Consider the following 54,754-nt stretch of genomic DNA (forward strand, 5'->3'; position numbering starts at 1 on the left):
CATTGGTTTCGATGAGAACCTCGCCTTTGAGAGTCGAACGCCCTGCTCTTCCCGCGACCTGGGTCAAAAGGGAAAAAACCCTTTCGTTGGCTCGAAAGTCAGGAAGACCGAGTCCGATTCCGGCGTTTAAAACGCCGACTAACGTTACCCGGGATGCGTCAAGGCCTTTTGCGATCATCTGAGTTCCGGTGAGGATGTCGATCTTCCCTCCGAGAAGGCGGGAGATGACTTCGTTTAACAAACTTCGATCCTGGATCGAATCCTGGTCGAGCCGCTCCACCCGGGTCTGCGGAAATGCTTCGAGAAGATTTTCTTCCAACTTTTGGGTTCCCGTTCCCTTAAGCGTCAGGGTTTCGCCCATTCGTTTTTCAAGAGAATCTAACGTTTCCGTATGACCGCAGAGATGGCAGATCGCAGTTCCCTTTTTGTGATAACAAAGATTGGTCGTACAATTCGGACAAGGCACGTAGGACGAAGTCGCCGGAGAATAGATCAGAGGACTGTAACCTCTTCGATTCAAAAGAAGAATCACCTGTTCTTTTTTATCCAAACGTTGTTTGATCGCAAAGGAAAGTTCGGAACTTAGGACGTTGGATTCTTTTTGATTTTCCAAGATACGAACCGTCGGAGGCATCACACCTTCGGGCCGTTTGGTGAGCGTGTGAAGATGAATCTTTCCTTCCTTTGCTAAATGATAGATCTCCAAGGAAGGAGTTGCGGTTCCCATAACGAGTAGCGCGTTATTTGTCTTGCATCTCTGCATCGCGACTTGTCTTGCGTGATATCTCGGGCTCGAATGTTCCTTAAAGGAAGAATCGTGATCCTCGTCTATAATGATGAGTCCCACGTTGGAAACCGGAGCAAAGACCGCGCTTCTTGTTCCAACCGCGATTCTTTTTTTGCCCGTGAGGAGTTCGTTGTAGGCCTTGAATTTTTCGGAAACCTTGAGGGCCGAATGAAGAACGGCGAGTTGTCCTGGAAAAATGAGTTCTAATTTTCGTATGATATGAAAGGTCAAACTGATTTCGGGAACAAGAAGAATGACGGATCGATCCGAACTTTCCAAAATTTTTTGGATGAGATGGATATAAACTTCCGTTTTTCCCGAACCGGTGATTCCGAACAAAAGATGAACCGCGGTTTGACCGAAAGTCGAAACTATATTTTGATAAGCGACTTCCTGTTCTTGGTTGAGTTTAACGGGTTTACCTTCCGCGTCCGAGGGAAAGGCTTCGAGTTTGACCTGTCTTCTTCCGGCTGGAATCATCTTGTAGATACATTCTCCCAAGGAAGCGATGTATTGATCCTTCATCCAATAAGCCAAGTCGATCTGTTCTTGAAGGAGAATCGGAGTTTTATCGATGATTTTTTCTATCCGCAACACCTTGTAGTTCGGTTCGTTTTGGTGAACGGAAACGATGATCCCTTCTTCTTCCCGATTGCGAAGTTTTGCGTGTACGCGGATTCCGACTTTTGTTCCTGGCGGAACCTCGTATGTAAACGTATCTTCCTCGATCGGAAGATCGAACGCAATCTCCGCGTAATAGATCAAAGCACGTCCTTGAGTTTGGTTTGAAAGAGAGCGAGTTGGGAAAGAATACTTTCTTTGATCGAAATCTCTTCTTTTTTGATCGTCTCAAATTCGAAGGATTCTTTTGAACCGGAAAAATTTTTGCGTTTGGTTTCGATTGCGGAGATCGCTTCCGGAGAACGTAATACTACCATCGGGATTCCGGGAAGGAAGTCTAACGTTCTTCCCATCATCTCTAGAGCCTTTTCCTTTCCATATACGGCGATTGCGCTCGTTCCCAAAAGAATGATTCCTTTGATTTTTTCGGATTCGATCGTTTCTTTTACTTGGGTCTCGCACTTTTCGGTTCTGAGTTTCCAATCTTCCGCGTTCGATTTGGAATGAGCAAAAATACAAGCGGGATATTCTTGATAGTAGAATTCCTGATGACTAAAACCGAATTGTTTTAGGATCATTCTTCCAAACAGTTCTTCCGCTTCCTTGGTTCTAAAAACCTGATCGGGGGAAGTTTTAGAAAAAGAAGGTCTTCCCGGAGCGATCTCCCCCGTATAATGAAGTACTAATACCGGTTTTCTTCCCTTTACGAGAAAATTACGAACCGCACTGATCCGATCCGTACAAAGCTTGCACGTGAAATTTCTTTCCGCAGCCCGAGCCGGTCGTCGTACTTGGATTCCTTCCGCCTCGAGTTGAAGATCCTTTTGTTCTTCCCCAGGATTCCAATCCTCTTTCCAGACGAGTTCGGTTGTTTCCGGAGGTTTTTCACCCGCAAATTGAAGAATCGGAACCTGTTTTTTTTGGATCAAAAAACGAAGATCCCCTAAAATTCTTCCCAAACTTGTGAGAATCTGTTTATCCATCGGTGTATTGATCCGAAGAAATGTTAAGCGACTTCATCTTTCTGTATAAATGGGACCGTTCGATTCCGAGAACTCTGGAGGTTCTTGTCACGTTGCCTTCGTTGGTCTGTAATGTTTTTATAATATACTGTCTTTCGAATTCTTCTTTTGCCTTTCTAAAATCACCGAGTTCCACCATTTCATTGGCCGTTTTGAAACCTTTGAGTGCGTCTCTTGCGTCGTTTGCGGTGATCGTGGATCCGACCGTCATGATACAAAGACGTTCCATGATGTTTTTGAGTTCTCTTATGTTTCCGGGCCAAAAATGGTTTTGAAGAATGGAGACCGCTTCCGATTCGATTTTTTTCGGAGGAAGGTTGTTTTCTTCCAAGGTTTTTGCTATATAATAATCCACGAGCAAGGGGATATCCGAAGTTCTTTCTCTCAGAGGAGGAATCGTGATTGGAATTACGTTCAGACGATAGTAAAGGTCTTCCCTAAACTTTCCGTCTCGAATCGCCTCTTCCACCGGGATGTTTGTCGCGGCGATGATTCGAACGTCGACCGTGATCGTTTCGGTGCTTCCCAATTTTTCAAAACGTTGTTCTTGAAGAATTCTCAATACTTTGGCCTGTGTGGAAAGAGACATGTCGCAGATTTCATCTAAGAATAAAGTTCCACCGTTAGCCGCCTCGAATTTCCCGATCCTGGAATCGGTAGCTCCCGTAAAAGCGCCCTTCGTAAAACCGAAAAGTTCCGATTCGATCAATTCTTCCGGAATGGCGGCGCAGTTCATCTCCACAAACGGAAGATCTTTTCGTTTAGAATTTTTGAATATAGTTTTGGCGACGAGTTCTTTACCGGTTCCATTCTCCCCATAAATAAACACCCTTGCGTTGGTAGAGGCGGCTTGCGCGATCGCGAACTTTACCTTTTGGATCGCGGGAGAGTTTCCCAGAATTTCATCATATTCTAATTTAATTCCGGCGTTTTGATTTTTTTCATCCGGCTGGATTACGTTTTCGATCGCTTGGAGAACCTTTTCGATGGAAAGAGGTTTTTCCAAAAAATCGACCGCCCCTTTTTTTGTGGCAGCGACCGCGATCTCGATGGTTCCGTGTCCGGAAATCATCAAGATGGGAAGCGTTGGATAGAGTTTTTTACATTCGTCCAAAACGACGATTCCGTCTTCTTTGCCGAGCCAGACGTCGAGAAGAATGAGAGAAGGTCTGTCGACTTTGAGTTGTTTGAGAAGCGTCTTTCCGGTCGAAAAGGTTTCGACTTCAAAACCCTCGTCTTCCAAAATTTCCTTAAGGGATTTTCTGATTTCGGGTTCGTCGTCGGCGATAAATATTTTCATTGTGTTTTTAGGAAACCGGAAGTTCGATCTGGAAACGACAACCGCCCATACTGGAAGAATCTATCGAGATATGCCCGTTGTGGTCAATCACACTTTTCTGAACGATCGCAAGACCGATCCCCGAAGTGTTGTTGTTTTTTGTGGAATAATAAGGTTCGAAAACTTTTTGTTTCAGCTCGGGGGAGATTCCGATTCCATTGTCTTCGATCGCGATGATCGCCACTCTTCGCATAATCTTTCTGCTTATCGAAACTGAAATCAGAATGGAACCCCTATACTCAGGAAGTTTTTCTTTTTCCCTTTTTCTTTCGATCGCTTCTATGGAATTTTTAATCAGGTTTGTCAAAACCCGAAGGATGATTTTTTGGTCCAAAAAAAGTTGAGGGAATGATTTTGCGATTCTTGTTTCGATTTTGATCATCGGCGTATGTTCGAAAAGTTTGACTGCTTCCAAGATGATCGGTTCCAAATTTTGGTTGATGAGTTTGGGAGCGGGCATACGCGCGAAGTCGGAGAACTCGTTTACAAGATGTTCTAAAACTCGAACTTGTTTGATGATCGTTTTTGTTCCGTTTTCCACAACTTCGTGGAACTCTTCCCAGTTTTCGGATTTCATCTTTCTTCGAATTCTTTCCGCGGAAAGTTGAATCGGTGTAAGAGGGTTTTTGATTTCGTGGGCCATTCTCTGCGCGACCTCTTTCCAAGCCGCGATTCTTTGACTTTGCATGAGTTCGGCGTTTTTGGATTTTAGGTCCTGAACCATCTGATTAAAAGAATCGATCAAGGCTCCGATTTCTCCGGTCTCGCGGATTTCCAGACTGATGTCGGTGTCCCCCATCGAAATCTTTTGCGTGGCGTTTGCGAGCTCGATGATGGGTCTTGAAATTCTTCTCGCGAAAAGAAGGGAAAAGTAAATCGCGAGTAAAAAAATCGAAACCGTGATGATGCTAAACGTTAAACGAATTCGATACGGAAGTTTTTCCTTCGCCAAATCCGCTCGGTCGTAATTTCTACGCGTTGAAATGAGAGAATAGACGATCTTTTCCTCCCCTTTGTGAATTCGAATCCCGGTCTGAAGAATTCGTTTTCCGATCGGAAAGGGTACTCGCAGGAAATACATGGAATAGTCCGGACGATAACTCGTAAATTCAGTCCAAAGAGAATTTTTGGAAAAAGATCTAAAGTCGTTTTGCAAAGGTTTATATTTTAAACCGCGATTTTCCAATATAGCCTTTTCGTTCTCATAGATTCCTACATAAAACTCGTCGCTCTGGATCAGATTGAGTTTTGAAGCTCCCGCGACCAGACTTTCCAAATTGAGAGGATAAATTCTTAAAAAACTTTCAAGTAACCTAGTTTTTTCTATGAGAACTTTTTTTTTCGGTTCTTCTTCGTTTCGAATCAGAGATTCCCCCGAAGAAAGAGCTTCTTCGATATCGATTCCATAGAATCTTTCGTAAATTTTTCCGGTAATATTCGAGGAAAGAAAAAGAATCGGCACCGACGGAAGTAAAGCGACAAAGATAAAAGAAAGTGTCAGTCGATAACGGATCGAACTTTTGAGTCTTCCCGTTTCTATATTTCTTTTGTTTCTATAAAAATAAGAGATAAGAAGGGAAAGAGAAAAGAGAGGGATGAAAAAGAAGATATAAACCACGAGTCGATCTAAGAATCCGATATCGTCGCTCTGGATATTTCTTCCGGAAAACTGAATCGCTTCCGCGAGAGTGACGGAAAGAAGAATGATCAGACCTAAGATGAGTAGATCTCTTAGATAATATCTGGTTTCGTCGTTCATTGCGAAAAAGTGAATGTATTAGACAAAATCGTTCTTTACGATATTGGTCAAAGCCTCCAAGGCTTCGTCTTCTTTATCGCCTCGAACCTGGATTCTAAATTCGTTTCCGGGAGCGAGCGCGAGCATCATTAGACCCATGATACTCTTTCCGTTTACTTCCACATCGTCTTTGACGACGGTGATTTCACAGGGAAATTTGGACGCACAGTTTACGAATACGGAGGCCGGTCTGGCGTGCATCCCGGTCCCGTTCTCATTGATTTTGAGGAGGATTTCTTTCAATTTTACCCTGCTGTAAATATTGACCTAATTTTTGATTGAATTCTTGCGCGGCGTTTTTGCCCAATTTACGCAAACGTTGATTCATCGCGGCGGTCTCGACGATGATAGGAATGTTTCTTCCCGGTCTTACCGGAACTCGAATCAGAGGAATCTGCACTCCGAGTAATTCTTCGGTAGGATTTTCAAGACCCGTTCTGTCGAAGTCTTTGTCTTCAGCCCATTCTTCCAGATGGATGATGAGTTCAATCAACTTATGATCTCGAACGGAACCGATCCCGAAGATATCTTTAATATTCAAAATTCCTAATCCACGAATTTCCATGTGGTGGCGCAATAGATCCGAGCACGTTCCGATCAGATAACTTTCGGAAAGTCTTCTGATTTCGACCATATCGTCCGCGACGAGACGGTGCCCCCTTTCGATGAGTTCGAGCGCAGTTTCGCTTTTTCCTACTCCGCTCTTTCCAGAAAGAAGGATTCCGATCCCGAATACTTCGATCAAAACCCCGTGTCTCATCGTTCTCGGCGCAAGACTTCGATCCAGGATCCCGGAGATCAGAGTGATGAACTTATGAGTCGATACGTCCGAAATCATAAGCGGGATTCCCAGTCTTTCGCAGTTTTCCTGAAAGATAGGAGGCGGAGGATTTCCGTGTGTAAAGATGATACAGTTGAGATGAAAGCTGAAAAAATCCGCCGCGATTTGTTTTAAGTCTTCCGGGGATCGGGAAGTGATATAGGCCCATTCCCCTTTGCCGAAAATTTGAATCCGATCGTGAGCGAAACTTTCATAAAAGCCGGTGAGGGATAGACCGGGACGATTGATCTCGGACATGTTGATCCGATTGGTAAGTCCCTTTTCGCCCGCCAAAAGACGAAGCCCCAATTCTTCGTGTTCGTTGAGAATGTTGGAAACGTTGATTCCCGGCATGGACATACAATTATCTGGACTCCAAGGACTTTACTTTTTTTCTCTGACTCGAAGGAAGAATTTTGAGAATTTTTCTGTATTTTGCGACGGTTCGTCTTGCGATTTCGATTCCCTGTTTCTGAATCGCTTCCACAATTTCCTGATCGGATAAAGGATTTTCAGGTTGTTCTTCTTTTATCAAATTTCGGATCAGATCGTGGATCTTTTTGGAGGATTCGATTCCACCTTCCGAAGAACGAACTCCTGAGGAAAAAAACCATTTTAATTCTAAAATTCCGCGGGAGGTTTGTACATATTTATTAGAAGTGATTCTTGATACGGTGGATTCGTGCATGTCCAGTCTTTCGGCGATGTCCTTCAGAGTTAAGGGTTTGATGAATTGAATTCCCTTACGAAAAAATTCGGTCTGCATTTCTATGATGGCGGAAGTGACTTTGAATAGGGTTTGTCTTCTTTGATTCACCGATCGGATCAGCCATTCTGCGGAGCCTAACTTTGCGGTGATGTATTCTTTATCCGAATCTTTTGCGTTTTTTAGAATATTCTTATATTCTTTATTGATCTTGAGCCGGGGAATCCACTCGTCGTTGATGTAGATATCGAATTCTCCGTCGACTTCGCGAACGACAACATCCGGAATTACGTAATCCGGTTTGTTCGCGGTGTAGAGAGTCGCCGGATACGGTTCTAATTTTTTGATTTCGAAGGCGAGACTTTCCACCGCTTCGAGTGAAAGTTCCATTTTTTTGGAGATCGTTTTGTAATCGAGTTTTTCCAGATCTTTGATATGCTCGGCGATTAGAATATGCAGTTTCGTATCATCCGGTTTTAAAATCTTAGCTTGGATCAGAAGTGTTTCTTGAACATCCTTGGCTCCGATTCCGATCGGATCGAGTCTGTGAATCTGTCCTAAAATTTTACGAACTTTTTTTTCGTTCAGTTTCATTTCCGCACAAAGGTCTTTGATGGGAACTGAGATAAATCCGTGATCGTCGAGCATCGAAATGAGAATTTCACCGATGGCGATTTCGTCCGGTTTTAAGTTGGAAAGTCGAAGTTGCCAGAGAAGGTGTTCGGAAAGGGAACTTTTTTCGGGCGAAGATTCTATGTATTTCTGATTTCGATCGCTCGCATCGGTTCCACCGGAACCGGCGCGGTCGATGGAAAAGTTATCCTGCCAGGTGATGTCCGAATTCTTTAAGAAATCATTTTTTTCCTTTCGTTTGAGATCGTCTCTGCTGTAGAGATCGGGAGTCCGATTTCTTTCGGAAGCATATTCTTCTTCGAGCATCGGATTTTCCACAAGTTCGGAGCTGATTCGATCCGAAAGTTCGAGTGTGGATAAGGGTAGAAGTTCGATGGACTGTCTTAAGTCCTGGGTCATCACCAGTTTCTGAGTCTGTTTTTGAACTAGTGAATGACTGAGGTTCACAGCGTAAAATCCTCGCCCAAGTAGATTCTTCTGGTTTCAGGGTCGTTGACGAGATCGTGAGTCGAACCGGAGATCAAAATTCTTCCGCTGTACATGATATAGGCGCGATCGGTGATTTTCAACGTTTCTCTTACGTTGTGGTCCGTGATAAGAATTCCGAGTCCTCTGTCTTTTAAGGATTGAATCACCGTTTGAATGTCCTTTACCGCGATCGGATCCACGCCGGCAAAGGGTTCGTCCAAAAGAATAAAGTCCGGATTGGTGACAAGGGCCCTTGCGATTTCACAACGTCTTCGTTCCCCGCCGGAAAGAGTATAACCCTTTTGATTGGCGACTCGCATGATCTGCAATTCGATGAGAAGTTCGTCCCTTCTTCGAATGACTTCGGCTCTCGGAAGATTCATCGTTTCGAGAATGGCTTCCAAGTTTTCGGCTACGGTTAGTTTGCGAAAGATAGAAGCTTCTTGCGCGAGATAACCCACTCCGGATCTCGCGCGGATATGCATCGGAGATTCGGTTACGTCTTGTCCATCTATGTAAACTTTGCCGGAGTCGGGTCTTACAAATCCTACTGACATATAAAAAGAAGTGGTCTTACCGGCGCCGTTAGGGCCTAACAAGCCGACCACTTCCCCTTTTTTGATATCAAAGCTGGCTCCATCCACAACCTTTCTTTTGTTGTAGACCTTGACCAGGTTTTCCATTCGGAAGGTTTTACTCATAATCGTAATTTACTTTCCGGGAATGATTCCATCGGTCAAAAGGGCTCTACCTTCCCTCGGAAAGAATATGATTCTTCCTGCATGAATGTCTCGGCCGTTTTTTTTCAACGTTGGATTTCCCTCAAGATACACTTTTTCCTCTTTTTCAAAATATGTGGCGTATTCTCCCGTTGCGGAAGAATCTTTACCTTCTATCAGAACGTTTCCACGAATTACGGTTTCATTCTTATCCATAAATCGTTCAAACTCGATTGCGGTCATCGTGCTCGTGATCGCGTCCGTTTTTTTATCAAGAAAATCGATTTTTCCCGAATCGGTCAAATGAATGTACTGTTCGTTTTTGAAGTAGTCAAGGACATTCCCGGAGAGGATCAATCGGTTTTCACGATCAAACATCGTGATCTGATTTCTGGCTTCCACTTTCGTGGAATTTTTTCCATAGCTGATCAGTTTTTCCGCGTTCATTTTCATGGTATGACGATAGATGGTCGCGTTTCCATAGAGACCGACTCTGGTTTCTCCAGTCTCATCCTTATCACTGATTAAACGATCTCCTTTGAGGATCGCGATTCTTCTTACTTCTTTTTTTGTTTTTTCTTCCGTCGGTTGTTGTTTTTCTTTTGAATCCTTAGTTTCCACCTTTTCGGTATCCATATAATTCTGAAAAAGAATACTCTCTCCTGTGAGTTCGACTCTGTTTTCGTTTGTATAAAATGTGAGTTGATTTCCGGTGAGATAACGATCCCTTGCGATAAGAATCGGATTCGGATCCGTTGTGATCTTGTCTTCGTCCTCTTCAAAAACCGCTTCCTTACAAAGGATCGTGATTTGTGGATGAGCTATGATTACGTTTTCTTTCAAAAGAGTTGTCTTCTTCGCAAGGTTTCTTTCGATAAAGGTCGCGGAGATTACGGTTTTGGTTCCGCTTTTATCGGTGTGAAAGAGTCTGGGACGATCCTTGATATAAATTTTTTCTTCGATCTTATCGTATTCACCCGTGCCTGCACGTAACGTGACTCCGTTGTCTCCGTCTTGGATAAACACTCCGCCTTTTAGAAATCCTTTGAATGCGTCTTTGCCGTAGACTTCGATTTGATTGGCGGAGAGTTTGACCTTTTTGTGTTGGATCCAAGCGCCCCCTTCCAAGATGAATGCGGTGATCTTGAGTCCGGAGATTACCTTGTCTTCTTGTGTAAGAGCGGAACCTCCCCACAAAGTGGGGAAACTCGGAGCCGTGTTTTTCTTTTCCACGTTTTCTGGAATGCTTACGAATTTTCTGTCTGCGGTTTCGCTTCCGATAAGAAGAGGTGGTTTTACGTTTCCATGATTTTGCGAAAGTGCAAAACAAAATAGAATCAAAAGTAAAACCTTTCGAATCATTTGGAACCGGCCGCTTTGAGCGGATTGGTTCCGCCTTGTGTGATCGCTGAAGGTTTTAGAATCGTAAATTTATTTAGGTCCTTGTCGGCGCGTAATCCGACACCGTGAATCGTAGTCCCATCTGAGCTCACCGTCACTTCGGAATTGGATTCCAACTTCTTCGTGTCCATATTGTATTCGATCTGTTTTGCGGTGAGAATCTTGTTGTCGTCGGTTCTAAGAAAGATCTTTCCTTCCAATTTCATCAATCGGGTCTTATGATTGATTTCGCCTTTTTCGCCGAGGAGTTTGGATTTGAATTTTCCGTTTTCGAACTGATCAAAATCGATATTGTAAAAGATAGTTTTGTTTTCATTTACATAGACGTAGGATTCTTGGGCTTTCAGTTCCCATTGAAGTTTTCCGTCCTGATCGTAGGCTTCTCTTTTGAAGTTTCGAATGGAAATGGAAGCCCCGCTTTCTCTTTCCTTTTCCACTCTTTCGTAATTCTTTTTTTTACAATTTTGGAAGAAAGGCGCAAAGAACCCGAGCAGAATCAGAAAGAAAAAAAACCGATTCCGACTTTCCACCTTGTGTTTCATGAGAGGTCCGATTACGAATGATTTGCGGAAGATAGAATCTCTTTTTTTACGTAACGATCCAAAGCTATCATTTCCTTGAGAAGACTTTTGATCTGAGAAAGAGGATATTGAGTCGTCGCGTCGGAAAGAGCCTTGTCCGGATCGGGATGCACTTCCATAAAGATCCCTTCGATTCCCAAGGAAACCGCAGAACGGAGGATGCTCGGGATGAATTCCCTCTGACCACCGGTGCTGTTTCCAGCGGCTCCGGGAAGTTGAGCGGAATGAGTCGCGTCGAAGATAACGGGAATGTCGAAGCCGTGGATGATCGGAACCGCTCTTCCGTCAAAGACCAGATTTCCATAACCGAAACTCGTTCCTCTTTCCGTTACGAGAACTTTGTCGTTTCCGGATTCTTTCATCTTCACCGCGATATGACGCGTGTCGGCGGGAGCTAAGAATTGTCCTTTTTTGACGTTTACCCATTTGCCGGTTTTCGCCGATTCCGCTATGAGATCGGTTTGTCTGCATAAAAATGCGGGAATCTGATAGATATCCAAGACGTCCTTGAGAGGTCCGATTTGGTGTGTTTCGTGAATGTCCGTGAGCACCGGGACGTTGTATTTGTTTTTGATATATTCTAAATTCTTAATACCTTCCGCGAGTCCAGGACCTCTATAAGAATTTACGGAGGAACGGTTTGCTTTATCAAAACTACTTTTGAAAATATAAGGAATTTTTAATTCTCCACAGATTTCAATCATCTCCGCGCAGACCCGATCCAAGAGGTCTCGGTTTTCCATCACACAAGGGCCCGAGATCAGAAAGAATGGTTGGTCTCCTCCGATTTTGGCTCCCTTTAGGAATTCTCTTTGGGTGCAGGTATTGTCTTTCATGATTATCCTTTCTTTGAGTATTTCACGGCGGCGCCGATAAATCCAGCGAATAAAGGATGAGGCGCCGTCGGTTTGGATTGAAATTCGGGATGGAACTGAACCCCGATAAACCATTTGTGTTTTGGAATTTCCACGATCTCTACGAGATTTTCATCCGGAGAGGAACCGGAAAGAACCATTCCGTTTTCTTCATATTGTTGTTTGTAGCGGTTCGTAAATTCAAAACGATGTCTGTGACGTTCGTGTATGAGTTCCGACTTGTATTCCGCGAAGGCGAGAGTTCCTTTTTTAATTTTGCAAGGATAGGAACCGAGTCTCATCGTTCCGCCCATTTGTTCTATATCGTTTTGTTCCTCTAAAAGCGAGATCACGGGGTTTTCCGTGTCGGGTCTGATTTCGGTGGAATTTGCATCCTTCAAACCGAGGACGTTTCTTCCAAACTCTACGACAGCGCACTGCATCCCGAGACAAATTCCGAAAAAAGGAATTCCTTGGGTTCTTGCGTATTGGATCGCGAGAATTTTTCCTTCGATTCCACGATCCCCAAAACCTCCCGGAACCAGAATTCCGTGAACGTTTTTGAGGGTATTGATTACGTTTTCCTTATCCAGGTTTTCGGGATCAATTTTTACGAATTCTACTTTAGCTTCGTGAGCGATTCCGCCGTGAGAAAGACTTTCGTAGATCGAACGATAGGCGTCTTGTAAGGATATGTATTTTCCCACAACCGCAACTTGAACGGTATGTTTCGTGGTGAGAAGTCCTTTCACCATCGAATCCCAATCTTCAAACTTAGAAGTTCCAAGTTCCAGACCCATCGTTTTCAAAACGACTTCGTCCAATTTTTCTTCCTTATACATTTTAGGAATTTCGTATATAGAAGTGGAGATGTCGCTCGCGGAAATTACGTTCTCTTCCTTGACGTTGCAAAAAAGGGAAAGTTTGTTTTTCATTTCCTTGGTCATCGGCTGTGAAACTCTGCAAACCAGAATATCGGGTTGAATACCTAGACCTAGTAATTCTTTTACGGAATGTTGGGTCGGCTTTGTTTTCGCTTCTCCGGCGGCGGTGATCGTAGGAACTAACGTGAGATGGACGAAAAGAACGTTGGAGCTTCCGTGTTCGTAACGCATCTGACGGATCGCTTCTAAGAATGGAATGGACTCGATGTCGCCTACGGTTCCTCCGATTTCCACGATGATAAAATCCGGATTCTCCTCTCGGGCGACGATATACATTCGGTTTCGGATTTCGTTCGTGATATGAGGAACAACCTGGACGGTTCGACCGAGGTAGTCTCCTTTTCTTTCTCTTTGGATTACGGTATTATAAATTTGTCCGGTCGAAACCGAATTCTTCCTGGTGAGTTTGGAATGAGTAAAACGTTCATAGTAACCAAGGTCCAAATCGGTCTCGGCTCCATCGGCGGTGACGTAAACTTCTCCGTGCTGATACGGACTCATGGTTCCCGGATCGATGTTGATGTATGGATCCATCTTTTGGAGGGAAACAGTATATCCTCTACTTTCCAAAAGACATCCCAGAGCCGCTACTGTGACTCCTTTTCCAAGTGAGGAACTCACCCCTCCGGTTACAAAGATAAACTTAGTTCTCGACAACTTCCATTCCCGCCTTTCAGAACAGAGTTTTGGGAGTTTCCAGAAATTCAAACAGGAATTTCTCTGAATTCTGTCTCTAAAAAAATGGAAAGGGGAAGTTTTAGAGTTTCAGGATTTTCTCTATCAAAAGCGAGGTGGATTTTCCGGGTACAAAGGGCAAGATCTTGACTTCTCCTCCGAATTCCCGAACCAAGGGTGTTTCCGGTAGATCTTCCACTTTATAATCTCCTCCCTTGACGTGAATCGCCGGTCGAACCAAACGTAGGAGCTCCAGCGGAGTATCTTGGGTAAAGATCGTAACTGCGTCTACAAATCGAAGATTTCCCAGGAGAATCGCTCGATCCTCTTCGGAAACAACGGGTCGGTGCTCTCCTTTGAGCCTTTTTACGGAAGAATCCCCGTTGAGGCCGATCCAGAGAAAATCTCCGAGTTCCTTTGCTTGAGAAAGATAAGTGAGATGTCCGCGATGAACGAGGTCAAAACATCCATTTGTAAAAACGATTCTTTTAGAATTTCGAATTTGATTGGAAAAGGACGCTGCTTCTTCCCACGGGATAATATGGTTTTTCAAATCCATATCCTAACCTGAAAAGGTTCCCATAGATTGGAGAGAAGAATTGAGTTCTTCAGGAGTTACGGTTTCGGCTCCGAGTTTTCCGACGACAACTCCCGCGGCGGCGTTGGAGACAACACTTGCGTCCAACTGATTGAGTCCCGCCGCGTGATAAGCGGTATAAGCGCTGATGACAGTGTCCCCTGCTCCGGTTACGTCAAAAACTTCCCTGGCGACCGTTGGGATATGAAAGATTTCTTTTTGAGAAGTCAGATATAAACTCATTCCCTTTTCCCCTCTCGTAATCATAAGAGAAGGAGAAGAAAGTTTTTCGGTGATTTCTTTCGCGGCTTGCAGAATTTCTAAATCGGTTTCGAGTTTTTTTCCGATCGCCTTTCCCGCCTCGTGATGATTAGGAGTGAGGATACTCACTCCTTTGTAGAGAAAAAAATGACTCACCTGAGGATCGACTGTTACGATCTTTTTTTTGTCCACGCAGATCTTTGAAATTTCTTGAATGAGTCTCGGAGTCAGAGTCCCTTTATCGTAATCCGAAAGAATGACCGCGTCGGAAGAATCGATTCTATCTAAGAATGCTTGGATAAGAAGATGCTCTTCCTGTTTTGTGATGGGCTTTAATTCTTCTTTGTCGATTCTGCAGACTTGTTGGTGTCCGGCAATGACACGTGTCTTGAGAATTGTCGGAACCTCTTCGGATTGAAGAAGAAAGTTTTTTTCTTTGTCTGTGTTTTCATTGGAAAGAAGTTCCAGAAGGTTTTTCGCTTTTTCGTCTTTTCCTGCTCTTCCAAGTACGACGGATTTTACACCCAAGCTCGATAAATTTTTGACTACGTTTCCTGCTCCCCCTAAAGTAATCTTTTCCTTTCTTACCCAGACGACGGGAACGGGAGCTTCCGGAGAAATTCGGCTTACTTCACCGATAAGGTATTCATCCAAAATAAAATCACCGATTACGATAATTCTTAAGTCTTTTAGTTTTTCTGTGGAAGTTTGAAAACGATTTCGGTCCAGATAATACAAATTCTACCAAGCCTTTGGATTTTGATTTACGGTTTCTCTCTAAGCCGCTATAGTATCCTTCCCGTGTCAACAACTACTGTCCCTATCTTTCCTTTGCCGGAAATCATTCTATTCCCGGGGACTTACTTACCTCTGCATATCTTCGAACCCCGATACAGGCTGATGTTAGATTATTGTATGGAATCCGGAGAAGAATTGGCCGTAGCTCCCATTCTTCCCGCAAAATCAAGGGCGCCGTCAAAACATCCGGAAATAGAAACCGTTTTTGGATGGGGAAAGATCATTCGAAGAGATCCTCTTCCCGACGGAAGATCCAATATTCTTTTAGAAGGCAAAGGAATCGCAAAACTCATAGACTATGAAACCGTAGAACCTTTTCGGGTGGCAAGAATCGAAAAAATAGAACCCGATTTTGAATATCTAAAAGATAAAGATTTTAAGAAAACTTTTGAAAGACTTCTTTTTATGACCAAAAGGATTCTGCTTTCCGAGGGCGCGGGAGAGGATCTTATTTTGAGAATGAACGAGCTCATGACTCATCCTTTTCCCATCGATTTTATCGCTTCCATTCTCAACTTTGAATTCTCCAAAAAACAAGAAATTCTGGTCGACCCAAACCCGATGGAAAAAACAAAAATTCTTTTGGAAATCGTCGAAGAACTCAATTTGAAAGAATAATTTCCTTTTTCTTAAAACCCTTTCGGATTCTCCCGATACTTTATTTTCTTTGAATCTATTTTTTTGCTTATTGGCTCGTGATTCCTATATTTCCAATTTCCGATGTTTTCGGAACCTTTCTGCTCGGAGGAGAATTTCTGAACCTGTTTGGAACTTGGAAAGGTGGGGATGAAACTGTTTTCGGTACTCGGGAAGATTTTTTTTTAAGAATTTTTTCTTTTTTTCGGAGGAATCAATCTGTGGAAGACTCTTTTGAGAACCGTTCTATGTATGGCCACCTTACTTTTGAATTCCGAACAAGAGATTCGTTCCATTCTCCAGGAACACAGAACGGAAGTAGCGACATTGCTCATTCCGAAATCCACGTTGTCACGTTATGAAGAAAGGGAGAGAAGAATGCTCTCAAGGAAAATTCCAATGCTTTTGATAAGATACGGAAAATACCTGACTTCCATAAAACGTTTGGGGAATAAGGCCGGAAAGACCTTATATCAACCCAGTTTTGGGGGCGAAGAGATGAAAAGAATGAATGTTCGAGTCGGCACGGCGACCTGGTCCTTACTCGGAGTTCTATCGCAGACACATGGCGTGTCTCGTTGTTATCTTTTTAATTATCTCCTTTGGTTGGATGACATTGGAGTTGGAAGTTCTATCGTACGAACTATGAATGAGGGAGCTCCCACATTTCACAGAAACTACAGATATATCCTCCACCTCGATTTCTACGAAAATCGAATCAGTCGACGATTAGAATGCGATCCGTCCCATCTTTTCTCTGTTTTAGATTACCGAGACTGGTTTGATTCTTAAAAAAAGACAAGAGCTCTCTCGCAATCTTTGGAATATTTCAATTTCCGGAACTGAGCGATTCTCCTTTATAAAGAGGGAATGCTCTCCGTAAAAAAACATTTGACTTATGGTTCAAGAGAAAATGGTCGAGACGAGTTTACTTCTCCTCTCAACCACGACCTTCTAATATGACGAACATTTTTATATTCACTTTCGGATAAAAATCCTATCAAGACTTTTTAAGGATTTACCTTCTTAAAAACCCTTCTTGAAGTCACATAACGATCGACCCACCATTTCATAGAAATCTTATCGATAACTACACCTCTTGTCGAAGACGCATGAGAAAATTCTTTATCCGAAATAACGAGTCCTACGTGTGTGATTTTGCTCTGGTTGGGTGAAGCCGAAAAGAAAATGAGATCCCCGGCACGAAGGTCTTTGTGTGCAATATGACTTCCGGACTTTGCCTGATCTCTTCCTAAACGTGGAACGATTTTTGCGGGAACCCCGACCCTAGAGTCGGTAAGCGAGCTAAACGTAAAGCCAGAACAATCGACCCCTTTTTTAGAAGTCCCACCCCAATAATAAGGTGTTCCCTGCCATTCTTTAGTGACGGAAAGTAAATTCGAAGAACGTAATACTTCCCAGTCGGTTTTTCCAGGAGCAACCGGAGCATCAGGTTCTACTTCTGGGACCAAAGGTGGCTCCGGAATATTCTCTTCAAAACCAAATTTTGGTCTATCTCCGATTACAATTTGACCGGCAGAATCCAGCCCGCTGTCCAAGGTGCGCGCGGTAGCGATTGATGCCGTCCAAGAATCCAAGGATTTACTCTTTGTTCCGGAGTGAATCTTCTTTAATTGAGCAAGCAGATCGGATGCAAGCGTATAACGGTCGTTTGTTGGATTTAAAAAGATAGCTTGGCGAAATGCGGAATCCGTTTTTTCAAAAGGAGAAGAGCCGCCTTTTGCGGGGAACATACTTAAGATTCGAGAAGCCAATCTGTTTTCAGGAATTCCCACATTCTTTCCTGCGATCAACGCCCTTCCGCCGGACAATACCGAAAAGCCGTCCCAGCGGGATTTGAGCGCCGTCGATAAAAACACATTTCTGATTTCTTCTCGAATTCCCGCTTGATCGGTTTCTTTTACAAATAAGGAGACAAGTACGAAATCTTTTTCAGAGAGTTTTTGTTTTGCAAGTGCAGGAATCGCGTCTTCTGATTCCGTAAAACGCATTCCGGAAAGAGAAACGTAGTATTGATTTACGATCAATTGGGCGACTGCCTCCGGAGCCAAACCTTCCATGATTGCCCATGGAATCGTATTTTTCGTAATTTCGATAACTTTTGGATCCTTGGATTTTCCGCCCAATTTCTGAAAGACAGAATTCTTAATCAGGAGCGTCTGTCCGGTTTCAAAATCTTCCTTCAAAAGTTCGGAAAACGGATCCGCATAAATTCCGGTTTGTGATAAAAAAAGAATCCAAATTGTAAACAGAATTCTAAACATAAGAATCTCCTAATATATTAAAAACGTTAAGAAAGAATCCGGACTTACAAATCTCCGCCATGCATCCACGTTTGAAACTTCTTTCTTGCCAAGTATAGAATCAAACTTCCTATAAATGCCAATCCGGCAAACATTCCAAAAAAAGCCGGAAAACTCTCGGTGCTCATGAGTCCCCCTAACTTTCCAGTTAGAATTCCTCCAAAAAAACTGGAGATAAACCAAACCCCCATTAAGAAACCGCCGAGATGATTTGGAGCTAACTTGGTTACGAGAGACAAACCAACTGGAGAAGTAAACAATTCTCCGATCGTGATCAAGGCTACCATAAGAAGAAGCCAAAGTGGTGAAATTTTGCTTCCGAGTCTGAAATCGTAGGTGGCTCCGATCAAAGTAAGATATCCGAAACTTAAAATCAGAAAACCGTAGGCAAATCGCGTGGAAGTATCCGGTTTTAGATTTCTTTTTGAAAGAGCGGTCCAAAACGAAGCGACTAAAGGAGCAAACAATAAAATCAACAGAGGATTTAAGGATTGAAACAAAGGGGTTGGGATCTCATATCCGAATAAATTTCGATCCACGTGCCGGTCGATAAAAAGATTCATCGAAGAGCCGATTTGTTCAAAAACTCCCCAGAAGATGATCATAAAAGTTGCAAAGATAAAAATGACAGCCACCCGTTCTCTTTCTTCGTTGGTCAGTGGAACCGGTGTAGTCGATTGATTTAGCTGATTTTTTTTTCCCGGTTCAAATACGCTTTTAGGAATAATTCTCTGTCCAAAAAGAAAAATGAGGATCCCAAAAAGAACTCCGAAGGCCGCGACCCCAAATCCGTAACCCCAGCCAAAAGCGGCGCTGAAATAACCGCAGAAGATCGGACCCAAAAAACCGCCGAGGTTGATTCCCATATAGAAGATCGTAAAACCGGAGTCTTTTAGATGATTTTTGTTTTCTTCTTCGTAAATTCTTCCCATTACAGTCGAGATGTTCGGTTTAAAAAACCCGACTCCGATGATCAGCAAGGCTAATCCTAAAAAGAAAAACGGCTTTGTTTCAAAGGCCAGACTCAGATGCCCGAACATCATAAGCGTCGTTCCAAGAAAGATGGAAACTTTAAAACCGAGATAACGATCCGCGAGATAACCGCCGATCAAAGGTGTGAGATAAACAAGTCCGATATAATAACCGTAAATATCTTGTGCTACAGGATCGGAATAGTGAAAGACCTTCGTCAAAAATAACACAAGCAAAGCCCGCATTCCGTAAAAACTAAAACGTTCCCAAGTTTCCGTTAGAAAAAGAATCGAAAGAGATTTTGGATGGGAATTTACGCTTTTGCTCTGGAAGTCCATGTCGGTTCCTGGATATTTTCCTCTAAGTTCGCATAACGTGCGGCGACAAAAAAGTAATCGGAAAGACGATTCATAAAAATCATCGGAGAAGAAAGAATTTCGAGTCCTTCCTCCTTATAACGAACCATTTCTCTTTCCATTCTTCTGGAAACCGTTCTTGAAATGTGTAAAAAAGAAGAAGCCTTTGTTCCGCCTGGAAGAATGAATTTTTTCAGAGGAGTTAATTTTTCCTGCATCTGATCGATCTGATTCTCCAAAAAAGAAATATCCTCTTCTAAAATACAGGATTCTTCTTTGGGACGAAAACCCGCTAGTTCGGATCCGAGTTCGAAAAGTAAATTCTGGATCGTTTCTAAGGGAGAATGAAGAACGCTTCCCGTCGGTAAAAAAGCCTTCACAACTCCAATTGTGGAATTGAGCTCATCCGCAGTTCCATACAACTCCACTCGACGATCGGATTTCGGGACCTTGGCTCCGGTTGCCAATGACGTTTGTCCAAAGTCCCCTTTTTTAGTATAAATTTTCATAATTCCTAAACTTGCCCTGAACTTCTCAACCGAGGATGAGACAAAATACGATCAAAACATTCAGAAAACGCGATGGAAAGGAAAGGATTTTTTTAGACTAAAAAGGAAAAGAGTTGCTTTTACGGAAGAATGTAATTAATATTTTGACAAAACTTCCCTAAACTTAAGTTCGGCTCCCTCCGGACAAAACTTTAGGAAAAAAATATAAAAACTTTCACCTCCGTTCCAAACAGAGTGGAAGTTCGCAGTGGATAAACAAAGGCAGTTTTCTGCCCCAAAACTTCGGCCCGGACGGATCCGGGCAACACGATACAGGGAGGTTGTGACAATGATCATCAATCACAACATAAGTGCGCTCCGTACAAATAATGTACTGAAGAGTGTGAATAAAGAATTGGATAAGACCATGGAGAAACTCTCCACCGGGCAGCGGATCAATCGCGCCGGAGACGATGCTCTTGGTTTTGCGATGTCCGAAAAAATGCGTACTCAGATCCGCGGTCTTGCACAAGCGGAACGAAACGTAATGGACGGGGTTTCCTTTATTCAGGTAACGGAAGGAACTCTGGAACAAGTGAATAACATTCTGCAAAGGCTTCGGGAACTTTCCATCCAGACTTCGAACGGAATCTATTCGAATGAGGATCGAAAGTTGGTTCAACTGGAAGTCGATCAATTGATCGAGGAAGTGGATCGAATCGGAAAATCCGCCGAGTTTAACCGAATCAAGCCGCTTTCCGGAGACCATTCCAAACAATCGAATAAACCGATTCAACTTCAGGTTGGTCCAAACCAAAATGAAAAACTGGATATCTTTATCGATTCGATGAACGCCACCGGTTTGCAGCTGATGACAAATGGAAAGAAACAAGCCCTTTCCTCTCCGTCCAGCGCCAACGCGATGATCGGAATTTTAGATACCGCCATCTCCAAAGTCAATCAACAAAGAGCCGATCTTGGCGCCTACTACAATCGTTTGGAAATTACTTCTCAAGGATTGCAGTCCAGTTATGTGAATATGGTCGCCGCTGAAAGCCGTGTGAGGGACGCGGATATGGCCGAGCAAATCGTGGATTACACAAGAAACCAGATTCTTACCAAAAGCGGTTCCGCAATGCTTGCACAGGCAAACATGAGACCGGATCAGGTAGTGAAATTGTTAAGCGACCGATTTGGTTGATCGATTTTTCTTGAGACGTTGTTTTAAAGCCGCCCTTCGGGCGGCTTTTTTGTTTATTCTCCATAAGTAACCATTCTGCTCTCGCGGCTCGTTACTTACTTCTTCCCTTTTGATTCTTTTATCTTAGAATGGTCGTGTTCCTTTCCGGAATTTTTCTCTTTTTCTTTTCCGGATTTTTTGTGTTTGGAATGATCGGAATCTTTTCCATGTTCCCGGTGTTGATTCGTTGAATCTTTACGGTCCTTGTGATCGCCCTCATGCGCGGTGATCTCGGCCCCGGATAAGAATCCTTGTTTTCGCTGCGTCGGATTTTTAAATTTAAAGAGCGAGGAAAGCTCTCCTTGTTTCCAGAGTAAATAGATCGGAGGATAGACTAACAATTCTAAGATAAAACTCGTTACAAGACCTCCAACCATCGGAGCCGCGATTCGTTTCATCACATCCGAACCCGTACTCTGCGACCAAAGGATCGGCATCAGTCCCATCATTGCCGCGAGTACGGTCATAATTTTCGGTCGAACCCTGTGAACGGCGCCGTGCAAAACGGCGTCGATCCATTCTTCCGGATCGCGTAGCCTCCCCTTTTTTCGGGCGTCTTCAAAAGAAAGATCCAGATAGAGAAGCATAAAAACTCCCGTTTCTGCATCCAACCCCATGAGCGCGATCATTCCTACCCAAACCGCAACCGAAATGTGATAGTCTAGGACATACAACAATCCGATCGCTCCAATCAAGGAAAACGGAACCGCGAGGAGGATAATCAATGTTTTTGCATACGATTTAGTATTCGCATACAAAAGTAAGAATATAATAAAAATCGTAAGTGGAAGGACGTATTTCATTCTTTCCCGAACTCGAATCATGTTTTCGTACTGGCCGCTCCATTCTATGGAATAACCGCTCGGAAGCTGAACTTTCTCCGAAACGATCTTTTTGGCGCGATCCACGTATCCTCCGATATCCGTTGTGGACGGATCTACGTAAACGTAACCAGCAAGAAATCCGTTTTCATCCCGGATCATGGACGGACCGGTTTTGACCTTAATGTCCGCGATTTCATTTAGCGGGATATGACCAAAGGTCGAAGTTGGGACGAGTATGGATTTCATCTTTTCAACAGAATCTCTTAACTCTCTCGGATAACGAAGATTTACCGAAAATCTTTCCCTTCCTTCTATGGTTTGAGTGATCGATTCTCCTCCGATGGCGGATACTACGATCTGTTGAGCGGCGTCTACGGATATATTATATCTTGCTAAACTTAATCGTTTTAATTCAACATCGAGATAATAACCTCCCGCGGTTCTTTCCGCAAATACACTTCGTGTTTCCGGAACCGTTCTGAGAATCGATTCGACGTTAACTCCGATCTTTTCGATTTCCTCCAAAGAGGCTCCTAAAACTTTGATTCCAATCGGGGTACGCATTCCGGTGCTGAGCATGTCGATCCTCGCTTTGATCGGCATCGTCCACGCGTTAGTCGCTCCGGGAAATTGCATCTGCTCGTTGAGAATTTTTACCAATTCTTCCTTTGTGACCCTTTCCGATGTAAATAGAAGAAAGGGCCATTGTAGAATTCGAGGCCAAGAGGAATAAAATCGATCCGCTTTTCTCCATTCTTCTTTTGGATGTAGAAGGATTACGGTTTCCATCATGGAGAACGGAGCCGAATCGGTCGCGGTCTCCGATCGCCCCGATTTTCCAAAAACCCTTTTGACTTCGGGAACGGATTTGAGTTTTTGATCCATCGCGGTCATTAATTTTTCAGCTTCCGCAACGCCGATTCCGGGTAATGTGGTCGGCATATACAAAAGGGATTCTTCATCCAGAGGAGGCATAAACTCCGACCCTAAACTCAGATACACAGGAATCGTAAGAATCACCAAAACAAATCCGGTGGAGATGGTTTTTTTCGGATTGTGTAAAACCCAACGGCAAGCCGGTCCATAAAAGCGAAAGAGAATTTTACTGACCGGATGTTTTTCCTCGGGATAATATTTACCTACCAAAAGGCCTGTTGCGAGTTTGGATAGGAGTGAGTTTTTGAAGACAAAAGGATCCATTCTTGTAAAAAGCATTCGAAAGGCCGGATCCAGAGTGATCGCGAGCAACGCCGCAACCGCCATTGCAATGTTTTTTGAATATGCCAAAGGTTTAAACAACCTTCCTTCCTGATCCACAAGTGCGAATACCGGAAAAAACGCTACTGCGATGACGAGTAAGGAAAAGAAAACGGAAGGTCCGACTTCCAAAAGCGCTTCCAAACGGACTTGGTGATAATCGCCGATTCTTCCGGAAGTTTCCCATTCTTCCAATTTCTTATATGCGTTTTCGACTTCTACGATGGCCCCGTCCACGAGAACTCCGATGGAGATCGCCATTCCGGAAAGGGACATGAGATTGGCGTTGATATCCAATAGATACATCGGAATAAAAGTGATCAAAACGCTGATCGGAATCGTAAGAATCGGAATGATCGCCGATGGAAAATGCCAGAGAAACAAAAGAATTACGGCGGATACTATCAACATCTCTTCGATCAGTTTCCACCGAAGCGTCGAGATCGCATTTTGAATCAACTCCGATCGATCGTAGGTGGTTATCAATTCGGTTCCGCTCGGCAAATTTTTTCGAATCGATTCTATTTTTGTTTTGAGACGTTCGATGACGTTTAACGCGTTTTCGCCGTGTCGCATTACGATCGTTCCGGCCACGACATCCCCTTCCCCGTTCAGATCCGCGATTCCTCTTCTGATATCAGGGCCCAAGGAAACTGTAGCCACGTTTTTTACAAGAATCGGGGTTCCGTTGAGATCGGTTCCTAAAGATATATTTTCGATGTCTTCCAGGGAAGAAAGATAACCCCTTCCCCGAACCATAAATTCCGCACCGGAAAGTTCGACCAGCCTTCCGCCGGTTTCTTGGTTGCTTTCCCGGATTTTTCGAACCAAGGTTTCGAAATCTATATTATAGGAACGTAAAGCATTTGGCTGGAGAGTGATTTGATACTGTTTTTTAAAACCTCCGATCGAAGCTACTTCGGAAACTCCCGGAACCGCGTTGAGTAAATATCTAAGTTTAAAGTCCTGAAAAGTTCTTAGATCGGAAAGAGAAGAGTTTCCGGTAGTATCCGAAAGAGCATACTGATAGACCCAACCGACCGAACTCGCGTCCGGACCCAATTCCACCTTCACTCCCGCGGGAAGATTGGATTGAATTCTCGTTAGATACTCGAGAACTCTGGATCTTGCCCAGTAGATATCGGTTCCATCCTGGAAGATCACGTAGACGTAGGAATAACCGAAATCGGAAAAGCCGCGAACCGCTTTGATTTTAGGAGCTCCCAAAAGAGAAGTGATGATCGGATACGTTACTTGGTCTTCTAAGATATCCGGGCTTCGATCCCAACGGGAATAGACGATCACCTGCGTATCGGAAAGATCCGGAATCGCATCCAGGGGAATGTTCTTTAAGGAAACAAAGGATCCCAGAAGTAATCCGATCGTAACCAAAAGAATTAGAAATTTATGATTTACTGAAAAACGAATGATATTCTGAATCATGACTACCTCAGTGAGTATGTAGGGCGGAACCGAAACGGATCCTTGCTTCGGAGTCGATCAGGAAAGTGGACTCGGAGACGACTCTTTCCCCTTCCTTCAGCCCTTCCTTGATTTCAGTCCAATCTCCGGTGTTTAAACCGGTTTTCACGGAAGTCGCCAAAAAACGATCCGGTCCGGTTTGTACGTAAACGATTTTATAGGCGCCGGTATCCAGAATCGAGGAAGTCGGCACGCTCAGAGTTTGTTTTAGTGGAATTTCAATTTCCAAATTCCCGAACATCTGAGGTTTGAGTTTTTGTTGTTTATCCTCGATCTCGCTTCGCAGACGAAGGGTTCGGGTGTTTTTATCCAGGATCGTATCGATACTTCGAATCGTTCCGTGAAAAGTTGTATCCGGATAGACGTTGGTTTTGAATGAAATTTTTAAACCGACATGAACCGAAGAAAAATCCGATTCATAAATTTGAGAATAGATATGAGACCGCCCGAATTTTCCTCCTAGGATAAGTTCGGATGGATCCCTTTTACCGGAAGTCCAGAGCCGGATCTGATCCGTGGAAAGCCCCAGCTGTCTCAAACGAATCTGAAGATTCTGCCCACCGAGTGAGGATCCCGTATCGGAGAAAAATTCCCGAGAACGTAGCATTTCCTTATATTCGGTCAAAGCCGTATACAATTCGGGATCATAGGCTACGGTAGAATACGCCGAGATTTTTTTTGTCAGATTTCGCTTCAGAACAAGATCGGTTTTGATACCGATGGATTGTTGTTTTTCTAAGGAAAGAAAAAGCTCCCGGTTGGAAGAAACATCCTCCAAAACGTTCTCTGATTTCTGGGAATCGGTTTCTTGAGGAGTCGGAGCTTTTTTTGTCGTATCCGAAGGATTCATCGTATTCGAAACGGAAGCGGAACCTGCGTTATGCTCTTCGTGTTCTCCGTGATCTTTTTTTACGAGATCCATATTACAGATCGGACAAGTGCCGGGACGGTCCGACGTATAAGTCGGATGCATTGGGCAATAATAAATTTCTTTTTCTTTGGCGCAGTTCCAAACAAAAACCAAAAGTAGAAGAACGGAGATCACAAAACGAAATGGGGACTTCATAGACCGGCTCCTTTTGTTTTGTGAGCGGAATGTGAGCCTTCATCGGGATCGGTGTAAATTTGACTCAAGATACGAAGGACGTTTAAAATCGATTCGTTTTTTCTTTCGATCAAATCCTCTTTACGAATCTGCGCGTTGATGACTTCCACCTGAGTTATGAGAATATCCTGAGGACTCGCCTTTCCCGGGACATACAAGGATGCATTGGCGCGGACCACTCTTTCCAATTCAGGAATCAATTTTTTTTGAAGAATTTCGATCTGCCTTTTGTAACCGCCGATGAGTTCTATGTTTCGATGTAGCTCCGAGATCACCTGACTCTTGACTTTCTCCGCCGATTCTTTTCCTGCGTCGGCTTCTCTCTCATACTGACCCGTAATACTTTCCCATTTGAGAGCGGACCAAACGGGAATTCTTACATTGACTCCGAAACTAAAAAGATCGCCCCGGTATTCGGTAGTGTCCATCACTCGATAGTCCAGTGGACCACGATCGATCGCAAAGTTTTGGTTTCTCCGGTTCATATAGGAAACAAAAACTTCGGTTTGAGGGAGAAGGGAAAGTTTACTGAGTTTTGCGGATTCTTTGAGTCTTTTTTCGCTCGTAAGATAAGACTTGTATTCCGGATTCTCAGTCGCAATGGATTCTAAGGAATCTCTCAAACTTAGAATCATAGATTCATTTTCTTTAAAGTAGTTTTCGAGATTTAAAGAGGAAAGATCGGAAAAGGAAAGTTTCTCCTCGATTTGAAAGTAACTCAACTGGGAGGAAAGGTCTTTTAGATTTGTATCGTATTCGGTCTCTTTTTCAAAGGATTCAGTTTTGGCGACAGTTGCCTTCAGACTTCCCGCGAGCGATATGTTTCCGGAAGAATAGTAACTTTCCGAAATATTCTTCTGCGCCGAAAGGATTTGCATAATCTTTCCGTTTAGGATTTTTTTGTTCTGAAGTCTTTGATATCGATTGAGTTTGGAGAGAAGATCTCCCAAAAGCCGATTGATCCCGGAAAGATAACTAAAGCCCGCTTCTTTCTCCATGTATTTGGAAATTTTTTGCTCGGCTCCTAACTTTCCCGGAAACGGAAATTCTTGAGAAAGAGAAACCTCGACTCCCGTCATCGTCGGAGTATCCAAAGGTCTGTCGTTAAGAGCGTAACCGTTTCGGGTAGGAAAGTTACGATAGGCGACACCGATTCTCGGATCCGGAAGAATTCCCGAGGCTTCCGTATGCGATTGATGTGCGTGGGTCAAGTGACCGAGGGACTTTGCCTCGGGGTGTTCTTTTGCAATCAATTCCAAAACCGAGTGCACGTCTTTTTCTTCTCCAAAAATAGGAAAGGAAAAATAGAATAGAAGAATGATAAGATAAATCCGTAGAGAACTCATAGGTTCCTCCTAATTTTTTTTAAAAAAAGAAGAATGATGAGTCGGATTAAATTCTGAAAATTTGAAGAAAGGATCGCGGAGTTTTGAAATCGGAAAGAGAAAAATTTTGGTAACGATTGAGACTTAGATGTGAATCCGTCGGATTGAAAATCCATTCGGTGGAAAAGAAAAATAAAACGAGGATTTCATTCGATTGAAAAAGTTTTTGGATTTCGAAACGAAATTCAACTGTCGAATCGACCTTTACGATCTCCGAAGAACAACAAGGCGCCGAAGATTCGGAAGAAGTCGAATTGGAAGATTCTTCATGACAAGGTGGAAGAGATTGTTCGGAGATCGTCCGAGAAAAACCCGGCATTCCAACCGGACAGATTCCGGAAAAATTCATCCAAGACGCGCAAAGAAGATTGAATCCGATTCCCAAAAGGAAAAGTCCCCCACTCCATTTACGAATCGTTCCCATCATCTTGCTTCTTTGACTTCTGAATTTTCGATTTGGAAAGAAAAAAAGCCCGGAGATTCTTATCGAACACCCGGGCTTCAGAGTCGTACGGCGATTTATAACGGGAATTATAAATCCAATTTAGATATCGTTCTTTTCCGGCGATTGCTTAACTCTTCCGGCCGAAATTAAAGTCTTTCAGCCGGAAGAAACGGTTACTTCAGAAGCTGGAGAACCGTTTGCGGTTTCATATTGGCCTGAGCCAGCATAGCGGTAGCAGCCTGAGTCAGGATCTGATAACGCGTGAAGCTGGTCATTTGCTCGGCCATATCGGTGTCACGGATTCTGGATTCCGCAGCCTGGATATTCTCATAAGCGTTCATGAGACCCTTAGCGGCGTGCTCCAGACGGTTGTAATACGCGCCTAAATCCGCTCTCTGTTTAGAGATGGAACGAAGCGCGTCGTCAGCCAATCCGATCACTGAGTTTGCCTTGCCGGCAGTAGAAAGAGAAATAAACGTTAAAACGGTAGGGTTTCTAAGACCCAATGCCGCCGTATTCATCGTTTCAATGTAAACTCTTTCTCTCTGGTGCATGTTTGCACCCATGTGAAACCACATACTCGCAGTCGGATTCAACCTTGCGAAAGCTCCCGTAAGGAGTTTCATTTTGTTGAATTCGGCTTGAGAAGCGATCCGGTCGATCTCATCGACCAACTGGGAAACTTCCACTTGGATCTGTTGTCTGTCTTCTTCGGTATAGATACCGTTTGCAGCCTGAACAGCCAATACGCGGATTCTTTGAACGATCTCATGAGTTTCCTGGAGATATCCTTCAGTAGTCTGGATCAGAGACATACCATCTTCAGTGTTCATTTCCGCTCTTCTAAGACCCAGAATCTGAGTTCTCATTTTTTCGGACACTGCAAGACCGGAAGCGTCGTCACCTGCACGGTTGATTCTCATTCCGGAGGACAACTTCTCTATGTCCTTACCCATGTTTTCGCTATTGAACTTCAATGTTCTGTGTGCGAAAATGGCACTGATATTATGGTTGATAATCATTCGGTTCCTCCTTGAATCCGATTCCCTAACTTAGGGGGTAATGATTTTTCAAAGGTCTTCCTTGACCTTTTCAAAGAATCAATCGACCCTTCCCGGAAATCCGATAACGGTCTTTTTTATAAGATTCTAAGATAAAATTCTCTTCCTGATAAAACCGACTATGTCCTAAAACGCCTTCAATAGAAAGGCGTTCGCTGAGTGAACGCGATTTGTGGAGCCGCCCATTCATCGACGTGAGATCCTGAGGATAGAGCGCGCTACAGCTGAAAAATTGGGGAGCATGCTCCCGACAGACAACCCGTCGGAGCAAAGATTGAGTTTTCTCGAAGGTTCCGCAACACCGTTGTAAAAGAAAGGATGCTAAGAAGGTTTTACCTTTTTTAGTCGCAGAAAAACGGATCCTAAACCGAGTTTTTTGATTCTTTGCCGGAATGAATTTCGGAGAATGGTATTCGGACGGAGTGACCATGTTAGAAAAGATCTATTTAGCCAACCCCAGAGGATTTTGCGCCGGTGTAAAGTATGCGATTTCTTACGTGGAACAGGTTCAGGCGAACGCGGCGGAACAAATCTACGTTCGAAAAGAGATCGTTCACAACAGACGGGTCGTCGAAGACATGAAAAAAAGAGGAATCCTTTTTATCAACGATCTCGAGGAAGCTCCGGACGGAGCGACCGTCGTATTCTCCGCGCATGGAGTAGCTCCCTCGGTTGTAGAAGCCGCCAAAAATCGGGGAATGAAAATCGGAGACGCGACCTGTCCTCTTGTAACTCGCGTTCATCGTAAGGCAAGAAGAATCAAAGACACACACCAGATCATCTACATCGGACACGAAGGACACGACGAAGCGATCGGGACGATGGGAGAAGCTGCGATGTTTCTCGTAGAATCGCCGGAAGACGTCATTCAACTCAAAGATAAAATCGATCCAAACAAACCGCTTACCTATTTGATGCAGACTACATTGTCAGTTGCGGATACAAGAAACGTAGTGGATCAGATTGCTAAAACTTTTCCGTTTGTGGAACATCCTGCAAAGGATGATATTTGTTATGCGACCACGGAAAGACAAGAGGCAGTATCCGAAATGATGGAAAAGATCGACGCGATGCTTGTAATCGGAGCCGATAATAGTTCCAATTCTCTAAGACTTTTACAACTCGCTCAAAAGTCCAAACCTCATTCCTTCAAAGTGACGGGAGCCGACGATCTTTCCAAAGAGTATATTCAAAATAACGAAATTAAGATATTGGGATTGACCGCAGGCGCATCCACACCTCAGGTTCTCGTGGACGAAATCATTTCTAAATTAAAAACATTCTACCCGGCTGCGGTGGTAGATTTATTTCCGGGATCCAGGGAAGACTCTATGAACTTTAAACTTCCCACCAATCTGCTTGCCTAAAAAGTCGAACTTTTAGGCGACATAGAAATCAATTATTTCCTAGATTGGTAGAATGCAACACTCCTCAAGGGGTGGTTTTGGTTATAAAAAACCGTCATTTTAGAATTTTTTACTATCCGAATATCATTCCTTAAGAGTGAGAAAAGAAAAGTATTGATCTTTTTATAACTTTAGAGAAGTTTGCGGGCCGTGGAACGCGACCTAAAAAACTTTGAGCTTTCGCAAGAATTGTATGAAATTCTGGTAAACCAGATTTCAGATTCTATATTAGTTACGGAAGCTCTTTTAGATTCCCCTGGTCCCCGAATTATTTTTGCAAATCCCGCATTCTGTAAGATGACCGGATATCGGTTGCAAGAATTGATCGGTCAAACCCCTCGCATTTTTCAAGGCCCCCTCACGAACCGAAAGACGATGGTGGATCTAAAACAAGCCCTCCAATCGGGAAGCGATTTTTCCGGAGAAACGATCAACTACAAAAAAGACGGGAGCTCCTACAACGTAGAATGGCATATATCGGCGATTCGAGACGGAGAAAGTAAAATTCTCTACTATATATCGATCCAAAGGGATATCACCGAAAAGGTGAAAAAAGGAGAGTTTGCAACAAGACGTCTTCGTCTGGAGATGGGAATCACGGCGGCCACACAGATTCTACTCTCCACATCGACGGAACTAAAAATCCTAAAATATGCGATGGAACAATTTTTGGTCTTCGTGGATTCGGAGCGACTTTATCTTTTTAAAAATACCGAAAGTCAGGACGAGGCGGAACTCTTTCTGGAAGTAGTCGATCCCTCAATCGAATCGACCAAAACCCCGCTCACAAAATTGATATCCTATACGAAAAATCATTCCCGTTGGAAAAAAATTTTTTCCTCGGGAGGTTATTTACAGGGCGCCATTCGGGAATTTTCAGAATCGGAAAGAATTTTTTTCGACGATAGACAGATTCAATCCATCACTTTGATTCCGCTTTTTGTATCGAATGAATGGTTTGGATTTGCCGGATTCGAGAATTTTAAGACCACACAAGTGGTAAAAGAGGAATTATTCACGATAAGAACCTTTATCGACTTGATCAGCGTCTTTTTAGAACGAAAAAATATATTAGAAGAATTGAAAATTCATCGGGAAAAACTAGAAGTTCTCGTCCAAGAAAGAACCGAAGAGTTGATTTTGCAAAAAGAAAAAGCCGAAAAAGCAAGTAAGACGAAATCCGAATTTTTAGCGAATATGAGCCACGAATTGAGAACTCCCCTAAATTCAATTATAGGTTTTTCTAGGCTGATGCAATTGCCGGATGAAATGGAAAAAGAAAACAAATACAAGGATTTGATTTTTCATTCCGGTGTTCATCTACTCAATATCATCAACGATATCCTGGATGTCTCCAGAATCGAGGCAGGAAAATTGGTCTTAAATCGTTCCGAGTTCGATCTTAAAAATTTAATTTCCACTTCGATCGAAATCATCCTAGGCGAGGCTATTACCAAAAGAATTCAAATTTCTTTTGAAGTTCAACCGGAATCGGATGAATACGAAATGAACGGAGATCCAAAACGGATCCGGCAAGTCCTTTTGAACCTCATCGGAAACTCGATCAAGTTTACTCGGCCTCCGGGAGAAGTTTTTGTAATCCTCAGGAAAATCGGCGACCAATATCAGATTATCGTAAAGGACACCGGAATCGGAATTCCAGAAGCCGAACTTTCAAAAATTTTCGATACCTTTTATCAGATCAAGGGGGAAAACCAAGGCGAGTTCGAGGGAAGCGGTCTTGGTCTTCCTATCGTAAAGAAAATCATCGATGCCCACGGAGGATCCATCAGAGTTGAGAGCCAGGTGGGACAAGGAACGACCATCTCCATTCTTCTTACTCGTGTTCCGCTTGAGATCCCTATCGCCTCGGAAGTCTCGCAGTTCAATCCAAGTATACGGAGCGAGAATCCGGAAATCGAATATCCGGAAGGAATTAAGTCGTCTTTGATCTTAATTGCGATTCGAGATCGGATTTTTGACTCCGCAATCGAACGTTACTTCACAATTCATTCTCAAAAATTCATCGCACTCCATTCTGCGGAAGATTTTTCAACAATTTCTCAAAAAAGCCTCGATTCTCACAAAATTTTATTATATGATACACATCTCCTCTTGGAGGACATAGGGATCGTCAAGGTTTTAAGGACTTGGTTGGTGGAAGAACCCAATAACAAGGCTCTTGTCCTTTTGGATACTGCGGATATTCCGGTTCCGTTTCGCGAAGAGCTGCTTCCGTTTTTTCCGGATTATACGATTCAAAATCCTTTCTCCCTTGATAAATTGAAGTCGATCTTAGTTGAAATTCAGAAGGAGCGAACATTTGGAAACAGAATTGAAAAAGAAGACATCACTTCATAGTATTCCGAACGATCCCGTTCTGATCATTGAAGATAAACAGGAAAACAGTATTCTCCTGGAAAGTCTTTGCGACGAAATTGGCGTCAAACACGAGTTAGCCGTGAATGGTGCGGAAGCTCTGAAGATGATCGAAAATCAAAAGTATTCCCTTTTTATTTTGGATCTGATGATGCCGGTTATGGACGGCGCTTCTTTTTTAGTCAAACTCAAAGAAACACATCCGAATGCGGTAGTTCTCGTTCAAACGGCGATTGATCGTTCCGAAAAAATCATCGAGATTATGAAACTCGGCGTTTTTGATTATATCCTCAAGCCGATCTATCCTGACGTTTTTATCAGAACGCTCCAAAAAGCGCTGAACTACTGTTATCTGAAAAAAATGGAAGAGAATTTGGCAGACATCGAAAGCCAAAAACTTCGCAGTCAATTGGAATGGCTTACCTACAAAGAAACAATTCGTAAATCCGATAGTGAGTCCTTTGAAAAAACATCCATTTATAGCTTGAAAACTTCCCTTTCTCAAGGAAGTGGGATCGGAGCGATGACAAGTCTCCTCGATATGGTGGACTCTGTGAAGGTTCCCGAAGGAAATCATTACAAGGTGGATAAGGAGATTCTGGATCTTCTTCTTACGAACAATCGAATTACTAAAAATATGCTTTTGGGTTTGGAAAAACTTCTCAATCTGATCGACAAGGAGCTGGATCCATCGGTCCTTTCTACGAACGAAATTTTGGATCAGATCAAATTGCTTCCCGAAGAATTAAAAACGTTTCTGCTCGCGAAAAAAATCACCGTCAATCTTCCTCTTTTAAAAAGAGAATATAAAGTCAAAGTCAATCTATCGATTTTGACCATGGCCTTGGAGGAGCTTTTTCTCAACGCCTATAAATACTCATCAGTAAGCGCTCCGATCGATATCTTTGCGAATATCAATCAAGGATACTTTTGTATCACTTTTAAAAATAGAGTGGATGCAAGACCTTACGGTGGAATTCCCGAGAAGTTCGAACAACTGGTCATCCAACCTTTTTTTAGAATCTATCCGCCCGTAGAAAACGTCTCCCATCTGGAAAAATTCGGCCTGGGGTTGGGACTTACGGCAGTGGATCATATCGTTAGAAAACACAGCGGACTTTTTTTTATTCACAACGCGAACGACCACACTTCCGAAGACATCAGTCTTTGTGTACTCGCTGAAATTTTTTTACCGTTAGTTCAATAAGGAGATTGGAATGAAACGAATTCTCATCGTCGACGATTCTGCAGTATTCAGGAAGATTTTAAATCTTCATCTCAGCAATTCCGAGTTTCAAATCGTGGAGGCGGTGGATGGAAAAGACGGATTGGATAAATTACAAAATGATAAAGTAGATCTAATCGTCAGCGATATGAATATGCCGAACATGGATGGAATTACTTTCGTAAAGGAACTCAAAAAGGATCCGAATAATAAATTTACCCCGATCATCATGTTGACCACTGAATCACAGGAAGACGTGAAAACCGCAGGTCTTGCCGCCGGCGCCAGGGCCTGGCTTACAAAACCATTTTCACCCGAAGAACTGGTTCAAACGATCCACAAACTTCTACCGTAAACAATATGGCATTTGAAATTAAAAAAGAATCCGTAACCTTTCGCTCCGATAACGCTCAAGTTTCGGGTTTGAAGATTTGGATCGAAGGAGAACTTACGATCTACGACGCTTTAATATTAAAAGAAACGTTCGATACGATTCTTAGAAATTCGAATTCGATTTTGGAAATCGATCTTTCCCGCGTTTCAAAATTGGACACTTCCTGTTTGCAGATCCTTTTGGCCCTTAAAAAGGAAGCGAGAAAGAAAGAATTTACGATTCGTTTTATCAATCATAGCCACGCGGTTTTAAAACTTATCGATCTCTACGGTTTAACGGGTTTTTTAAGAGACAAGATCAAACTCCAAAAAGAAGACCTCAAAGAATTCTCCTTTCAATACGGAATGGGTAAGGATTGAAGATGGATCTATCCGAAGTAAGGGACACGTTTGTTTCGGAGTCGTTGGAACTCCTTTCTTCTATGGAATCGAATCTTCTCGTTTTAGAGAAGGATCCGAAAAATTCGGAATGTATTCATTCCGTTTTTAGGGCGATTCATACGATCAAGGGAACTTCCGGAATGTTCGGATACGAACCGATCGAAAAGTTTACGCATGAAGTGGAAACACTTTTAGATCGTATTCGATCCGGGAAACAAACTCTGACCAAAGAAGGAATCGAATTTCTTTTTTTAGCATGCGATCACATTCGAAGTATGGTCGAGACTGTGACGGATACCTTGGTCTTGGATCCGAAAACTTCTCGAAAACAGGCGGAGTTGACCGTCCTTGCGAAAAAATTACTCTCGGAAACTTCCGCGGTTTCCGGCTCGGAATCGAAGGGCGACGATTCAAAAAATTCTTCACTCGGTTCCAAATCGGGTGTCTCTTCGAGTTCGGCGCATTGGCAGATCACTCTCATCCCCAACCTTCATCTTTTTGAATCGGGGATGGACACGTATACGTTTCTAAAATATCTCTCTCAGTCCGGCAAAATCAAACACCTCTACATATATCCTGAATCAATACCGGACTGGTCCGATTTCAATCCGGAACATTCTTATCTTGGTTTTGAAATTTCCTATGAATCGGTTTTGAACGGAGAGGAGATTCATTCCACGCTTGAATTTTTAAAACAAGGAAGTTATATTAAAATCCTCCCTCCTCTTTGCGACCTTGATCTTTTTGATGAAAACTCTAATGATTTTCCATTCGGAAAAGAAGCCTATCTCAGCGCTCTTGAAATTCAAAAAGCTCTAAAAACCGAGGAGATTCAAAATCTTAGAAACGGCTTACGTTCGGCTTTGATTGAACCGGACGCTCCTTCCAAAGAAACGGGACAAGAATCCGAAACGCTCCGGATGCAAACGAAAACTCTGAGGGTCGATTCGGCCAAGATCGACGCTTTGATCAGTCTTGTAGGAGAATTGATTACTCAGGAGGCGAACCTCAGTAGAAAGATCATCGACTCGGAAGATACTCAGTTGATCGAAAGTTCGGAGTCTCTTTACAGACTCGTAAGCGAGATTCGTGAGTATGCTCTGAGTCTGCGTATGGTGCCGATAGCCGATCTTTTTGAAAAATACAAACGAGTAGTAAGGGATCTTTCCAAAGAATTAAACAAACAAGTTGAGTTGGAAATTTTTGGCGGCGAAACCGAACTCGATCGATCCGTAATCGAAAAGATCGCCGACCCGATGGTGCATATTCTTCGCAACGCACTTGATCACGGCATCGAAACTTCGGAAGAACGAATTCTGAAAGGAAAATCTCCCGCTGGAAAACTTCGGATCCAAGCAAGCCACGGAACCGGAAGTATTCTCATTTCGATAACCGACGACGGTAAAGGTTTGGACGCGGAGAAAATCGTAAGCAAGGCTATTACCAAGGGTTTGATTGGAAAAGATCAAATTCTTACCGAGTCCGAAATCTATTCCCTTATATTTCAACCCGGTTTTTCCACGGTAGAAAAGGTAACAAATCTTTCCGGACGCGGGGTTGGAATGGACGTCGTACTTAGAAATATTGAATCCTTGAGGGGTTCCGTACAGATTCAGTCCTCTAAGGACAAAGGAAGTTCTTTTTTGATTCGTTTGCCCCTTACGCTCGCGATCATCGACGGATTTTTGGTAAAAGCGTCCGGTTCCAATTTTATAGTCCCTATGCAATTAGTCAGAGAGACCGTGGAATCCAGAGCGGACCTCGACGATTCAGCCGCCGGAACGATGAATCTTAGAAACGAACTCGTTCCCGTCCTTCATCTTTCCCGTTTTTTATCGATCGAGATAAATAGTTTAGATAAAGAGAATATTGTAATTTTAGAATATGAGGACCGAACTTTTGGAATTGTGGTAAACGAACTTCACGGAGAGGTTCAGTCCGTAATTCGCCCCATGGCGGAGATTTTTAAGAACGTGAAGTGTTTTAGCGGAACTTCTATTTTAGGAAGCGGTGAAATCGCTTTTATTTTAGACGTTCCCGGTTTGTACGGCCTGATCAGAGATCAGGAAATTTTGAGAAGCAAGGAAGCTTCCATTCGTTAGAGATTATTTAGACTTTTTGAATTTGGAGAAATCAAATGTTTCGAAAAAGCTTAGGAATTTTTATTGGTCTGGCAATTGTACTGAACGGTTTTTTATTCTTATCCGTTCAAAATTTCAATATGCCTACCTCCGATACGGAGACAGCGAGCGAAAGTCTTTTGGGAATTTTTCCCGCCGTAAACGAATCTTTGCTCGTTACTGAAGAAGCGGTCGCCGAATTTACAATTCATTTTTCAATGGGGAAAGATCGAGATACACTCGCCTCCGATTTGGGTGCGGTTGAATCGAGTTTGAAAAAGTTAAAGAATCTTTTGTCCGATTCCAAACAAGCCGAGGATCCTGAGGTTCGGAAGTTTGAGAAAAGTATTACGCTTCTATTTACCTCTACGGGCGAATTTAAAGAAAAGATATCCGCCTCTTCCGATCTCAAAAATGACTTCCCGGATCTTTCCAAAGTGGATTTTTATTCCGAACTTTCTCAGTTTAGAAAGGCAAGAAGTTCATTCTTAGCTCAATCCTTAAAAGAAACCGAACTTGCGTCTTTGACGCGAGGAGGTGGCAATAACTTTTTAACTACGATCTTAGGATATTCTTCCATATCGATTTTTCTTCTCGGCCTTCTTTTTTGGTCCGGTAGATTCGGTCAGGGAACATTTCAGAAGTTCGAACAAGAATATTTACGAATGAGAACCGCTTTAGAAAACGTGACTACCAATATCATGATGGCGGACTCTAACTTGAACGTCGTGTTTATGAACAAAGCGATCCGTTCTATGTTCGGTCAAGCGGAGATGGATATAAAAAAACAATTGGGAAATTTCAATCTTTCCAATTTGATGGGAACGAATATAGATTCTTTCCACAAAAATCCGGCGCACCAACGAGGTCTATTAGGCCGGATGACGGAAACCTTCCGATCTTCGATCGAAATCGGAGGAAGACAATTTGATCTAATCGCAAATCCGATCATCGACGAAAAAGGAAACCGTCTCGGTTCCGTCGTGGAATGGGCAGACGTAACCGAACAAAATAAAATTCTTTCGCAAAGAAAAATTGAAAACGAGGAACTTACCCGTGTCAAGGTCGCGCTGGATAACGTGACTACCAATATTATGATGGCGGACGCAAACTTGAATATCGTTTATATGAACAAGGCGATTCGTTCCATGTTCGGTCAAGCGGAGATGGACATCAAAAAACAACTGGGAAATTTCAATCTTTCCAATTTGATGGGAACGAATATAGATTCTTTCCACAAAAATCCGGCTCACCAACGAGGGTTATTGGGAAAACTAACCGACGTATTCCGATCTTCGATCGAAATCGGAGGAAGACAATTCGACTTAATCGCAAACCCGATCATCGACGATAAGGGAAACCGTCTTGGCTCCGTCGTGGAATGGGCAGACGTAACCGAACAAAAAAAGGTCGCCGCACAAAGGGAAATCGAAAACGAGGAACTTACGCGAGTCAAGGTCGCTTTGGACAGTACTACGACGAACGTCATGATTGCCGATAACGATTTCAACATTCGTTATATGAATAAGGCCGTGATTGAAATGTTTCAGAACGGGGAAAGCGATATTAAGAAACAATTTTCTCAGTTCAATTTGAAAACTCTGATCGGCTCAAGCATCGACACCTTTCATAAAAACCCGGCTCATCAGAGAGGAGTTTTGAGCAATTTCACGAACGTCCACCGTGCCTCAATCAAGATCGGAGTGAGATCTTTTAATCTGATAGCCAATCCGATTATCGATGGAAATGGAAAACGTTTAGGTTCCGTCGTGGAATGGTCCGACGTAACCAATGAACTCCTAGTTCAAGAGGAAGTGGAAAGAATTGTATCGGGCGCCGCTCAAGGCGATTTTGGAACCCGTATTTCTTTGGATTCCAAAACGGGCTTTTTTCTCAATCTCAGTCAATCGATCAATCAGCTTTTGGAAGTGAGTAACGTTGGGCTCAACGAAGTTGTCGACGCATTGGAAAGAATCTCCGCGGGTAACTTGACTCAAAAAATCACGAACGAGTATCACGGAACTTTCGGAAAATTAAAAGAATATTCCAATACCACGATGGACAAACTGAACGAGATCATCGGCGACATCATCATTCGATCCTCAAGTCTGGTGACTTCCGCTACCGAAGTTTCTTCCACCGCGAATTCTTTGAGCCAAGGAGCTTCCGAACAGGCGGCGAGTGTGGAGGAAACAACCTCTTCTCTCGAACAAATGACCGCTTCGATCGATCAGAACGCGCAGAATTCCCGTCAAACCGAGCAGATTTCTTCCAAATCCTCCAAGGATGCGGAAGAAGGCGGAAGCTCCGTCTTGGAAACTGTGAAGGCGATGAAACAGATTGCGGAAAAAATCAGTATCATCGAAGACATCGCTTATCAAACGAACCTCCTCGCCTTAAACGCGGCGATTGAGGCCGCAAGAGCCGGAGATCACGGAAAAGGATTTGCGGTGGTCGCATCCGAAGTTCGTAAACTTGCGGAACGAAGCCAAAAATCGGCGAATGAAATCAGCAGTCTCGCCGGCAATAGCGTTGCGATTGCTGAAAAAGCGGGAGAACTGATTTCTCAGATTGTTCCTTCGATCCGAAAAACGGCCGACCTTGTGCAAGAGATCACCGCCGCGAGCGACGAACAAGCCGCCGGCGTTTCGGAGATAAATAAGGCGATGGGACAGCTCGATCAGGTTTCTCAACAGAACGCTTCCGCATCGGAAGAGTTGGCCGCGATTTCGGAAGAAATGAATTCTCAAGCGGAACAATTGAGGGAATCGGTTCTTTTCTTTAAGATCGTGGACGGAGAAAACAAAAGATCGACTAACGGAGGATTGACGACTCCTCGGACTTCCTCCGCTCCGTCGATTGCTGCCCGTAAGACCGTCTTACCCGCAAGAAAAGAGGTAATCGCAAAACCGAAATCGGACAATACGGGAATGTCTCCCGCCGATAAATTTGAGAAATACTGAACCGGAGTGAAAGTATGAGCGCGATGGAGGACAATCAATTTCTCACCTTTTATTTGGGAGAAGAATGTTACGGAATTGGAATATTACATATTAAAGAGATCATTGAATATTCCGGTTTGACGAACGTTCCCTTGATGCCCGAATTTATTCCGGGTGTGATTAATTTACGAGGGAATGTGGTTCCGGTCGTGGATTTGAAACACAAGTTTTTCAAACAGAAGATAGAACCCGATAGGAAAACCTGTGTGATCATTGTGGAACTTCATTCTTCCGATACCGGGGATAAAAAAAAGGAAAGAACCGATTTGGGAATTCTCGTGGAATCCGTAAACGAAGTAGTTTCCATTGCGGCTTCTGAAATCGAACCCGCGCCAACTTTCGGTTCTCGTATCAAAGTGGACTTTATTCTCGGAATGGCGCGTCAAGAGGAAGGTTTTATCATCATCCTGAACACTGAAAAGATTCTAAACTTAGACGAGTTGACTTCGATGGAAGAGAATCAAAATATCGAGGCGCTCGTAGAAAACGCATGATAGAACCGGATATAGTTCGGGATTTATTTTTACAACCCGGCGGGTTTTGTTGGGGGCAAAAAAATTTAAGAATCAGAACACTACTCGGTTCCTGCGTTTCGATTTGTTTTTGGAATCCGATTCATCTTTCGGGTGGAATGGCGCACGTGATGCTTCCCAATCGTCCGTCCGGAGAAACCGCCCTAGAGTTAAACGCCAAATATGCGGACGACGCTATTCAACTATTTTTTGATAAGATTCAAGGCAATGGCGGTAGATACGGTCAATATCAGATCAAACTTTTTGGAGGAGCTTCTATGTTTTCCACAGAGGAAGAAAAACTTTTAGAAATCAAATCCGTTCGAGACATAGGGATGAAAAACATACATTCAGTAAAAGAAATTCTCGCCAAAAATCACCTACCGATCGCCTCCGAGGACTTAGGAGGATTTTCCCATAGAAGAGTATTTTTTTCCTTATGGGATGGGGAAATTTATATCGAAAGGCCGAAAGCGTAATGATTCAGGTTTTTATTATCGACGATTCTGCGGTCGTTCGCCAGGTTTTGACTCAAATTCTTACAAAAGATCCGGAGATTGAGATCGTCGGTTTTGCTTCGGATCCGATCTTTGCCGCGGAAAAACTTTCTACGATGTGGCCCGACGTTTTTATTCTGGACGTGGAAATGCCTAGAATGGACGGAATTTCTTTTTTAAAAAAGATCATGTCGGAAAGACCTACTCCCGTTATCATTTGTTCCTCGTTAGCCGAGAAGGAATCGGAAACGGCGATGCTCGCGATGAAACTCGGCGCTATCGATATTATCGAAAAACCGAAGTTAGGCGTAAAAAGTTTTATCGAAGAATCCGAGATTCTTTTTACGGATTCTATCAAGGCGGCGGCGAAAGCGAGGATGAAATTTCATTCTTCGAAAGAATCGTTTTCAACACTTCCAGACTCCAAACCGATCAAAGCGGACTTTTCCAAAATCAGCACCACGGATAAGCTGATTGCGATCGGAACTTCGACGGGAGGAACGCAGGCGCTCGAATTCATTCTTACAAAATTGAACGTTCACTGTCCCGGTATCGTAATCGTTCAACACATGCCTGAAAAATTTACGGAAGCATTCGCCAATCGTTTGGATTCAATTTGTGAGATTCAGGTCAAAGAGGCAAAGGACGGCGATCCCGTCAAAGAGGGATCGGCATATATCGCACCCGGAAACCGGCATATGGAGATCTATCTGAGCGGAGCACAATTTCGTATTCGGATCGTGGACGGCCCTCTTTTCAATCGACACAGACCTTCCGTAGATATCCTTTTTAATTCGGTCGCTCAAGTTGCTGGGAGAAATGCAAAGGGTATCATTCTTACGGGAATGGGAAGCGACGGCGCCAATGGACTTTTGAAGATGAGACAACACGGAGCTTCCACGATTGCACAAGACGAAGCCACCTGCGTAGTTTTTGGTATGCCGAAAGAAGCTATCTCGAGAGGAGCGGCCGATACGATTCTCCCACTTTCAAAGATCGTGGGAGAAGTTCAGCGTTTTTGAATATAAGAGCGCGGAGGATCTCCGCGCCGCTTCAAAGAAAGATTTAGATCAAACTTAAGGTGATTTTTTTCTTTCTATCCGCGATCTCTTGATCGGTTTCGATGTGAATCACTTCGTCTGGTACGATCTTAAAGATCGTCTGACCTTTTGATATGATCTTTCCGTCGCTGTCGTTTAACAAAATCTCTTTTATGGTTCCGCTGAACGGAGTGGAAATTTTATTAAACATCTTCATCACTTCCACGATAAAAAGAGGTTGTCCCGCTTTGAAATGCTCTCCTGCTTGGACCATCGGAGGAAGATCCGGAGCCTCTTTCGAATAGAACATTCCACCCATTGGAGCCACGATCTCATCCGAACTTGCCTTTGGCGCCGGAGCCAAAAATTTAATAAAAGCGTCTCTTGTGTCGGCCTTCTTAAATTCTTCCGGAAGAATGGCCTCCAGTTTTTCATCCACGCCCAAGTTGTAAAAACCGGAACTTAAACCCGCGGATGGAAGGAGTTTGATTAACTCCATTCCGATTTGGAATCCATTGTGAGATTGAATCACTGACTGCAAGATAGAAGCGTCCACACCTTTGAGCGTTTTTCCTCCGTTCAAACTCGCGACGAGTTCGATCGAATCGGCGGCAATTCCTGTTTTTTTAGACAATTCTTGATAGAAAGAAATTGCTCTCTGAAGAATTTCATTGTCGTGATCCCAAATCTGCTCGGAAGGAGGTTGAGTTGCATCCGCTTCCATGTTCAGATAATGGTAAAGATCCGCCAAAATAAAGATCGGATTTCTGAGCCACTCGATCTTAGAACCTTCGATTTTCCAAGAATGTCCCAGATGAAAACCGATAAACCCAGCAACCAAATGTGAATCTTTTGCGATCGCATCAATCGGTCTTGTGATTAAGGTAAGTTTACGACTTAGAACTTTTTTTGCTTCTGCCGGAACTTCGGAAAGTGTTTTTTTCCAAGCGATTTCCAGATCTACGTCCTTCATCAATCTTTCCAGAGATCCGACTCCGGCGAGATACGAAATCATAAACGCAGTGGAAGGTTTGAACATAGCGTCTTTTCCAAGAATCCAATTGATCAAACCGTAATGAACCAAAAGATTTGTTTGAAGATCGTGTCCTCTGAGTTCGGTCCTTCTGAGGATATTACTCAGACGTTTTAAATTGTCTTCCCGGGTTTCTCCGTGAGTGATCAAAAGTGCGATGTTGGAATCGTAGGCTCCAGCTACTTTATAATGTACGAATAAACCCATATCCGGGTTTCGGATACTGATCCCTTGATCGTCTCGGATTTCTTCCGGAAGCGGTTTGGACCAACCCATGATCACACCGCCGGCGTGCGGTTGAATCGCTTTGTTGGTTGCGTTGATTCGAACTTCGGCGCCGGACGGATATCTCAAAATCCTTTCCGGTTTTTGAAGTCTTTTTCCGTGTAAGGAAAGAAGAGCCATCGCTTCGATCAAACTATCGACGATAAAAAATTCGTTCGTGTTTTCCGGATTTTTGAACTTCAAAGAATATACCATTTCGGTAACTCTGTGCTCCACCTGAATCCGTGTGTTCACTTCCATAAAGAAGTGATTGGTTCCGTCTACAATGGACTCGAAGGTGGAAACGCTGTTGAGTTTTACAGCGGCTCCGAAACGTTCGGATTGCTCTTCCATCTCGCGAAGAACTTTTAAGTCGCCTTTTAGAACTTCCGCCTTTTTGGGATTGGTAGAAGCCGAAACGGCGATTTCTTTTTCCAGAAGTTCCTGGGTCAAAGAGATCTCCAGAAGTTTCTGTTCGTGCATCTGCACGGAACAATCTCTTCCACCAAGAGCAAGACACCATTCTCCATTTCCGATCAATTGGATCTCGTTGTGTCTCGTGTTTTCGATGTTTAATTCTATGAGAAAGTTTTTATTGGTTCCGGGAGCGGTGACCTTGGATTCGGAAAGAATTTCCTGGACCGCGCCTTTTACCTCTTCGATTTTGGAAACTACCCTTTGTCCTTTTCCTCCTCCTCCGCCGATGTATTTAAAACGAATTCGATTTTGGGGGAATTTCTCCCAAATCTTCTTACATTCCTTTTCGGCTTCGACTTGAAGGTCGGCGATGCTCACGATTTCGATGATTTTTGCATATCCTAAATCGAGTAAATTTTCGGCGTTTGTTTCGAGAGAAGCGGAAGAATCAAAGGTAAAACTGATTCCTTTTTCCTTTGCGAGTTTTTCCAGAGCCTTGGCGTCCGGAGCCTTTGCAAGTAAGGCAAGAGAAGAAATGTTATCCACTCCGGGAGTTACTGAAACTTCCAACTTTCTTGCGATCTTTTTGGCGGCGTCTTTGGAGCCCGCTTGATCGGCGACATACGAAGCCGGACCCATAAAGATGATTCCGCTTTGTTCGATCGCGGCGATAAACTCGGAATCTTCCGCCATAAATCCGTAACCGGCAAAGATATGAGTGTATTTGTTGTCCTTTGCGATAGAAATGATCTGTTTGATTCTTTCTACCTTTTCTTCTTTTCCGGATCCCATATAATCGGGAACCCTGTGAATGTTATGAGGAAAACGAAATCCTCTGAGTTCGGGCGCTAACGCCATCGGATACACGACGGAATCCTTTTCGGAAAGAAGAATTCCGTATTCTCTGATTCCGATCAGATCGAAAATTTCCATGGCTTCTTTTCGAACCGGTCCTCTGCAGACGATCAGACATTTGATCGATTCTAACGAGAAGGAACGGATCCAAGGCGAATTGGATTGGTGGAACGGAATACGATTGTTTTGAAAGTCGATCATACGATTACTCAAACTCCCTTTGAGGTCCGGATAATGGAGCCGGTTTGTAATGTCGGATTAAATAATCCAAGTTTTGGAAAAGAATGTTTCTAGTGGTTCCTGGAAGGACAATCCTTGAAACCGAACCGAGAGAAAGAGCTTCTTTCGGGTTCATCAGTTCTCTTTCATACTGTGTGGAAAGAGTCTGAAGTTTTTTATCCCGAACTACGATCGCTTCTTTTTCAGACATTCCTTTCTTAACGTTTTCCTGATATTCTCTGTGAATCGCGGAAACTTCGTCCTTATAAACGTAGTCTTTTCCTGCCGGTCCCATCACCGCGATTCTTGCGGTCGGAAGGGCGAAAACCATATCCGCCCCGACGTGATACGAGTTAAAACATGCATAAGCCCCGCCGAATGCGTTCCGAATAATCAGAGTTAGACGAGGTGTGCGGATATCGATGATGGAATCCAAAAGTTTTCTTCCTTCAAGGACGATCCCGTTTTGTTCCTGGTCTTTTCCGGGTAAGAATCCGGTCGTATCTTCCAAAAAGACGATCGGAATATTGTAGAGGTTGCAAAAACGGATAAAACGGGTTCCCTTTCTCGCCGCGTTGATGTCGATCTGTCCGGAAGAAACAGCCGAGTTGTTCGCGACAAAGGCGACTACGTGTCCTCCGATTCTTCCAAAAGCGGTTACGAGGTTTCTAGATCTTTGCGGCTGGATTTCGAAATACTGACCATGATCGCAGATATTTTGCAGATACAAAGTGATATCAAAAGGAGTGTTCATCCCCGTCGGAGAGTTGAACGTCTTTTTAAAAAGAATTTCTTCCTCGTAGATAAAACGATCGGTCGGATCCGAGGTCGGGTGAAAAGGAGCGAAAGAATGGTTGTTGTCCGGAAGATAGGACAAAAGACGAAGCGCGGTTCGAAGGGAACCGAGTTCGTCTCCGGTTACGATGTCGACCACCCCGCTCTGTCCGTGAACCTTTGGTCCGCCGAGATCGTCCGCAGAAATGTCTTCCCCCAGAACCGACTTTACGACTCCGGGTCCGGTTAAACCGAAGAAAGTATTTTCACACTGGATCATAAAAGATCCCTGACGAGGAAGATATGCCCCTCCGCCCGCGTTGAATCCGAACATGAGCATCAGACTCGGAACCACGCCGCTGATTTTTCGAAGCGCGGTAAACGCCTCGCTATAACCGTCGAGTCCGCCGACTCCAGCCGGAACATAAGCTCCCGCAGAATCGTTCATTCCGATCAGGGGAATTCCGTGCTCTCCCGCCATATAGATCAATCTTGCGAGTTTACTTCCGTTGGTCGCATCCATCGATCCCGCACGAAGAGTGAAGTCGTGTCCGTAGATGGCGACGTCTCTTCCGTTGATATTGAGAATTCCGGTTACGAGAGAAGCTCCGTCGAGACTCTTTCCCCAGTTTTGATAGAGAATATTGGGTTCTTGTTCGGTAAGAACTTTGATTCTTTCCCAAACGGTCATTCTTTCTTTTGAATGTTGAACGAGGATCCTGTCGACTCCACCGCCCGCAAGGGGTTTACCGAGGAGTTCTTTTCCTAATTCGTTAGCCTCTTCATAAAGACCACGAGCTTTGGGAACTTCAGGTTCAGTCGTGGATTGGAATGGATTTTCCAGTGAGTATTTTGCTTCGGACATGCGGGAACCTTTAAATGGAATGAAATATATCCAGTTTTTAAGAAAAGGATTCTCGGGAAAGTTAAATTCGAAACCGAGGCGAGGAACTTGGCTATTTTATAGCGGACTCGAGAGTTTCGAAAATGCTAAACATAGAATTCATATCGATGATATCAAAAACCTTTTTTACAGCAGGTTTGATTCCGGCGAGGCGAAGTTCGACGTCTCTTTCCTTACATTCTCTAAGAGCGGCAACGATGATCCGAAGACCTGCGGAAGAAATGAATTCGACGGAGGAAAGATCCAATATGAGAACGCGAGAATCGCCGGTCTTGATCTGATCCATGAACACCGATTCAATTTTGTGAGTGTTGTGAACGTCCAGGTTTCCGATCAAGTGGATGATTTTAGAATGATTTTTTATTTCAGATGTGATTTCCATTCGAAGCCTTGTGTTGAAAATTCTTCTTGAGAACTAAAACGTTCTTTCCGCCATCGCTGGAATAATCGACGGAATCCATGAGCTTTTCGATCAGATAGACTCCGAATCCACCCTTTCTTTTACCGCTCAGATTGTCCTCTATCGAAGGTTCCTGAACTTGCTTTCTTTGAAAGACTTTCCCGGAATCAATTAATACAATGGTGATCCAATCCCCTGTAAAGCGTATTTTACATTCAAACTTTGGATTTTTCAAAGTTGTGTTTTCATAACCGTGCATCACGATATTGGTTCCCGCTTCGTCGCAGGCTAGAAGAATGTCGTCTCTCAGAGCTTCGTCGAGATCGCGAACTTTGATCGTTTCATATACGAACTCCCGAAACAAAGGGATCGCGGAAGTGCTTGCTTCGAATTCTCTTGAGAATTGGTAGTCGTCGTTGAACTTCAGAATCATCACGGTGAAGTCGTCGTAGAGTTCCGGTGTTCCAGAAAATTCCCGAACTAAACCGAAGAGTTCGTCTATGATCTGTGCGGAAGGAAGATCTTTTCTGGCTATGATTTCTTGGATCATTCTTTCCAAACCGAATTCTTCATCCTTCGCGTTTTTTTCTTCGATCGCTCCGTCGGTATAAAGAATCACCATATCACCCGGCTCCACGATCAGACTTCCTCCCTTGTAACTCGCGGAAGTGATCACACCGAGAGGAGGACCGGAACCTTTGATCAATTCCCAGGTTCCGTCCTTTCGGATCAGAATCTGATCGTTGTGACCTGCGGACGCGTAGTCCAGAGTAAAAATCGCCGGGTTGTAGTGAATGAAGAAGGTGGTCACAAACATTCCATTGTGAGAATCTTCGTAGATAAGCGCGTTCCCTTGTTTTAGAATCTCTTCGGGATTGAGATCGTGATTTCTGGCTAAGGTGCGAATGATCGAGGAACTCATCGCCATAAAGATGGCAGCGGGTAAACTTTTACCGGAAACGTCCGAAACCAAAAAGGAATACTGTCCGTCCTGGTATTGATAGTAGTCGTAAAAGTCTCCCGAAACTTCCTTTGCGGGAACCGACTTAACGCCGAGATCGAAGTTTGAATTGAAACTTTTAGGTTCGGGAAGAATATTTTTTTGGATTTCGCGGGTGATCTCGATCTCTCTTTCCAAGGAACGTTGTAACGCCTTTCTGGAAATCATTTCGTTTTGAAGTTTGAGAGTTTCGTGCCCCCTCGCGATCAAAGAAGCGAATGTCTGCAATAGTCTAAGGTGAGAATGGTTGTAGGAAAGTTTGTCCACACGATCCGAAACCGTGATCGCACCAAACGCGCTTCTTCCCTGGTGTGTGAGAGGAAGAACTATATAGGAACCTTTGAGATACTCCAAATCGAGTTCGTGATCGAATGCAAAATTTTGAATGTCTTCTTTTACGGAGGTTTTTTCCTCTTCGATCGAACGATGGATAAAACTTCCTTGGTAACTCGTCGTTCTGAAAATTTCGACCGTCTTTTCGGAAGTATAGGAGATCGAAGTAAGAATTCCCATCTTTCGATTGATCAAAAAGATTCCGGTTTTACCCGCGTCCATTTCTCCGTGAATCACGGGAATGGATTGTTTCATCAGATCCGCCTGATTTTTTGCGGAAGAAACCACTTGAGAAAGTTCGAATAAACTTTCCAATTCGGAAACTTTTTTTCGAAGATCCTTGTTTGCGGCTTCAAGGTTTTGGAGAAGTCCGGTTTTTTGAATCGCGAGCGCGGAAGTTCCGGAAAAACTCAGGAACAATTCCATATCTTCTTCGGTAAAAAAGCTACGATCGATCGTGTTGATGGCTTCGATCACGCCGATGACTTGCCCTTCGACCAAAAGAGGAGCGGCCATAATATTTCTCGTTACAAAGTGCGAAACCTTGTCCACTTCTCGGTACACACGAGGATCGTTCATCGCGTCGTTGATGATCATTGGCTGTTTATCCTGTACGACCATTCCCGCGACTCCCTTTCCGACCGGAACTCGTACCTTCGTGACCTCGTCTTTTTTTTCTCCGAGAACGGTGTGAAAGTAAAGATATTCCTTTGTATCATCCAAAAGCAAAACGCTGCACGCTTCGGTGCGAAACACGGACTTGGAAGAAAGCATGATCGCTTCCAAAAGTTGGGAGAGATCCAAGGACTTATTGATCAGACCGGAAACACGGATAATCTCCGTTAATAAGAAATCAAAACGATCCGTTTGTTTACGAATCTGTACCGATTCCAAAGCGACTCGAGAAGTCGTCATAAGAGACAAAACTACAAGAGAAGATTCTCCCGAAACAAAGGATTCTTCTAAAAGATCCGAGATGATTCGAGTGGTGGCCCGCAGATGATCAAAATCGGATTCTCTGAATTCGCCTCCCTCTCCCTCCGGTCTTCCGAGAAAGATGGTTCCGAATATCTTTTTCTGATTTTCGGAAGAGGAAACTCCCAATTCTCCGACGTGAAGAACACAACAGACCGCGTTGTATTTGAGCGGAGGGATCAGCCGGCTCGGGCTTTTTCCTTTTTTGAGATTGATATCTTGTCCGGTTTTGAAACAGAAGTCTGAAATCAATCCTGCTTCTTCGATCGCGTTGGAAGGGGGATTTCCCAAGATAGAACGCGGACTTCCGTCTTCTAAACGAAAATTGAATATGCCGAATTTTGCGGAGGTGAGTTGGATGATTTCCGTGAGAAGAGATTCAAAAACAATCGTTAAACCTGGATTGTCCTCCAGGTAAAGTTTTCCATCAGAAGTTTGTCTGAGGAGAGAGTCTTGTTTTTTACTCGAGATCAAAGCAGAGGTTCAGCCGGCCTGAAACTTTAAGGATTCTTCTCTTAGTTTCTTATTTGCATTTTCTAATTCGCGAATTCGGGTTAAGGCTCCCATCAATTCTTCGCGGGAAAGATTGGTAACTACGTTAGTCGCGTCAAACGCTTCCTTTGCGTCTTTGAGTTCCGAACCGGAATACTGAATGATACCTTCGTACATACGAATGATTTCATCGGCGTTTTCCAATTCCTGCTCGTTGAGTCTAAGAACCTTCTCGTAACCTTTGATAATATCATTCTGGATCTTCAATTTTTTTTGTAAATCCTCGATAGATTCACTCATCCTAACACTCCTGTATTTGTATTGACTTCAAGGAATTTGGTAAAAACCTGCTTCCTAAGCGGGGACGTAGCTCAGTTGGGAGAGCGTTTGAATGGCATTCAAAAGGTCGGGGGTTCGATTCCCCTCGTCTCCAATTACGACTTCCGCCACTTGAGTTTTTAAACTTTCTAAGCTCTGTCAAACTCTTTTACAATCCCCTCTCCGTCCGAATTTACCGGAAAGAAACCGGAAACGTTTCGAGTTTGAAAACAAAACGAACGTTCTGTTCCGTATAAGTCGGAATTCGGGTTCATTTTCATTCTTCTTTTTTTATGGCTATTTTCATCCGGAAATAAAAAGTTCGGTAAAACGATTGGAAATCGTAGTTCACGTCAGCAACCTATGTCAAATCGAATCTCTATCCGACGGTTAGGCGCTTCGACAAAAGCGCCTCTTTTTCTTCTTCCCGATTTTGACTTTCCGGGAAGACGTATTTCTGTTGAAGCTTTTATGCGCGACTTTTCCCTTCGGGTTTTCGAAACTCCGATCCAAACCTTCCAAACGAGTTTTCCAAGGTATGAAGAATGGATCGAATCGATTTCTTCCGAAATTCTGAAGACAAAAGGGAAAATCAAACTTTTAGGAGAAGGATACTTTTCAGGAATCGTTTTCGAATTGATCAAAAAATTTCCGGAAAGAATCGAATCCGCTTGTCTCGTAAATCCGCCGTTTGCAAAACATAGGAACCCTTTTCCCTGGTTTCCTAAAAACGCAGAATGGATTTTGGAAAGATTCCCTTGGAACCCTTGGTTTCTTTTATCGCAAGAATTGAATACCTTGTTCGAAACGTTGGAAAAAAGTTTTCAAAAAGGAATCGAAGAATCGAGTTTATCTCCCGTTGTTTTGTTTACGGGAATACCGGGGACCGTCAGCGAACAGATAAGGGCATCGGGAAAACAATTACAGGCGTTTCGAGTTTTTAGAATCGAGTCCGCAGATCGGAATTCGATCCAAGTTCTTTTGAAAGAATCGGTCGTGAAAATTCTTGCCGAGATACCGATTTCTTCTGTCCAAAAAAAGTCGAACTTTAAGATGGAACCTGGTTTTTAATATGTCAGTAAGAAAAATTTTAAGAATGGGAGATCCGCTTCTCCGCCAAGAATCCGAGCCCGTTACGGAAGACGAGATTCAAACAAAAGAATTTAAAAAATTACTCAAAGATATGTTCGATACGATGCGTCACGCGGAAGGTGTGGGATTGGCGGCGCCGCAGATCGGAATCCTGAAACAGATCGTAGTGGTCGGTTCGGAGGATAACGAGCGTTATCCGGGAACTCCCGACGTTCCGGATCGGGTGATTCTCAATCCGATCATCACTCCCCTTACCACCGAAAGTTCGGGGTTTTGGGAAGGATGTCTTTCGGTTCCCGGGATGCGAGGATACGTGGAAAGACCGAATCAGATTCGAATGCAGTGGATGGACGAGAAGGGAAACAAATTCGACGAGAAGATCGAAGGATATAAGGCCGTCGTCTATCAACACGAATGCGATCATCTTCGAGGAATTCTTTATGTTGACCGTCTAAAAGACACAAAATTGTTCGGTTTCAACGACACATTGGACTCCGGCGGAAAAATTCTAGATTAGAAAATTATAAAATAAAAATATATGAAATCCCTTGTTGAGTATTTCCTTTCTAAAAGTATCTTCGTAAACCTACTTACCTTCTTGATCATTCTTATCGGCGGTTTTACAGCCGTGAGGATGAATCGTGAGGCATTTCCGAACATCAATTTCGATATCGTAAGCGTAGTCACGGTATTTCCCGGAGCCTCCCCTTCCGAAATCGAAAAGTTGGTCACAAAACCTCTGGAAGAAGCGATCAAGGAAGTGGATGGAATCAAAGAATTTCGTTCGGCCTCGATTGAAAACCGTTCCGGAATCGTAATCACTCTGGATCCGGACGCGAAGGACACTCAGAAGGTCGTGGACGATATCAAGTCCTCGATCGATCGAGTCGAAGACCTTCCCGAAGAAGCGGAGGATCCGCTGGTTACGGAGATTACGACTTCCAGACAACCCGTGATCGAAATCGATATCAGTTTGAAGTCCGAAGACACAAGCGTAGAGGCTGAAAAAAGACTCAAGGCGCAGGCAAAGGTCGTGGAACAAGCTCTCGAAGATATTCCGGGCGTCGCGAGAATTTCAAAAAGAGGCTGGAGAGAAACGGAGATGCAGGTGGATATCAATCCGGCTGCGATGTTCTCACACTATCTTACGAGCCAGGACGTAATCTTTGCATTAAAGAATCGGAATATTAACTTTCCCGGCGGAAATATCGCCGGAAATCAAAAGGAAGTCATCCTTAGAACGATCGGAGAATTCGATTCTCCCAAAGAAATTTCCGGAGTACATATCCGATCCAATGAGATCGGAAATTCGATCCGAATCGACAACGTCGCCACCGTTACGGAAGGACTAAAAGAAGCCGAATATCTCGATAAGGTCAACGGTAGAAAGACAATCGCGATGACCGTCATCAAACGGGAGAAAGCTGACGCAATTCTTGTCGTGGACGAAGCAAAAAAAGTCATCGAAGAATTTAGAAAAAGCTCCAACGGTGAATTCGAATATGCGTTTGTAAACGACCTTTCGAAATACATCCGAAGAAGATTGGGAGTTCTTCTTTCCAACGCCGCGGGCGGTTTGATTTTAGTGACGGCCTCGCTCTTTTTATTCTTAGGTTGGAGAGTGGCTCTGATGACCGCCCTTGGGATTCCGGTTTCCTTCGGCGCCACCTTTGTGATTATGAACTATCTCGGATTGACGCTGAATCTGATTTCGATGTTCGGCTTGATCATCGTCGTAGGGATCCTAGTGGATGACGCGATCATCATCTGTGAGAACGTCTATCGATACATGGAAGAAGGAATGCCTGCGTATGAAGCGGCTCTCAAGGGGAGCGCGGAAGTGATCGATCCCGTCACCGCAACGGTAACTACGACTGTCGCAGCCTTTGCTCCGATGTTGTTTATGACAGGGATCTTCGGAAAGTTTATCTACAGCATTCCTTTGGTAGTGATCATCGCGTTACTCGCTTCTCTTTCCGAGGCATTCTTCATTCTTCCATCGCATTTGTATGATATCAATAAGAACAAATTTCATTCGGGACAGATCAAAGAGGAAAGCGGATGGTTCTATAAGCTAAAGGTAAACTATTATCTCCCTCTTCTGAAGTTCGCACTCAAACATAGGCTTCAGATTTTTATCTATCTATTCGCCATGTTGATCGGAAGTTTTGCGTTGTTCGCGGTCGCCGGAAAATTCAAACTTTTTCCGGGTTCCGTGGACGTATTTCAGATCAAACTTACTGGTCAGACCGGGCTTTCTCTTCAGGAGACTGAAAGATTTGCTAACGTTTTAGAAAAGGAACTTGCTAAAGTTTCAAAAGAAGAAGTCGAGAATTTTGTTACCAGGATCGGGATCATTCAAAAAGATCCTAACGATCCGTTTACAAAAAGAGGGAAACACTACGGACAAATCCTCGTTTATCTGACTCCTGAAGAAAATCGAAAGAGAAGCACGGATGAAATTATATCGGAAGTAAGGGAAAAAACGATCTGGCTTCTCAATCAAAAATCGATTCAAATTTTGGAAGAAACCCGTAAAAAAGAAGCGGAGAAAAAGAAACAGGAATACAAACCGTTCAATCTTAACGGTTTTCCCGCCGAATTTTCAAGATTCAAAGGACAACTTCTCGCGTTGGATTTTGAAAAAATTTCAGGCGGTCCTCCGGTTGGGAAACCGGTTGCCATTGAAATACGCGGAGACGATTACGAAACTCTCATTCGGATTGGAGAAGAATATAAGGGTGTGATGGCGAAGGTTCCCGGAGTCACCGATATCGGAGACGACTTCAACGAAGGGAAGGACGAGGTAAGAATCAAAGTGAGCGAATCGCTCGCCTCCACCGCAGGAGTTTCCGTTTTTAAAGTAGCTCAGGCGATCAACACCGCGTTTCAGGGAACGGTTGCGACGAAGATCAAAAGAGCCGATGAAGAAGTGGAAGTCAAAGTCCGATTTCCGGAGGAAGTCCGGAAGTCAATCGGCTCTCTGAACAATATCTTTGTGAGCAATCAAATCGGAAAACTGATTCCGGTCTCCAAGCTGATTACTTATGTCCGAGAACCGGGTTTTGCAAACATCAATCACTTGGACGGGAAACGTCTCCTCACGGTGACGGCTAACTTGGACGAATCCAAAACCGATACAAGAAGGGCGAATGCGGAGATTGCAAAACTCGCAAAAGGAATTATAGAAAGATATCCCGGTTACCGCATGCGTTTTGGAGGAGAAAATAAGGACACGGAAGAATCTCTTGCGAGTTTAGGAAGGGCCTTTCTCGTAGCCTTTATCATCATCTTTATGATTTTGGCCTCCTTATTCCGATCTTTGATTCAACCGATAATTGTTGTAAGTTCGATTCCTTTCTCTTTGATCGGGGTCATTCTTGCTTTCGTCTTACACGGAGAATACTTTGGTTTTCTCGCGTTTTTAGGAATCGTCGGTTTGGCGGGGGTGGTCGTAAACGATTCGATTGTTCTCGTCGACTTTGCAAACCAGTTGAGAATGGATAAACCCGGCGAGGATATCGATTCTATCCTGATCGAAACCGGACTTTTGCGTCTAAGGCCCGTCGTCTTAACTACAGTGACAACCGTTTTGGGTTTGTTGCCGACTGCCTACGGAATCGGAGGAAGGGATCCATTTTTAGTTCCGATGGCTCTTGCGTTCGGGTGGGGTCTTGCGTTCTCATCTTTTCTAACGTTAGTGGCGGTTCCCGTATTGTATAAGACCGTTTATAACGCGCAACAAAGAATAACCAGATTCTTCCGAAGAGCCTAAAACGTGTGTCATGCTTGAAAGTCTGTAAAAATAAAATCAAAAAGATCGATCCCAAAGATTGAAACGATTTGGGATCGATTCTTCGAAGAATAAGATAGAATTTAAGAAGCTTCCGTATCGAGGAAGTCTTTCAAAACAAGTTCGTTTTTTTCTCCATATTCTTGTCGTATAAACGACAATTCTCTCGAAAACCAGAAATGGCCCCACCCTCATTGGGTCATAACCTTACCCACAAAGTGGACTGAATCTTTAAAAGAATCTGTCGGAACAACGACAATCCTCCGTAAAACGGAAGCCCCGCCCTGTTTTTGGGAGCCTGTTGAAAAAGAAAATCAGAGAATCTCTCGTGATTCCGCCCTAAATTGCATT

Annotated in this window: 42 protein-coding genes, 1 tRNA gene and 1 pseudogene (1 of these 44 running past the window's edge); 17 read left to right on the forward strand and 27 right to left on the reverse strand. The window is 43.6% G+C overall.

Annotation, left to right across the window (positions count from 1 at the left end; all coding sequences use genetic code 11):
* From priA to rfaE1, 14 genes are all read right to left on the reverse strand, one after another.
* Positions 1–1,552: the 5' portion of a replication restart helicase PriA gene (priA, locus tag JWG44_RS01385; RefSeq protein WP_205273179.1), read on the reverse strand. The gene continues 392 nt to the left of window position 1, outside the view; 1,552 of the gene's 1,944 nt are visible here — the first part of the coding sequence; it begins with the start codon at positions 1,550–1,552; its stop codon lies off the left edge, out of view.
* On the reverse strand, positions 1,549–2,391 hold the full coding sequence (locus JWG44_RS01390) for a hypothetical protein (protein ID WP_205273180.1): 843 nt from the start codon (positions 2,389–2,391) through the stop codon (positions 1,549–1,551). The genes priA and JWG44_RS01390 overlap by 4 nt, the downstream gene beginning before the upstream one ends.
* Positions 2,384–3,730, reverse strand: a complete 1,347-nt coding sequence (locus JWG44_RS01395) for a sigma-54-dependent transcriptional regulator (protein WP_205273181.1) — start codon at positions 3,728–3,730, stop codon at positions 2,384–2,386. The genes JWG44_RS01390 and JWG44_RS01395 overlap by 8 nt, the downstream gene beginning before the upstream one ends.
* A 7-nt stretch (positions 3,731–3,737) precedes the next feature.
* Positions 3,738–5,528 carry an LIC_11548 family sensor histidine kinase gene (locus tag JWG44_RS01400; protein ID WP_205273182.1) on the reverse strand — a complete coding sequence of 597 codons (1,791 nt, stop codon included), beginning with the start codon at positions 5,526–5,528 and terminating at the stop codon, positions 3,738–3,740.
* An 18-nt stretch (positions 5,529–5,546) separates the two neighbouring features.
* Positions 5,547–5,810, reverse strand: a complete 264-nt coding sequence (locus tag JWG44_RS01405; RefSeq protein ID WP_205273183.1) for an HPr family phosphocarrier protein — start codon at positions 5,808–5,810, stop codon at positions 5,547–5,549.
* The gene (gene hprK, locus JWG44_RS01410) at positions 5,782–6,747 is read right to left on the reverse strand and encodes an HPr(Ser) kinase/phosphatase (RefSeq protein WP_205273184.1); all 966 of its coding nucleotides are present in this window, start codon (positions 6,745–6,747) and stop codon (positions 5,782–5,784) included. Before hprK ends, JWG44_RS01405 begins: the two co-directional genes overlap by 29 nt.
* Positions 6,748–6,751: 4 nt before the next feature.
* Complete coding sequence (gene rpoN / locus JWG44_RS01415; protein ID WP_205273185.1) at positions 6,752–8,173, reverse strand: RNA polymerase factor sigma-54; 1,422 nt, start codon at positions 8,171–8,173, stop codon at positions 6,752–6,754.
* Positions 8,170–8,895, reverse strand: a complete 726-nt coding sequence (lptB, locus tag JWG44_RS01420) for an LPS export ABC transporter ATP-binding protein (protein WP_205273186.1) — start codon at positions 8,893–8,895, stop codon at positions 8,170–8,172. Before lptB ends, rpoN begins: the two co-directional genes overlap by 4 nt.
* 9 nt (positions 8,896–8,904) lie before the next feature.
* Positions 8,905–10,275, reverse strand: a complete 1,371-nt coding sequence (locus JWG44_RS01425) for an LptA/OstA family protein (protein WP_205273187.1) — start codon at positions 10,273–10,275, stop codon at positions 8,905–8,907.
* Positions 10,272–10,856 (reverse strand): LPS export ABC transporter periplasmic protein LptC, encoded by a 585-nt coding sequence (gene lptC / locus JWG44_RS01430; RefSeq protein ID WP_205273188.1) that lies wholly within the window; start codon positions 10,854–10,856, stop codon positions 10,272–10,274. The genes JWG44_RS01425 and lptC overlap by 4 nt, the downstream gene beginning before the upstream one ends.
* A gap of 11 nt (positions 10,857–10,867) precedes the next feature.
* Positions 10,868–11,731: a 3-deoxy-8-phosphooctulonate synthase gene (gene kdsA, locus JWG44_RS01435; RefSeq protein WP_205273189.1), complete on the reverse strand. Its 864-nt coding sequence runs from the start codon at positions 11,729–11,731 to the stop codon at positions 10,868–10,870.
* 2 nt (positions 11,732–11,733) lie between these two features.
* Entirely contained in the window at positions 11,734–13,350 is a 1,617-nt protein-coding gene (locus tag JWG44_RS01440) for a CTP synthase (protein WP_205273190.1), read from the reverse strand.
* Positions 13,351–13,450: 100 nt separating this feature from the next.
* Positions 13,451–13,927 (reverse strand): D-glycero-beta-D-manno-heptose 1-phosphate adenylyltransferase, encoded by a 477-nt coding sequence (rfaE2, locus tag JWG44_RS01445; protein WP_205273191.1) that lies wholly within the window; start codon positions 13,925–13,927, stop codon positions 13,451–13,453.
* A gap of 3 nt (positions 13,928–13,930) precedes the next feature.
* Positions 13,931–14,944, reverse strand: a complete 1,014-nt coding sequence (rfaE1, locus tag JWG44_RS01450; protein ID WP_205273192.1) for a D-glycero-beta-D-manno-heptose-7-phosphate kinase — start codon at positions 14,942–14,944, stop codon at positions 13,931–13,933.
* Between the two features lie 54 nt (positions 14,945–14,998).
* Between rfaE1 and JWG44_RS01455 the strand changes: the two genes are divergently transcribed.
* Complete coding sequence (locus JWG44_RS01455; RefSeq protein WP_205273219.1) at positions 14,999–15,622, forward strand: LON peptidase substrate-binding domain-containing protein; 624 nt, start codon at positions 14,999–15,001, stop codon at positions 15,620–15,622.
* 270 nt (positions 15,623–15,892) lie between these two features.
* Positions 15,893–16,432: a DUF1564 domain-containing protein gene (locus tag JWG44_RS01460; protein ID WP_205273220.1), complete on the forward strand. Its 540-nt coding sequence runs from the start codon at positions 15,893–15,895 to the stop codon at positions 16,430–16,432.
* 218 nt (positions 16,433–16,650) lie between these two features.
* On the opposite strand, the gene JWG44_RS01465 is transcribed toward JWG44_RS01460, so the two are convergent.
* The 3 genes from JWG44_RS01465 to JWG44_RS01475 are packed head-to-tail and all read right to left on the reverse strand — an operon-like array spanning position 16,651 to position 19,801.
* Positions 16,651–17,925, reverse strand: coding sequence for a C40 family peptidase (locus JWG44_RS01465; protein WP_205273193.1), 1,275 nt, complete (start codon positions 17,923–17,925; stop codon positions 16,651–16,653).
* Positions 17,926–17,969: 44 nt separating this feature from the next.
* Positions 17,970–19,274, reverse strand: a complete 1,305-nt coding sequence (locus JWG44_RS01470; RefSeq protein ID WP_205273194.1) for a peptide MFS transporter — start codon at positions 19,272–19,274, stop codon at positions 17,970–17,972.
* A complete protein-coding gene (locus JWG44_RS01475; protein ID WP_205273195.1) occupies positions 19,250–19,801 on the reverse strand; it encodes a cob(I)yrinic acid a,c-diamide adenosyltransferase in 552 nt (183 codons plus the stop codon). The genes JWG44_RS01470 and JWG44_RS01475 overlap by 25 nt, the downstream gene beginning before the upstream one ends.
* Positions 19,802–20,129: 328 nt before the next feature.
* Here JWG44_RS01475 and JWG44_RS01480 point away from each other — a divergent pair, with 328 nt between their 5' ends.
* On the forward strand, positions 20,130–20,981 hold the full coding sequence (locus JWG44_RS01480; protein WP_205273196.1) for a flagellin N-terminal helical domain-containing protein: 852 nt from the start codon (positions 20,130–20,132) through the stop codon (positions 20,979–20,981).
* 314 nt (positions 20,982–21,295) lie between these two features.
* Here JWG44_RS01480 and JWG44_RS01485 read toward each other — a convergent pair.
* From JWG44_RS01485 to JWG44_RS01505, 5 genes and pseudogenes are all read right to left on the reverse strand, one after another.
* A pseudogene (locus tag JWG44_RS01485) lies at positions 21,296–24,544 on the reverse strand (efflux RND transporter permease subunit); the annotation flags it as partial.
* Positions 24,545–24,551: 7 nt separating this feature from the next.
* Positions 24,552–25,649 (reverse strand): efflux RND transporter periplasmic adaptor subunit, encoded by a 1,098-nt coding sequence (locus JWG44_RS01490; protein ID WP_205273197.1) that lies wholly within the window; start codon positions 25,647–25,649, stop codon positions 24,552–24,554.
* Positions 25,646–27,034 carry a TolC family protein gene (locus tag JWG44_RS01495; protein ID WP_205273198.1) on the reverse strand — a complete coding sequence of 463 codons (1,389 nt, stop codon included), beginning with the start codon at positions 27,032–27,034 and terminating at the stop codon, positions 25,646–25,648. The genes JWG44_RS01490 and JWG44_RS01495 overlap by 4 nt, the downstream gene beginning before the upstream one ends.
* Before the next feature lie 46 nt (positions 27,035–27,080).
* Complete coding sequence (locus tag JWG44_RS01500) at positions 27,081–27,500, reverse strand: hypothetical protein (RefSeq protein ID WP_205273199.1); 420 nt, start codon at positions 27,498–27,500, stop codon at positions 27,081–27,083.
* 191 nt (positions 27,501–27,691) lie between these two features.
* Positions 27,692–28,540 carry a flagellin N-terminal helical domain-containing protein gene (locus JWG44_RS01505; RefSeq protein WP_002176528.1) on the reverse strand — a complete coding sequence of 283 codons (849 nt, stop codon included), beginning with the start codon at positions 28,538–28,540 and terminating at the stop codon, positions 27,692–27,694.
* Positions 28,541–29,007: 467 nt separating this feature from the next.
* Here JWG44_RS01505 and ispH point away from each other — a divergent pair, with 467 nt between their 5' ends.
* The 10 genes from ispH to JWG44_RS01555 all read left to right on the forward strand — a co-directional run bounded on the left by ispH (position 29,008) and on the right by JWG44_RS01555 (position 41,516).
* The gene (gene ispH, locus JWG44_RS01510; protein WP_205273200.1) at positions 29,008–29,946 is read left to right on the forward strand and encodes a 4-hydroxy-3-methylbut-2-enyl diphosphate reductase; all 939 of its coding nucleotides are present in this window, start codon (positions 29,008–29,010) and stop codon (positions 29,944–29,946) included.
* 189 nt (positions 29,947–30,135) lie between these two features.
* Positions 30,136–32,346, forward strand: coding sequence for a PAS domain-containing sensor histidine kinase (locus tag JWG44_RS01515; RefSeq protein WP_205273201.1), 2,211 nt, complete (start codon positions 30,136–30,138; stop codon positions 32,344–32,346).
* Positions 32,309–33,571 (forward strand): response regulator, encoded by a 1,263-nt coding sequence (locus tag JWG44_RS01520; RefSeq protein WP_205273202.1) that lies wholly within the window; start codon positions 32,309–32,311, stop codon positions 33,569–33,571. Before JWG44_RS01515 ends, JWG44_RS01520 begins: the two co-directional genes overlap by 38 nt.
* Positions 33,572–33,581: 10 nt before the next feature.
* A complete protein-coding gene (locus JWG44_RS01525; RefSeq protein WP_205273203.1) occupies positions 33,582–33,944 on the forward strand; it encodes a response regulator in 363 nt (120 codons plus the stop codon).
* A gap of 5 nt (positions 33,945–33,949) precedes the next feature.
* Entirely contained in the window at positions 33,950–34,342 is a 393-nt protein-coding gene (locus JWG44_RS01530; protein WP_205273204.1) for an STAS domain-containing protein, read from the forward strand.
* Positions 34,343–34,344: 2 nt separating this feature from the next.
* Complete coding sequence (locus JWG44_RS01535; protein ID WP_205273205.1) at positions 34,345–36,465, forward strand: chemotaxis protein CheA; 2,121 nt, start codon at positions 34,345–34,347, stop codon at positions 36,463–36,465.
* Between the two features lie 35 nt (positions 36,466–36,500).
* Positions 36,501–39,446 (forward strand): methyl-accepting chemotaxis protein, encoded by a 2,946-nt coding sequence (locus JWG44_RS01540; RefSeq protein WP_205273206.1) that lies wholly within the window; start codon positions 36,501–36,503, stop codon positions 39,444–39,446.
* 14 nt (positions 39,447–39,460) lie between these two features.
* On the forward strand, positions 39,461–39,979 hold the full coding sequence (locus tag JWG44_RS01545) for a chemotaxis protein CheW (RefSeq protein ID WP_205273207.1): 519 nt from the start codon (positions 39,461–39,463) through the stop codon (positions 39,977–39,979).
* Positions 39,976–40,476: a chemotaxis protein CheD gene (locus JWG44_RS01550; protein WP_205273208.1), complete on the forward strand. Its 501-nt coding sequence runs from the start codon at positions 39,976–39,978 to the stop codon at positions 40,474–40,476. Before JWG44_RS01545 ends, JWG44_RS01550 begins: the two co-directional genes overlap by 4 nt.
* Complete coding sequence (locus JWG44_RS01555; protein WP_205273209.1) at positions 40,476–41,516, forward strand: protein-glutamate methylesterase/protein-glutamine glutaminase; 1,041 nt, start codon at positions 40,476–40,478, stop codon at positions 41,514–41,516. Before JWG44_RS01550 ends, JWG44_RS01555 begins: the two co-directional genes overlap by 1 nt.
* A 43-nt stretch (positions 41,517–41,559) precedes the next feature.
* On the opposite strand, the gene JWG44_RS01560 is transcribed toward JWG44_RS01555, so the two are convergent.
* The 5 genes from JWG44_RS01560 to JWG44_RS01580 form a co-directional block, all read right to left on the reverse strand.
* Entirely contained in the window at positions 41,560–44,304 is a 2,745-nt protein-coding gene (locus JWG44_RS01560) for an ATP-binding protein (protein WP_205273210.1), read from the reverse strand.
* A gap of 4 nt (positions 44,305–44,308) precedes the next feature.
* Entirely contained in the window at positions 44,309–45,961 is a 1,653-nt protein-coding gene (locus tag JWG44_RS01565) for an acyl-CoA carboxylase subunit beta (RefSeq protein ID WP_205273211.1), read from the reverse strand.
* 91 nt (positions 45,962–46,052) lie between these two features.
* Entirely contained in the window at positions 46,053–46,382 is a 330-nt protein-coding gene (locus JWG44_RS01570) for an STAS domain-containing protein (protein ID WP_205273212.1), read from the reverse strand.
* Entirely contained in the window at positions 46,366–49,182 is a 2,817-nt protein-coding gene (locus JWG44_RS01575) for a SpoIIE family protein phosphatase (protein WP_205273213.1), read from the reverse strand. The genes JWG44_RS01570 and JWG44_RS01575 overlap by 17 nt, the downstream gene beginning before the upstream one ends.
* A 9-nt stretch (positions 49,183–49,191) precedes the next feature.
* Entirely contained in the window at positions 49,192–49,500 is a 309-nt protein-coding gene (locus tag JWG44_RS01580) for a hypothetical protein (protein WP_069607319.1), read from the reverse strand.
* 60 nt (positions 49,501–49,560) lie between these two features.
* Between JWG44_RS01580 and JWG44_RS01585 the strand changes: the two genes are divergently transcribed.
* From JWG44_RS01585 to JWG44_RS01600, 4 genes are all read left to right on the forward strand, one after another.
* Positions 49,561–49,633, forward strand: a tRNA-Ala gene (locus tag JWG44_RS01585).
* 356 nt (positions 49,634–49,989) lie between these two features.
* Positions 49,990–50,589, forward strand: a complete 600-nt coding sequence (locus tag JWG44_RS01590; protein WP_205273214.1) for a hypothetical protein — start codon at positions 49,990–49,992, stop codon at positions 50,587–50,589.
* Position 50,590: 1 nt separating this feature from the next.
* The gene (gene def, locus JWG44_RS01595) at positions 50,591–51,127 is read left to right on the forward strand and encodes a peptide deformylase (RefSeq protein WP_205273215.1); all 537 of its coding nucleotides are present in this window, start codon (positions 50,591–50,593) and stop codon (positions 51,125–51,127) included.
* Positions 51,128–51,148: 21 nt separating this feature from the next.
* A complete protein-coding gene (locus JWG44_RS01600) occupies positions 51,149–54,385 on the forward strand; it encodes an efflux RND transporter permease subunit (RefSeq protein ID WP_205273216.1) in 3,237 nt (1,078 codons plus the stop codon).
* The last annotated feature ends 369 nt before the right edge of the window (positions 54,386–54,754 follow it).

The organism is Leptospira ainazelensis, assembly GCF_016918785.1.
GTDB classification, from domain to species: Bacteria; Spirochaetota; Leptospiria; order Leptospirales; family Leptospiraceae; genus Leptospira; species Leptospira ainazelensis.

What these genes read in the sequence shown, in the direction of transcription:
- JWG44_RS01390 (WP_205273180.1), bottom strand. Translation starts at nt 2,391, where the DNA reads ATGGATAAACAGATTCTCACAAGTTTGGGAAGAATTTTAGGGGATCTT.
- JWG44_RS01395 (WP_205273181.1), bottom strand. Translation starts at nt 3,730, where the DNA reads ATGAAAATATTTATCGCCGACGACGAACCCGAAATCAGAAAATCCCTT.
- JWG44_RS01400 (WP_205273182.1), bottom strand. Translation starts at nt 5,528, where the DNA reads ATGAACGACGAAACCAGATATTATCTAAGAGATCTACTCATCTTAGGT.
- hprK (WP_205273184.1), bottom strand. Translation starts at nt 6,747, where the DNA reads ATGTCCATGCCGGGAATCAACGTTTCCAACATTCTCAACGAACACGAA.
- lptB (WP_205273186.1), bottom strand. Translation starts at nt 8,895, where the DNA reads ATGAGTAAAACCTTCCGAATGGAAAACCTGGTCAAGGTCTACAACAAA.
- JWG44_RS01425 (WP_205273187.1), bottom strand. Translation starts at nt 10,275, where the DNA reads ATGATTCGAAAGGTTTTACTTTTGATTCTATTTTGTTTTGCACTTTCG.
- lptC (WP_205273188.1), bottom strand. Translation starts at nt 10,856, where the DNA reads ATGAAACACAAGGTGGAAAGTCGGAATCGGTTTTTTTTCTTTCTGATT.
- kdsA (WP_205273189.1), bottom strand. Translation starts at nt 11,731, where the DNA reads ATGAAAGACAATACCTGCACCCAAAGAGAATTCCTAAAGGGAGCCAAA.
- rfaE2 (WP_205273191.1), bottom strand. Translation starts at nt 13,927, where the DNA reads ATGGATTTGAAAAACCATATTATCCCGTGGGAAGAAGCAGCGTCCTTT.
- JWG44_RS01460 (WP_205273220.1), top strand. Translation starts at nt 15,893, where the DNA reads ATGGCCACCTTACTTTTGAATTCCGAACAAGAGATTCGTTCCATTCTC.
- JWG44_RS01465 (WP_205273193.1), bottom strand. Translation starts at nt 17,925, where the DNA reads ATGTTTAGAATTCTGTTTACAATTTGGATTCTTTTTTTATCACAAACC.
- JWG44_RS01470 (WP_205273194.1), bottom strand. Translation starts at nt 19,274, where the DNA reads ATGGACTTCCAGAGCAAAAGCGTAAATTCCCATCCAAAATCTCTTTCG.
- JWG44_RS01475 (WP_205273195.1), bottom strand. Translation starts at nt 19,801, where the DNA reads ATGAAAATTTATACTAAAAAAGGGGACTTTGGACAAACGTCATTGGCA.
- JWG44_RS01480 (WP_205273196.1), top strand. Translation starts at nt 20,130, where the DNA reads ATGATCATCAATCACAACATAAGTGCGCTCCGTACAAATAATGTACTG.
- JWG44_RS01490 (WP_205273197.1), bottom strand. Translation starts at nt 25,649, where the DNA reads ATGAAGTCCCCATTTCGTTTTGTGATCTCCGTTCTTCTACTTTTGGTT.
- JWG44_RS01495 (WP_205273198.1), bottom strand. Translation starts at nt 27,034, where the DNA reads ATGAGTTCTCTACGGATTTATCTTATCATTCTTCTATTCTATTTTTCC.
- JWG44_RS01500 (WP_205273199.1), bottom strand. Translation starts at nt 27,500, where the DNA reads ATGATGGGAACGATTCGTAAATGGAGTGGGGGACTTTTCCTTTTGGGA.
- JWG44_RS01505 (WP_002176528.1), bottom strand. Translation starts at nt 28,540, where the DNA reads ATGATTATCAACCATAATATCAGTGCCATTTTCGCACACAGAACATTG.
- ispH (WP_205273200.1), top strand. Translation starts at nt 29,008, where the DNA reads ATGTTAGAAAAGATCTATTTAGCCAACCCCAGAGGATTTTGCGCCGGT.
- JWG44_RS01525 (WP_205273203.1), top strand. Translation starts at nt 33,582, where the DNA reads ATGAAACGAATTCTCATCGTCGACGATTCTGCAGTATTCAGGAAGATT.
- JWG44_RS01530 (WP_205273204.1), top strand. Translation starts at nt 33,950, where the DNA reads ATGGCATTTGAAATTAAAAAAGAATCCGTAACCTTTCGCTCCGATAAC.
- JWG44_RS01535 (WP_205273205.1), top strand. Translation starts at nt 34,345, where the DNA reads ATGGATCTATCCGAAGTAAGGGACACGTTTGTTTCGGAGTCGTTGGAA.
- JWG44_RS01540 (WP_205273206.1), top strand. Translation starts at nt 36,501, where the DNA reads ATGTTTCGAAAAAGCTTAGGAATTTTTATTGGTCTGGCAATTGTACTG.
- JWG44_RS01545 (WP_205273207.1), top strand. Translation starts at nt 39,461, where the DNA reads ATGAGCGCGATGGAGGACAATCAATTTCTCACCTTTTATTTGGGAGAA.
- JWG44_RS01550 (WP_205273208.1), top strand. Translation starts at nt 39,976, where the DNA reads ATGATAGAACCGGATATAGTTCGGGATTTATTTTTACAACCCGGCGGG.
- JWG44_RS01555 (WP_205273209.1), top strand. Translation starts at nt 40,476, where the DNA reads ATGATTCAGGTTTTTATTATCGACGATTCTGCGGTCGTTCGCCAGGTT.
- JWG44_RS01560 (WP_205273210.1), bottom strand. Translation starts at nt 44,304, where the DNA reads ATGATCGACTTTCAAAACAATCGTATTCCGTTCCACCAATCCAATTCG.
- JWG44_RS01565 (WP_205273211.1), bottom strand. Translation starts at nt 45,961, where the DNA reads ATGTCCGAAGCAAAATACTCACTGGAAAATCCATTCCAATCCACGACT.
- JWG44_RS01570 (WP_205273212.1), bottom strand. Translation starts at nt 46,382, where the DNA reads ATGGAAATCACATCTGAAATAAAAAATCATTCTAAAATCATCCACTTG.
- JWG44_RS01580 (WP_069607319.1), bottom strand. Translation starts at nt 49,500, where the DNA reads ATGAGTGAATCTATCGAGGATTTACAAAAAAAATTGAAGATCCAGAAT.
- JWG44_RS01590 (WP_205273214.1), top strand. Translation starts at nt 49,990, where the DNA reads ATGCGCGACTTTTCCCTTCGGGTTTTCGAAACTCCGATCCAAACCTTC.
- def (WP_205273215.1), top strand. Translation starts at nt 50,591, where the DNA reads ATGTCAGTAAGAAAAATTTTAAGAATGGGAGATCCGCTTCTCCGCCAA.
- JWG44_RS01600 (WP_205273216.1), top strand. Translation starts at nt 51,149, where the DNA reads ATGAAATCCCTTGTTGAGTATTTCCTTTCTAAAAGTATCTTCGTAAAC.